Raw genomic sequence first — 44,533 nt, 5'->3', positions numbered from 1 at the left:
GATTGAATACCGGTGCGCGCTGGCAGCATAGCTTTTTTCTAATGTCTACTTGACAGGGGTATGACCAGGGTATGACCAATGAAGGTTTTTTTACATTCAAATATGACCTGCACTGCAGGCGATGAAAATTCCAAAACTGAATTTTGGAAAAAGCCCCGTTTTAAAATCATCAAAAGTTTTTTGCCTTTTCTGGTCATTCTAAGAAGAAGAAACTCAGCGGCCCGGGCGAAAGTCATCGACCGGCGTCTCTTCTAGAGGGAAGGGCGATGAAGCAGCGATGCCAGAGCAGTCAGACACTAATCTACATAATGAGAATCAAGGAACTGAACATGAAGATCATAACCGTACGCGGGCGGTTAACTCCTCAGGACGCAAGGAAAAACGCACAAGAAAGATCGGGCCGAAAGCCGAGTATGCGATAAGCTTTTTGCTGCTCGTGGCAGGTTCCTTTATAATTGCGGCTAGTTTTAATATCTTCTTAGTGCCCCTTGGGATCGCTTCAGGCGGTGTATCTGGCATCTCGATTCTGGTCAAGCGGATAACGGGATTTCCGCCTGCTTACACCCAATGGATCATTAACGTACCTCTCTTTTTCCTAGGGCTCTGGCTGCTCGGCAAACGGTTTGCACTGAAAACGGCATTAGGCTCGTTCCTGCTGCCGCTGCTTGTGCTGCTGACTTCACACTTTAAGCCGCTCACTGATAATGCGATGCTGGCTGCTCTGTACGGCGGCATTGGTGTCGGGGCCGGCCTTGGCCTTGTATTCCGCGGGCGCAGCTCGACCGGCGGCTTGGATTTGGCTGCACAGCTGCTTCACCGGTACACCGGTCTGCGGCTTGGCCTGGCTGTTGCATGCTTCGATGGGGTCGTGATTGCGGCAGCAGGTATTCTGATCGCACCGGAAAACGCTCTTTACGCGCTTGTCGGCTTATTCGCAACGAGCAAAACGATTGATTTTGTCCAGACGGGGCTGGCCGTGTCCAAAGTGGCTTTTATTATTTCGGATCAGCCGGCGGCAATCACTGCAGCGGTGCTTCATGATTTGGACCGCGGATTGACTCAGCTTGACGGAAAAGGCGGGTATACCGGCGAAGCGAGAACGGTGCTCATGGTTGTCGTCGGCAGGGGGGAAGTATCGAAGCTGAAGCAGCTTGTCCGATCGGTGGATGAAGGCGCTTTTGTTATCATTAGCGATACGACCGAAGTACTGGGTGAAGGGTTTAATTTACCTTAAATTGCACGGAGTAAGCGGGAGAAACGCAATGATTTTATTATTGTATTTATATGAATACGACTGTATAATAATACAAAGCAAAAGCTGATTTCTCTGCCCGTCCAAATCGTGTACAATGAAGGATGGAAACAACAGGGAGCCAGCAAGTACGGATGGGAGAGAACAATTATGAGTTCGAAAGTGAAAGTAGCGATTATCGGGTCGACCGGATACGGCGGCGTAGAGCTCATTCGGCTGCTCGCAAGTCATCCGCAGGCAGAAGTGACATCGGTCATTTCATCCTCAAGTGCAGGAGCGCCGATTGCGGAAGGATATCCGCATTTGACCGAGATTCGCACCGATCTATTGGATGATGTTGACCCGGCTCTTATTAAGAGCAAAGCGGATGTCGTCTTTATTGCAACTCCGGCAGGCGTTGCCGCGAAATTAGTGCCTTCCCTGCTCGAAGCGGGCTTGAAGGTCATTGATATTTCCGGTGATTTCCGGTTGAAGTCTCGTGATCAATACGAGAAGTGGTATAAGAAAGAAGCTGCGGACCAGCGTTATATTGATCAGGCGGTGTTTGGTCTTGCAGAGGTGTATGGGGAGGCTGTACGCGGGGTGGATTTCGTATCCAATCCGGGGTGTTTCCCGACAGCTACACTGCTTGGGCTTATTCCAGCGGTTAAAGCCGGCTTTATTGATCCTTCTACGATTATTATCGATGCCAAATCAGGCGTATCAGGCGCAGGACGCGGCGCTAGTCTGGGCACGCATTACTCCGAGCTTAATGAAAACTTCAAAGCTTATAAAATAAATAAACATCAGCATATTCCCGAAATCGAGCAGGTTCTCACGGATATTGCCGGAGAGCCGGTTGTCACCACTTTTACAACTCATCTCGTTCCGATGACACGCGGCATAATGAGCACGATGTATGCCAAAGTGAACGGCATGAAGTCAAACGAGGATTTTATCTCTCTCTATCGCAGCTATTATGAAGGGCGTTCATTCGTCCGTATTCGTCCTGAAGGGATCTGGCCGTCTACGAAGGAAGTTTGGGGTTCCAATTATTGCGATATCGGCTTTTCTGTCGATGAGAGAACAGGCCGCGTCACGATTGTATCGGTCATCGATAATCTCGTGAAGGGTGCTGCGGGGCAGGCGATCCAGAATATGAATCTCATGCTGGGTCTTGATGAAACGCTTGGTCTGCAGTTTGTGCCGGCTTACCCATAACCATACCTGTAACAGCAACCGCACAGCTATCCATCATTACCATGGGGCGATGCGGTCATGAATAACGAGATTAGTCGAAGGAGACTTGAACAAACAATGGGACAGGGGAATTCAACACCAGCCTACACGGTCGTGCCAGAAGGCTCAATCACGACCCCGAAGGGCTTTAAAGCTGCCGGCCTGCACTGCGGCTTGAAGAAAACAACGCGCCATGATCTGGGCGCTATCGTGTGTGAGGTGCCTGCTGCAGCGGCTGGCGTTTACACGACCAACGTATTTCAGGCAGCGCCGATTCTAGTAACGAAGGACAGTATAGGGGCTGGCGGCGTACTGCGCGCGCTTGTCGTCAACAGCGGCAATGCGAATGCCTGCACAGGCAAGCAGGGTGAAGCCGACGCTTACGAAATGCGCAGTAAATTTGCCGAAACGATCGGTGTTCCAGCGGAGCATGTCGCAGTTGCCTCGACAGGCGTCATCGGCGAATTGCTTAAGATGGACTGCGTTCGCGGCGGTATCGCCGAGCTCCCTGCACGGCTGGGATCGACCTACGAAGCAGCGGATGATTTTTGCCAAGCGATTCTAACGACAGATCTGGTCAAGAAGGAAGTTTGCGTGTCGGTTACCGTTGATGGCAGGACCGTCCATATTGCGGGCGCATCGAAAGGTTCAGGCATGATTCACCCTAATATGGCAACGATGCTCGGTTTTGTCACGACAGATGCGGCAATCGGCAGCGAAACGCTGCATAAGCTGCTCCGCCAGGCGACAGATCTGACTTTCAATATGATTACCGTTGATGGCGATACAAGTACGAATGATATGCTTGTTGCCATGGCGAGCGGCCTGGCCGAGAACCAAGAGCTGCAAGAAGGCCATCCGGATCTTGCAGCTTTCGCAGCAGGTCTTCGCTATGTATGTGAAGTGCTGGCCAAAGCGATCGCAAGAGACGGTGAAGGGGCAACGAAGCTCGTCGAGGTTCAGGTGCGCGGTGCGGTGAGTGACGAAGCGGCTCAGGCGATTGCGAAGACCGTTATCGGTTCGTCCCTTGTCAAATCCGCCGTATTCGGTGCAGATGCGAACTGGGGACGTATTATCGCAGCAATTGGACGTGCAGGTCAGCCCGTCAACCCGGAGACCGTCGATATCCGCCTTGGCGATATCGTCACACTTACACAGTCGCGTCCGGTTGTGTTTGACGAGGAAGCGGCGCTTGTTTATTTGAAGGGCGATACGGTGGTTATTCACGTTGACCTGAACATGGGCGAAGGCACAGCAACCGGTTGGGGCTGTGACCTGACTTATGATTATGTGCGCATCAATGCAGCATACCGCACATAATCCGGACTGAAGCAAAGAGGAGCGGACGACTAACGTGGAACAGCGATTTGTAATGAAATGCGGCGGCAGTACGCTTGCAGCGCTGCCGGCATCTTTTTTCGATGATCTGAGAGGTCTTCAAGAGCGTAATGTGAAGCCGGTTATCGTGCACGGCGGAGGCCCGGCAATCTCGGAGACACTGACGAAGCTTGGCATTGAGAGTGAGTTTGTAAACGGACTCCGTAAGACCAGCGACGAGGTGCTGGATGTTGTCGAGATGGTGCTTGCCGGACGGATTAATAAAGAGATTGTTCGCAAAATCCAGCAGAGCGGCGCCAAATCCATCGGGCTGTCCGGTGTGGACGGCAAGCTGATCATCGCGAAACCGGTCGCGAATTCGGCTGAAATCGGTTTTGTAGGCGATGTGACCGATGTGAATGCGGCGGTAATTGAGGGTATTATGGGGATGGGCTACATACCGGTCATTGCGCCGATCGGCATTGATGAACAAGGTCAGCGCTACAACATTAACGCGGATACGGCAGCTGGAGCGGTAGCATCCCATCTTGGCGTCGAGCGGATGATTGTGGTCACGGATGTACCCGGAATTCTAAAGACGGTCGACGGCGTGAAGAAGGTTCTTCCTACGGTCACTGTTGAAGAAATCGATGCGATGATCGCCAGCGGAGAAATTTATGGCGGCATGATTCCGAAGGTGCGGGCGGCTGTTAAATGCATCCAAGGCAAGGTGCGAGAGGTTATTATCGTTAATGGCGACGAGCCTGGCGTGCTGAGCAAAGCGGTTCTGGAAGGCGGAATCGGCACGCGTATTGTGCAAGCATAACAAGAGAGGTGATTGATAATGAGCGACTTGAACAAAGCGGCGGCATCATCGGTATTGGACGGGGCATCGAATTCTGCAGCTGGCGGATCGAATGCGAGCTCGCTATTTCCTACGTACGCCAGATATCCGATTGCGCTTGTCAAAGGCGAAGGCAGCTATCTGTGGGATGATAAAGGCAACAAATACTTAGATTTCATGTGCGGTCTTGCGGTCACGAACCTCGGACATTCACCGAAGAAAGTGAAGGAAGCACTGGTCAAACAGCTCGATGAACTCTGGCATGTATCCAATCTGTTTCACATCCCGAATCAAGAGGCAGCGGCCAAGCTGTTAACCGATAACAGCAGCGCGGACGCGGTGTTCTTCTGTAATTCCGGCGCGGAAGCCAACGAAGCGGCGATCAAGCTCGCCCGGCGTTATCACCAAAAGGTGCTCGGCAATGGCCGCAGCGAAATCATTACGTTCGAGCAATCCTTCCACGGACGGACATTGGCGACGCTGACTGCAACGGGGCAGGAGAAGGTAAAAGAAGGCTTCGGCCCGCTGCCGGAGGGCTTCCGCTACGTTCCGCTGCATGATAAAGCGGCTCTGGAGGCGGCTATTAGCGATAACACAGCTGCCATTATGATTGAGATGGTACAGGCAGAGGGCGGCGTTATCCCGGTTGACCCGGCTTTCGTGCATTATATTAACAAGCTTTGCAAAGAGCGCGGTCTGCTCCTTATCGTCGATGAGATTCAAACCGGTATGGGCCGTACAGGCAAGCTGTTCTCCTTTGAGCATTACGGGATTGAACCGGATATTTTCACCTTGGCAAAAGGGCTGGGCAGCGGCTTCCCGGTCGGCGCGATGCTGGCCAAAGCGGAGCTCATCCCGGCTTTCACGGCAGGCAGCCACGGCTCCACATTCGGCGGAACGCCGATTGCGACCGCGGTTGTGAAGGCGACCGTCGAAACGATCGTTGGTGATCGTCTGTCCGAGCGCGCGGCTGAGGTCGGTGAATACCTCCACAAGCAGCTTCAGGAGAAGCTCGCCGGCAACTCTGTCGTTACAACCATTCGCGGCAAAGGGCTGATGATCGGGATTGTATGCACGAAGCCTGTAGCAGATATCATTGCAGAAGGTCAGAAGCGCGGACTTCTGGTTGTCAGTGCAGGACCGAACGTGGTCCGGCTGCTGCCTAGCTTGCTGGTCACGCATGCGGAAATTGATCAGGCGGTTAACATACTCGCGTCCATTATTGTGTAATCCATAGGCAGCGACTACAGAAGGAGGAACGACCATGACATTATTAAAGGAAGAGCTGGCGGTCAACTTGAGGGGGCGTGACTTCATCGAGCTTGTCGATTACAAGCCGGAGGAAGTTCGTTACTTGATCGATCTTGCCATAGAACTTAAAAACAAACAGAAGGCGGGCGAGATCTTCCACCCGCTTCAGGGCAAAACACTTGGAATGATTTTTGAGAAGTCTTCCACGCGTACCCGTGTTTCCTTCGAAGTAGGCATGTACCAGCTCGGCGGACATGCGCTGTTTCTAAGCGGCAATGATCTGCAGATCGGCCGTGGAGAAACGATTTCGGATACCGCGCAGGTATTATCGCGTTACCTGGACGGCATCATGATCCGTACTTATGCGCATCGCACGGTTATTGAGCTTGCACGCGGCGCTACGATCCCGGTTATTAACGGGCTGACGGATTTGGCCCATCCTTGTCAAGCGCTTGCCGACTATCAGACGGTGCTTGAGCATAAAGGCCGGCTCGAAGGCTTGAAAATCGCCTATATCGGCGATGGCAATAACATGGTGCACTCTCTGATGATGGGTGCCGCCAAGCTCGGCATGCATATTTCCGTAGCAACTCCGGAAGGCTACGAGCCGGATGAGGATATCATTCAGCTGACCGAGGAGCATGCTGCGGAGACGGGCTCCACCATTCATATTTGCCGGGATCCGAAGGAAGCCATTGCGGATGCGGACATTGTGTACAGCGACGTATGGGCGAGCATGGGCTTTGAGGCGGAGCAGAAGGAGCGGGAGCTTGCTTTTGCAAACTATCAAGTCAATGAAGCGCTTGTGAAGTACGCAAAGAGCGATTATCTCTTCATGCACTGTCTGCCTGCGCACCGCGGCGAAGAAGTGAGCGAGGGTGTTATCGACGGCAAACACTCGATTATTTTCGACCAGGCAGAGAATCGTCTGCATGCTCAGAAAGCCATTATGGCTGCAATTATGTAGTCCTGTAGTCCATCCCTGATTAAGGGCGAGAGCGGCGGATGAAGCCCGCTTTAAGCGCATAACTTGAGTTGACCAAGCGGCGGTTAGCCGACAATTTATCTATATAAGGAGCGTTAAGAGACAAGATGGCTAAGGAAAAAATCGTACTCGCATACTCAGGCGGTCTGGATACGTCTGTTATTTTGAAATGGTTGAAAGAAACCTATGATGCAGAAATCATCGCATTTACGGCGGATATCGGACAGAAGGACGAGCTGGACGGCCTGGAGGCAAAAGCGCTTGCAACCGGCGCATCCAAAGTGTACATCGACGACCTTCGCGATGAGTTTGCACAGGATTTTATTTACCCGATGTTCCAATCCGGCGCTTTGTATGAAGGCCAATACCTGCTCGGCACCTCCATTGCGCGTCCGCTAATCGCGAAGCGCATGGTCGATATCGCCCGTGCAGAGGGCGCAACGGCAATTGCCCACGGCGCTACAGGTAAAGGGAATGACCAAGTGCGCTTCGAGCTTACAGCAGCGGCGCTTGCCCCGGACATCAAAGTCATCGCGCCATGGCGCAGCGAAGAATTCCGCGATCAGTTCCCGGGCCGCGCGGAGATGATCGCTTATGCGGAGAAACATAATATTCCGGTACAGGCATCGGCGTCTAAGCCGTACTCGATGGACCGCAACCTGCTGCATATCAGCTTCGAGAGCGGCGTGCTGGAAGATCCATGGTTCGATCCGAGCTCGGATGAGAACAAAGGCATGTTCGTACTCAGCGTGGCACCTGAAGATGCACCGGATCAGTCGGAATATGTGGAGCTTACGTTCGAAGCGGGTAACTGTATTGCCGTGAACGGCCAGAAGCTTAGCCCGCTTGCGGTTATGGAGAAGCTCAATGAGCTCGGCGGCAAGCATGGTATCGGCCGTGTCGATATGGTTGAGAACCGGTTTGTGGGGATGAAGAGCCGCGGCGTCTATGAGACTCCAGGCGGTACGATTCTGTTTACTGCGCATCGCAAGATGGAATCCCTCACGATGGACCGCGATGTGATGCATCTTCGTGATTCCCTTATTTCCAAATACGCAACGCTTGTTTATAACGGCTTCTGGTTCGCGCCTGAGCGTCTTGCTCTGCAAGCACTCGTGTCCGAAAGCCAAAAGAACGTCAGCGGCGTTGTTCGTTTGAAGCTGTACAAAGGCAATGTAATCGGGGCCGGCGTGAAGAGCCCTGTCAGCCTCTATAACCCGGATATCGCAACGATGGAAGCTGATCCTTCCAAAGCGTATGATCAAGGGGATGCAACAGGTTTCATTCATCTTAACGCATTGCGCCTTAAAGTATCCTCCGGCGTGGAGCAAAGCAAGAAGCAATAGGATTCGTGCAAGCAGCGAAATAAAGGAGTGTACCAGAAGTGAGCAAATTGTGGGGCGGCCGGTTTACGAAGAAAACCGATCAATTGGTTGAGGAATATACAGCGTCCATTCTGTTCGATAAAGAACTGGCAGAGGAAGACATCCAAGGCAGCATCGCACATGTCATGATGCTGGGCAAGCAGGGCATACTGCCGCTGGACGACGTGGAGAAAATCAAAGATGGTCTTCACCGCGTATTGCAGCGGATTCACCGCAATGATATCGAGTTTTCTATTTCCGATGAAGATATTCATATGAATATCGAAAAAACGCTGATCGACGACGTAGGTCCGGTCGGCGGCAAGCTCCATACCGGGCGCAGCCGTAACGACCAGGTAGCAACAGACATGCATTTATGGCTGCGCAAACGCGTCGTTGAGTTTGTCGATCTGCTGCACAAGCTGCAAGCTGCGCTGGTGGAGCAGGCCAAAGCGAATCTTGATACGATTTTGCCGGGTTATACGCATCTGCAGCGGGCACAGCCGATTCTTTTCGCCCATCATATGATGGCCTATGTATCGATGTTCGGGCGAGACATTGAGCGCCTGCAGGACAGCTACAAGCGGATTAATATGCTGCCGCTGGGAGCAGGGGCGCTCGCGGGAACGACGTTCCCGATCGACCGCCATTATGTGGCGAGCCAGCTCAAATTCGACCGTGTCTACGAGAACAGTCTGGATGCAGTCAGCGACCGTGATTTTATTCTCGAATTTCTCTCCCATGCGTCGATTATCATGATGCACTTGTCACGGATCAGTGAAGAGCTGATTATGTGGTCCAGCACAGAGTTCCACTTCGTGGAGCTGGATGATGCGTTCTGTACGGGCAGCAGCATAATGCCGCAGAAGAAGAACCCGGATGTGCCTGAGCTTGTACGCGGTAAGACCGGACGGGTTTATGGCAATCTGATCGGACTTCTAACGGTGCTCAAATCACTGCCGCTCGCTTATAACAAAGATATGCAGGAAGACAAAGAAGGCATGTTTGATACGGTTCGTACGCTTCAAGGGGCGCTTCAGCTGTTCGCGCCAATGATCGCGACGATGAAGGTCAACAAAGACCGGATGCGCCAAGCCGTTAATCAAGACTTCTCCAATGCGACTGACATTGCGGATTTCCTTGTTGGCAAAGGCCTGCCGTTCCGCCAAGCGCACGAGGTCATTGGCAAGACCGTGCTCTACTGCATTCAGCAGGGCAAGTACCTGCTCGATCTTACCCTGGACGAGTTCAAGCAATTCTCGAAGCTGTTTGATGACAGAATCTACAGCGTTCTGCAGCCGGAGAACGTTGTAAACGCGCGTAATGTTTACGGCGGTACAGCAACCGCTCAAGTCTCGGATGCTATTGGCCGTGCAGAGGCGGAGCTTGAGAAAACAGCGGCTTGGACGAAGGAATATATCGAACGCAGCCGGTAAGATGCAAGTGTCTGCGAGGCAATAGATTAAAGGCTGTTCCAGCTCAACGCAATCGTTGAAAGCCGGAACAGCCTTTTTGTTTGTTATAGTCAGGTGAAAGCCATCTGCAGCGCACATTACTCCGCCACCCCGTCCTCCAACAGTTTTTCCCCCTTCGGGATTCCGCCTTTGGGTGCTCCTGATCCAGGTGAAATGCCGTATACCGTCGGCTGTGCCTTGTAAGTATCCCGTGAAATTCGCTCGCTTGATATTTCTTTCCCATTCTTCATCAGTGTACGGTAGGTTTCTACGATATAGCCGGATCTGCCTAGGGACAGAAGCAGTCTTTCGCCAGGCTGGACCATGGAGGTCGGGATTTCTTTTACAGGTGGTTCTATAGTTGCGATCGTCTTCGATTTAATGGAGTAGCTCACGTTTGCAGGCATCGTGCCGAACAGCTTCACTGTCAGTTTTCGGCCGCTAACCTCAGTCTGGATTATGATAGATTTGCCGGTCGTATTCTTGAAGCGAAAGTTAATCGCGCCCTCAGCGAACGTCGCATCCTGCCCTTTGGGCAAATAGGAAACGGGAAGAGAATGGTTGCGCCGTTCGACCATATGCAGTCCGGCTAAGAGCGCCGCATTATACAGCGTGCTCGATACTTGGCAGATTCCGCCTCCGATGCCGGGCACCAGCTCACCATTGAGGATAACCGGCGCCTGCCGATAACCATACTGCTTGCTCGTAAGCGTGATCACTTTGCTGTAATCAAACACCTCTCCAGGAGCAAGCTCCCAGCCATTCAAAGTCTTCGCCGTCATGCTCACATTGTAGGCTCGTCCAGCCCCGCTTGTCGAGAAGTCAGTGGTGAAGGAGGTGATCTTCCGTTCAATCCCCTGTGCTTTGAGCCGCTCGAGTGTGAATTCGGGATGGATAAGCTTAACCGCCAGAGGCAATGTGACGGAGAGCTTCTTGTTTGCTGCTCCGGCATCCCCCTGAGGCGCTGGGGCCCAATCCTTGGCGATAATGGCTTCCACAGCCTGAACTGATTTTGTGAAGAGACTCTCTGTATCCAACCGGTAAACATCCGTATGCGGTGTATAAATGATTTTATCGTCTTTTGTGATCGTACGCGTGGCGTTAATCGGCTCATTCGCATTCAGATATCCCCACTGCCCCGTTATTGCTTTGAGAAAGGTCTGCTTGTTCCAGCGCACTTCGATATGAAGCGTCTTTGGAAACTGCAGACGGTATTTGGCTTTCTCCCATACCCCGCCTTGCTGAAGCTTCAGAATGGCCGCCGCCGCTTCCTTCGTATCGACATGCAGGCCAAGCTCCGCTAAGGTCCAGGTTTTCTTCTGTCCCCCCGTTTGATTGGCTTGTACGGTAAGCGGCACATGCTCCAGCCTTTCTTGCCGCTGCGAGAGCTCTTGCAGTGCGGTCTGGACAGCAAGTCCACCAAAAGCAAACGATGCGCCGCTTTTCAACAGCATTTCATGCTTATTGACCGGTTCTGAAGCTTGATTAATGGGGCTGCCGCTTTGGATTGTCAATTGAACGCCCTCGGGGATCGAATTCCGCGCCGCATAGATCCAGAAAAACCCCCAAATGACTGAGCTTAGGAGGAGAAGGGAAACCACAATGATTAAGATTAGATGCAATTTTTTCATAATCGCTATCACCTCGCCGCGCATGTTGTTACATGTATATGCGAGTGGATATTATTTTCTGCCTCCAAGTGCAGAAGAGTATTTGTCCGATCGGATCACATTTGGATAAAAACGGAATACAAAATGCCTTTAGCCGACATGGCAAAATACGAACGATTGTCGAAAAAAGTGCATCATTAGAAATATGAAAATTGCAGAATGTGGGACTTTTGTAGAGGATTCGCTGAGTTTATGTCGAATACTTAAAAGCTGACTACCTACAGGATGTGATAATGTGATTGAACTGCAAGACGTCTGGAAGACATACGCAGATGGAACGCATGCCCTGCGCGGCGTTTCTGTTCTTATAGACCGCAATGAGTTTGTTTATTTAGTTGGACCCTCCGGTGCCGGGAAATCAACTTTCATGAAGCTGATCTACCGGGAGGATGTCCCGACTAAAGGCCAAATCTCTGTTAACGGTTTTAACATTGGCAAATTAAGGCCTCGTAAGATCCCGTTTGTCCGTCGTAATATCGGCGTTATTTTCCAAGATTACCGTCTGCTTCCGAAGCTTACGGCATATGAGAACATCGCTTTTGCCATGGAAGTGATTGAAGCACCGCGCCGCATTATTAAGAAGCGGACGATGGAGGTGCTGGAGCTGGTCGGGCTCAAAAACAAACAAAACAGTCTGCCCCAGCAGCTCTCCGGCGGTGAGCAGCAGCGGATCGCCATTGCCCGTGCAATCGTCAACAATCCGGCAGTTATCGTCGCGGATGAGCCTACGGGCAACCTGGACCCGGAAACCTCGTGGGGAATTATGAATCTGCTTGAAGAAATTAATTTTCGCGGAACAACAATCGTAATGGCTACGCATAACAGAGAAATCGTCAACACCTTGCGCAAGCGCGTTATTGCGATAGAGAGCGGCCTTATCGTCCGTGACGAGGCTAGAGGGGAGTACGGCTATGAAAGTTAGCACCCTTCTCAGGCATCTGCGCGAAGGCATCCTGAATATTGTCCGCAATGGCTGGATGACATTTGCATCGATAAGCTCGATCGTCATCTCCCTCTTTATATTAGGCGTCTTCCTGCTTCTGGCGCTGAACGTTAACAATCTGGCGGACCAAATCGAGAATGAAGTGCAGATTCGAGTCTTTCTTCAATTGAATACCACTCAGGCCAAGATTGACTCGCTCAAGAACGAAATCGGCAATATTCCGGAAGTAAGCAAAGTTACCTTTGTATCCAAATCAGAAGGATTAGAGCTTCTCCGCAAGAACATCGGCACGGACGGCGAAGACCTGCTTGAAGGCTATAGCGATACGAATAATCCGCTGCCGGATTCCTTCACGGTGGAGGTGTTTGAACCGCAGAATATCGCTTTTGCAGCCAAGAAGATCGACGCCATTAATAAGGCAGACACAAGCACGCCGATTAAGAGTGTGAAGTATGGGAAAGGCACCGTCGAATCGTTATTCAAAATAACGAACGCTGTCCGCAATATCGGGCTGGTTATCGTTGCAGGACTTGGAATAACGGCGATGTTCCTTATCTCGAACACGATTAAGATTACGATTATCGCGCGCCGGCGTGAAATCGGAATTATGAAGCTCGTTGGGGCCACCAACAATTTTATTCGCTGGCCGTTCTTTATTGAAGGTGCGCTGATCGGCATGATTGGCTCGATCATCACCATTGCGCTGCTGCTGTTCGGATATTCTCAGCTTGTTGAAGTTTCTCAGTTCCAGCTCGGATTAATGATGATTAAGCTCATAACTCTGAAGGAAGTTGGCTTCCTTATTTCCGTGCTGCTGCTTAGCCTCGGTACGATCATTGGAATCTGGGGCAGTACCTTATCGGTTCGCAAATATCTAAAGGTGTAGGTGAGGGTAAACGTGAAAAAAGGACTTGCCGTCTTAGTCATTATTATTTTTGCCGGGTATATTTTCCAGCCGTTCACAGGTGAAGCCTCTTCACAGGTTGATAAAATTAACAGCGAACTTGAGAAAGTCCGCAAAGAAATGCAAGCGGCTTCCCATAACCGTAACCAAGCGGATAAAGACAAGCAGTACGCGCTTGCAATGAAAGAGAAGACAGCCCAGTCCGTCTCTGAAATTGTTGCCCAACTCAACGAGGTGGGAACCCACTTAAGTAACGTGCAGGGACAAATTGATGATACCGAAGCCAGCCTCCAGCAAGCAGGAGCGGATTTGCAGGCTGCGGAAGAGAGGCTTGTTACGCGTGATAAGCTGCTGCAATCGCGTGTCCGGCTTTTGTATACGAACGGATTTGTTTCTTATTTGGATGTCTTGATGAGCTCGACAAGCTTCAGTGATTTCCTGGATCGCGCGGATTCACTGCAATCGATTCTTGGACAAGATCAAGATATTCTGGAGGCTCACAAGAAAGACAAGGCCATGGTCGCCCAGAAGAAGCAGGAAATTGAGAAGTCTCTTGCAGATGTGAAACAAATGTACGCCAAGCTCGATGATTATAATTCACTTCTCAAGGACAAAGAGAATCAGAAGGAAGTCATGATCCTTCAGTATAAAGATAAAGCCGAGGAGCTTGAGGAAATCAGTGAAGAGCAGGAAGATCTGCTGATGAAGCTGGCCAAGAAAGTATCGGACCTGGAGAAGAAGAAGAAAAACAGTGTGAAGATATACTATACGGGCGGTAAGCTTGGAATGCCTCTTCAAGCGTCTTATCGTCTATCCTCGCCGTTCGGTTATCGGATTCATCCGATAACGGGCAGGAAGAAGCTTCATGCAGGTATGGATATGGCTGTGCCGAAGGGCACGTCGATCTATGCGGCGGAGTCCGGAGTTGTAATCGTGGCGCAGTGGTGGAACGGCTACGGGAACTGCGTTATAATTGATCATGGGGGCGGGTTATGGACCGTTTATGGACATATCCGCAACGGTGGAATTCAGGTCGAGAAGGGCCAGAAGGTTAAACGCGGCCAGAAGATTGCGGAAGTTGGAAGTACAGGGGATTCGACAGGGAACCATTTGCATTTCGAGGTTCGATTGAATGAAAAAGCAGTGAATCCTGCTCCTTATCTTAAATAACAGCGGATGATCTTTCATCCGCGATCATGATGCCGCACCCAAGATGCAAATAATTGGGTGCGGCTTGTCATATACTAGGAGAGTTGTGACTTGGGGTGAACATGAAGCGAATGCTTCGGGATAGTAATTACTCGGAGCATTCGCTTCGAGTGCAAAGCTAAGCGAAAGCTTCCAGGGTTGTATGACTCCAAGCTTTTGCTTAGAGTGTAAAGCTAAGCGAAAGCTTCCGGGTTGTATGACTCCAAGCCTTCGCTTAGAGTGTAAAACTAAGCGCTGCTTCCGAGGTCGTTTCATCCAAGCATGCGCTTAGAGTCAAACTTAAGGTGGTGTTTACGTGCAGTTCAAAGGGCGTACGGTGGCGGCTTTTGTATTACTTACGATGGCAGCATCCGTACTTGTGACACTGACGTTGGCTGACCGCTGGATCGCTCTTGGCAGCAGCGGTTCTCCGGCTGATGTGGCAGCCTCAGAGTCGGCTGGGCAGGAAGGGCTTAGCGAGAAGGAGCTCAGCAAGCTGAATACAGTCATGGCGCTAATTGAAACCAAATATTTTCGCGAGGTGGATCGTGCAAAAGTTATAGACGGGGCGGTTACGGGGATGATGGGGGCACTGGGTGATCCCTATTCCGTCTATATGGAGAAGCAGGTCGCTCAGCATTTCTCGGAATCCATTGAGGGCTCATTTACGGGTATAGGCGCAGGTGTGGCGCTCAAGGACGGCAAGATCACGATCGAATCCGCGATCAAGGGCTCACCTGCAGAACGTGCAGGCATTCTTCCCAATGATGTGCTGCTCACCGTGAATGGAGAGAAGCTTGACGGTACTTCTCTGACAGATGCTGTGGCCAAAATCCGTGGTCCTAAAGGCTCCAAGGTTAAACTTACGATCCAGCGTGAAGGCGTTTCTCAGCCGGTGCATCTGACGATCGTTCGCGATGATATTGATTACGAGACGGTATTTGCTCATTTGCGGAGTGATGGTGTCGGGATTATCGAAATCCGTCAATTCTCCATGAATACAGGGGAGCGGTTCACAGAAGAATTAGCGAGCCTTGAGAAGCAGGGGATGAAAGGGCTGATCATCGACGTTCGGGGTAATCCGGGCGGCGTTCTGCCTGTCGTCGTTTCCGTGGCGCAGCCTTTCGTGCCGAAGGGGCAGCCGATCGTTCAAGTGGAAGATAAGAGCGGTCACCGCGAGAAAACGTTGTCTGCCGGCGGAGGCAAGAAATATCCCATTGCTGTCCTAATGAACAAAGGCAGCGCCAGTGCATCCGAAGTGCTGGCTGGTGCGCTTCAAGAAGAGGCTCATGCTGTTCTGGTGGGCGAGACCTCTTTTGGCAAAGGGACTGTTCAGGTCAGCTATGAAAAAGCAATGGCAGATGGCAGTCTGATCAAAATGACAATTGCCAAATGGCTGACGCCGCTTGGCAACTGGGTCCATGAGAAAGGGCTTAAACCGGATGTGCAGGTGCTGCTGCCGGACTACTACACGGTAGTGCGAATGTCCAAGACGAAGACACTCGTCCGTGATTCCATCGACGAAGATACGAAGAGTCTGCAAATTATGCTTGGCGGCTTAGGCTACAAAGTCGACCGTAAAGACGGTTATTACAGCGCAGATACGGAAGCGCAGGTCAAGGCATTCCAGAAGGCTGCCGGACTTCCGATTACCGGTAAAACGGACAAGAATACAGCGCAGAAGATCGAAGATCAGCTTGGACAGCAAATTAAAGAAGACAAAAATGATACGCAGCTGAACAAAGCCGTACACGTTCTTCAGCAGAAGCTCAGCGCGGCATCATAAAGCTGGCAGGATAATGGCGGGTAGATGTCGAATAGATAGAAGGTTGGACCTGCGGAAGTTATCGCGGTACGGCCTTCTTTTTTTGTTAACAGTGAAGAAACATGCATGGCCTCATAAGGATGACGCCGGACGGGTGCAGGATTTCGCGTGAACCGGTTTGCGTACATAGGATGGTCGTTTCTTCTTACTACTTCTCAGCCAAGAGGGAGTGGAAGCGTTTGGACATAGCGTTAGAATTGCTCCGGCAAGCAGGCTCAGCTGCTCTGGGGTTGTTAATATCACCTTTTTATTACGTTGCAGTGCTGCTTATCATGCTTCAGTACATGAGGCAGACCCGTTTAGAGCGCAAGCTGTTTCATGTTAAGCTTCATGCTTGGCCAAGAACGCTTGGCAGGATGATGATCGCCGGTTTAGTCGTTGGTGTAATTATGACCTGCGCCGGATTATTCCTCGGCGTTTCGGTGACCGCAGAGGCGGTCTTATGGATGTGGGGGACAGCTGCTGTTCTTGCCGTTATCCGGGTTCGTTATCTATGTTTTGCTTACAGTGTCGGTTTACTTGGGGTTCTTCAGTGGGTGCTCGGTTTTACCTCGCTCCCGGAGCGAAGCGGCTGGCTGGGACAATTGGCAGCATCCTTAAGCAAGCTGGATATCGCGGGGCTGCTCGTACTTGTTGCGATTATGCATCTGGCTGAAGCTCTGCTTGTTCGCTGGCAGGGGGCAAGATTCTCAAGTCCCTTGTTCCTGGAAGGGAAGCGGGGGAAGCTCGTTGGCGGGTTTATGCTTCAGGGGTATTGGCCGGTGCCAATGCTTATGCTGGTGCCGACAGCTGCCGGTCACGGGTCAGATTTAATCCTGCCTTGGTCGACGTGGTTTGGAGACAGCTCCTTGTGGAGCAGCGGGTTCACGATGATTGGTTTTCCGATGATGATCGGGTTCACGGAGATGACCCGGACCATGCTGCCGCAGGCTAAAGCGAGAAGCGCTTCGCAAGCGCTGCTTATCTACGGTCTTTGTCTCGGCGCAGTTGCTGTCGGTGCTGCGTATTGGTCACCGCTGACGCTTGCAGCTGCGATCTGTTCTCTGCTGCTGCATGAAGCGATTCTTCTAGTAAGTCTGTTTAAAGAAACAACGACCAGCCCGTATTTTGTTCATGATGAACGGGGGTTGCGGGTATTGGCGGTAATACCGGGAACACCGGCCGAATCCATGGGTATTCTGTCAGGCGAGGTGCTCCATAAGGTTAATGGGAGACGAATTCATTCGAAGGAAGGGCTCTATGATGCGCTGCATCTTAATCCTGCCTTCTGTAAGCTTGAGGTGCTGAATCATGAGGGACAAATCAAATTTGTTCAGCGGGCGCGGTATGCAGGTGAGCATCATCAGCTTGGGGTCATCCTCGCACCGGATGATAAGGCGGACTATTATGCTGCCTCAAGTCCTGTGTCCTTGTTTGATATCATTTGGCGAAGACGCACGGCAAGACGCAGAGAGCCATCTTCTAGAGCACTAAATAAATAAACAAAAAGGCCGAAATGCTCTAAGCGGGATTCGGCCTTTTTGTGCTAGGATCAGCAGCAGGTATTAACTTGGTTCTCTGAGATGCGATTCTAAGCTTTGTGACAACCCGCATGTCATCTTACCTGTTTCTGTTCGTCGTTCCTGCTCCATACATTGGGTCATAAGAGGCGGCGTTCAAAGAGTTGTTCGTGCGGAACGTATCGTATACGGAATGATCACGTTCTGCGCGGGAATCAACCAGAACCAATATTCGTCCGTCATTCACGTAATCGTTATATGCATGGGCTTCATCCTCTGGAATCCCCAATCCAATTAAACCGCCGACCAATCCGCCTGCGCCTGCTCCTGCAACGGCGCCGGTCAGGGTGGCTACGATCGGGCCGGCCGCAAGAATGGGTCCGATTCCAGGGATAGCAAGAAGCCCGATTCCGGCTAACAATCCTGTAATTCCGCCAAGGACACCTCCTGTTGCCATGCCCGTAGCAGTGCCTTCAGGCGCCTTAGTACCGGTTTCTTCCGTTACCGCTTCAAGGTCCTCCCGGTTCTTGCTTATAATCGATATTTCATCGGATGTGTAGCCTTCTCTTTTTAAGCCTTCAATAGCTCTAATCGCCTCAGCTTCGGAATCAAATACACCTACGATTTTTTTGTTGGCATCCATACAAACAACCTCCTAAGAATAGGTGCTGAACCTCGCGGTCCGCCTTCCATCAAAACATAAGTTAGAGTGGTAACGGCTGTGTTTCTGTGCTAAGCCTACTTACCCGCTTGGCTGGGATATAAACCTGATTGATAATTTCTGGGGGCAGGTGACAGCTTTCAAGGATACAAAAAAACCAGCCATTACTAATAGCCGGTCGATCATTGATTATTTTAAATCCAAATGATGAAGTACGGTAATTTCTACACGCCGGTTCTTCTGTTTGTTTGCATTTATCGTGTTGGGTACAACAGGGCGGGTATCCCAATAACCGGCAATTTTAAATTTCTTGGGCTCAATCTTTGCTTGATCCACAAAATAACGCAGAACCGACAGCGCTCGTCCGGCCGACAGCTCCCAGTTGTCCTGGAAGGCACCGCCAGGCTGAATGGCCAGATTATCGGTATGGCCTTCAATGCTGATTGTATGATGGAGTGTTTTGAATAAGCTGGCCAGCTTGCCCAGGACGGGCATCGCCATATCGACAATGCGGTCCACCATCTCGTAAGGATTGGTTGATGTGTTTCGAAAAGCATGACGAAGCTCATCTGGAATCTGCTTCAATCTAGATAATGGAAAACTTACAGCAGTAGCAGCGAAGGTGCCGCCGAATACGATGAGCAAGGCGGTTTTTTCAACGAGACTTTCCGCATGCCCGCCTTCCCATATAAACCCGAAAAACAATGCCGCAATCCCTGCAGCAATACCGACAATTGTTGTAATATCCATTTGAACCGTTCACGCCCCATTTTCTTGATATGAACAACGCTTTACCGATTGAGGATCGTTCTGGCTGCCAGTAACCTACGATTGCATCGGGCACACAAAATCTGTATAATTAATGGGAACACATATTCTTATGCTGTCGATGCATCAATCGGAAGGCAGCTGTTTTGCGTCTTTGATGCGAAAGAATCTATTTTTGACAGATCCTTGTCTATTTTATCGGTACAATTGGGTATACAAATTAATAGGCCTTTATTCATAGAACGAAGAGGATTGGGGTGTAAATTGGCATGGTTGAGAAGGAAAAGGAGCAGGGAAGGCTTTTTGAACTCAAATCGGATTATTCGCCGCAGGGCGATCAGCCGGGAGCAATCCGTCAGCTCGCTGAGGGCGTGAGAGCAGGAGCGAGGCATCAGACGCTGCTTGGTGCAACAGGAACGGGGAAGACCTATACCATTGCGAATGCCATTGCGGAGTTGAATCGCCCAACGCTCGTTATTGCGCACAACAAGACACTTGCCGCGCAGCTTTGCAGTGAGTTTAAGGAATTTTTTCCGAATAATGCTGTCTCTTATTTTGTCAGCTATTACGACTACTATCAGCCTGAAGCCTACATCCCTTCTTCAGATACGTACATCGAGAAAGATTCGAGCATTAATGAAGAGATCGATAAGCTTCGTCACTCGGCGACCAGCTCGCTGTTCGAGCGCCGGGATGTTATTATCGTAGCCAGCGTCTCCTGCATATACGGTCTTGGTTCACCGAAAGAGTACGGAAGTCTCGTGCTAAGCCTGCGTACAGGAATGGAGAAATCACGGGAGCAGATTCTGCATAAGCTGGTCGACATTCAATATCAGCGGAATGATATCAATTTTGCGCGGGGGACGTTCCGCGTAAGGGGCGATATCGTTGAAATCTTCCCGATTGCCAACAATGAGCGGGCCATTCGCGTTGAGCTGTTCGGAGATGAAATTGAACGGATCACGGAGATTGATGTCCTTACAGGGGAAATCGTCGGCGAACGCGACCATGCCGCCATATTCCCGGCATCTCACTTCGTTACCCATGAGGAAACGATGAAGCTTGCGCTTAAGGATATCGAAGCGGAGCTGGAGGAACGGCTCGCCGAGCTGCGCGAACAAGGCAAGCTGCTGGAGCTTCAGCGTTTGGAGCAGCGGACGCGGTACGATCTGGAAATGATGCATGAGATGGGCTTTTGTTCCGGCATCGAGAACTATTCCGGCCCTCTTACGTTCAGGGAACGCGGCGCAACACCTTATACGCTGATGGATTATTTCCCGAAGGATATGCTTGTCGTTATCGATGAGTCTCACGTGACTCTGCCGCAAATCAGAGCCATGTACAACGGAGACAGGGCGCGTAAGGAAGTATTGGTGAACCACGGTTTCCGTCTTCCGTCCGCGATGGATAACCGTCCACTTCGGTTTGAAGAGTTCGAAGAGAAGGACAATCAGATTATATATGTTTCGGCAACGCCTGGCCCCTATGAGCTGGAGAAATGCCCAGACATGGTACAGCAGATCATTCGCCCGACGGGGCTGCTCGATCCGGTTATTGAAGTACGCCCGACGAAGGGTCAAATTGATGATTTGCTCACAGAAATTCGTGATCGAATCGCCAAGGACGAGCGCGTATTGGTTACGACGCTCACCAAGAAGATGTCGGAGGATCTGACGGATTATTTGAAGGAAGTCGGCATTAAGGTAAGGTATCTTCATTCGGATATCAAAACCTTGGAGCGGCTGGCCATATTGCGGGATTTGCGGCTTGGCACCTTCCATGTCCTCGTTGGAATTAACCTGCTAAGGGAAGGTTTGGACTTACCGGAGGTCACGCTCGTTTCGATTCTTGATGCGGACAAAGAAGGCTTCCTGCGTTCGGAGCGTTCACTGATTCAGACCATCGGGCGTGCCGCCCGTAACGCAGACGGACGCGTTATTATGTACGGGGATAAGATAACGGATTCCATGGCAAGCGCTATTCGAGAGACGGAACGCCGCCGCTCGATCCAGATTGCCTACAATGAGAAGCACGGCATAACACCGCAAACGATTCGCAAGAAGGTTCATGCGGTTATTGAAGCCACGAAGGTTGCGGAGCAGAAGAGCGATTACCTCACTGGATTCGGTGTTGAGAAAATGTCCAAGAAGGATCGCCATTCTCTCGTACAGCGGCTAGAAGCCGAAATGAAGGATGCGGCGAAGAACCTCCAGTTCGAACGCGCTGCAGAGCTGCGGGACGCCTTGCTTGAGCTGAAAGCGGAGATGGGTTAGCACCAGATCCGGGTAGATTCGAATGGGATTGGCATAAGGGTATGGAGCTGACAATCGGAGGGCTGTATTCAACACGCGCCCTTTGATTGCAGTATAGGAGGGATACGAAGTTGGCCATCGATTCAATTATTATCAAAGGGGCGAGAGCCCATAATCTCAAAAATATTGACGTTACGATTCCGCGGGATAAATTTGTCGTGCTTACCGGGTTAAGCGGATCGGGCAAGTCGTCATTGGCTTTCGATACGATTTATGCGGAAGGGCAGCGCCGTTATGTGGAGTCCTTATCTGCCTATGCGCGTCAGTTTCTTGGTCAGATGGAGAAGCCGGATGTCGACTCCATTGAAGGTCTTTCGCCGGCCATATCGATTGATCAGAAGACGACAAGCCGTAATCCGCGTTCGACAGTCGGGACGGTAACAGAGATTTATGATTATCTTCGTCTCTTATTCGCCCGTGTAGGCAAGCCTCATTGCCCGGAGCATGGCATCGAGATAACCTCCCAGACCGTAGAGCAGATGGTTGACCGGATTATGGAATATCCGGAGAAGACAAGGCTGCAAATATTGGCTCCGATTGTATCGGGCCGAAAAGGCGAACACAGCAAACTGCTTGCTGATATTCAGAAGCAGGGCTTCGTTCGGGTGCGCGTTAATGGCGAGCTGCGCGAATTAAGCGAGAAGATCGAGCTGGAGAAGAATAAGAAACACAGCATAGAAGTTGTGGTGGACCGGATCGTCGTGAAAGAAGATATTCAGACACGTCTTGCCGATTCATTAGAAACAGCACTTAAGCTGGCCGGCGGTCAAGTTCTGGTAGACGTGATGGACAAGGAAGAGCTGATGTTCAGCTCCTCGCTGGCTTGCCCCGTTTGCGGCTTCAGCATAGATGAGTTAGCGCCGCGGATGTTCTCGTTCAACAGTCCGTACGGCGCTTGCCCGGATTGCGATGGTCTGGGAGCCAAGATGATTGTCGATCCGGATCTGCTTGTGCCTAATTCGAGTAAATCAATTGAAGAAGGAGCGTTTGAAGCATGGGCAGGCAGCACTTCGAACTATTATCCGCAGTTCTTGGACGCGGTTTGCCAGCATTTCAAAATCCCTAAGAATATTCCGGTCAGCGAGCTGACGGCGGAACATATGAAGAAGCTGCTGTATGGAACAGGCGGCGAACGCGTACGGTTCCGTTATGAGAACGATTTTGGCCATTCCAAGGAAGCCTTAGTACCGTTCGAAGGGATTGTTAACAATCTGGAGCGTCGTTACCGGGAAACCGGCTCCGATGGCATACGTGAGCATATCGAGCAATACATGAGCGCTAAGCCATGCGGGGGCTGTAAAGGCAATCGTCTGCGTAAAGAAAGCTTGGCAGTTACAATCGGCAAAGAGAATATCGCGCATGTTACCGGACTTTCTATAGGTGCGGCAGAGCGGTTCTTTGATACCCTTGAACTCAGCGAGAAGGATCGTACGATCGCAAATTTGATTCTCAAAGAAATCAACAGCCGTCTGGGGTTCCTGGTAAACGTTGGACTGGAATATCTTTCTCTCAATCGCGCGGCGGGAACACTGTCCGGCGGGGAGGCACAGCGTATCCGTCTGGCTACCCAAATCGGCTCAAGCTTGATGGGCGTTCTCTATATTTTGGATGAACCGAGCATCGGCCTTCACCAGCGGGACAACGACAAGCTGATTAAGACGCTTGAGCATATGCGTGATCTCGGTAATACTCTTATCGTCGTTGAGCATGATGAGGATACGATGCTGGCCTCAGATTACATCATTGATATTGGACCGGGAGCGGGCATCCATGGCGGTCAAGTTGTATCGATGGGGACGCCGCAGGAGGTTATGGAGGACGAGCAATCGCTGACGGGAGCTTACCTGAGCGGGCGCAAATTCATTCCAGTACCGCTTAAGCGTCGACCGACAACAACGGAGAAGTGGCTTGAAATTAGAGGGGCTAAAGAGAATAATCTCAAAGGAATTCATGTGAAAATACCGCTTGGCGTTTTCACGGCAGTCACCGGTGTATCCGGATCGGGCAAATCAACCCTGGTAAACGAAATTCTGTACAAGGCTTTGGCTCGCGATTTGAACAAAGCGAAGACCCGCCCCGGAGAGCATAAAGAAATCCGCGGTCTCGAGAATCTAGAGAAGGTGATCGAGATCGACCAGTCACCGATTGGCCGTACACCGCGTTCTAACCCTGCTACGTACACGGGCTTGTTTGATGATATTCGTGATGTGTATGCCAATACGAATGAATCGAAAGTCCGGGGGTACAAGAAGGGCAGATTTAGCTTTAACGTGAAGGGTGGACGCTGCGAAGCATGCCGAGGCGACGGAATCATCAAAATTGAGATGCATTTCCTGCCGGATGTCTATGTACCTTGTGAAATTTGCAAGGGCAAACGCTACAATCGTGAAACGCTTGAAGTGAAATATAAAAGCAAGAGCATCGCTGATTTGTTGGAGATGACGATAGAGGATTCCTGTGAGTTCTTCAAGAATATCCCGCGGATTCACCGCAAGCTCCAAACGCTGTTTGATGTGGGTCTAGGCTATATGAAGCTTGGACAACCGGCAACGACGCTCTCAGGCGGCGAAGCGCAGCGTGTGAAGCTCGCAGCAGAGCTTTATCGCAGAAGCACAGGTAAGACCTTGTACATTCTGGATGAGCCTACCACGGGCTTGCATGTGGATGACATTGACCGTCTGTTGGTCGTCCTGCATCGCTTAGTGGATTCAGGTGAATCTGTACTTGTCATTGAGCATAATCTGGATGTTATCAAAACAGCGGATTATCTGGTAGACCTTGGGCCAGAAGGCGGTAATGGCGGTGGAACCATCGTTGCTACCGGAACTCCGGAAGCAGTAATTAAAGCACAGGATTCTTACACAGGCCATTATCTGAAGCCCGTACTCGAGCGTGACCGCGAGCGTACGATTCAGCAGCAGCGGGCAGCCGAGAGTGTGGCTGCAGGCGTTGCCGATTAGCCGATTATGATTTGAATCAGGAAAGACCCCCTCAGGGATCGCCTCGTACACTCAAGTGGAGAGGCGATCCTCGAAGGGGGTTTTTTTGTTAAGGTACGCGTAAATACAAAAAAACAAGACCAAGCAAGCTTGGTCTTGTTATACATCATCTATGCGGTTACTGCCAAGATAGCAGTCAGTTTCTCTTGGAATGCCGGAACTCCCACTCGTAGAACAAATTGGTGGAAGGTCTCGCCCGCTTGGCGTTCTTCCTTATAGAAAGTGATTAGTTGTGCTAATACACCGGCAATATCATCGCCTTTAACACGGCCCTTCAACGCTTGGTTGAACATAGCTCCTGGCCCGAGAATACCGCCTACAGCGATATCGAATGCATCGACCATGCCATCAGGTGTTTTTACAAGTGCGCCTTGTAAGCCGATATCCGCGATATGCTTCTGACCGCAAGCATTTGGACAGCCGATGAAGTGGATACGAATTTTCTCATCCAGATCGATATGCTCATCCAAATATTCTGCAACGCGGCGAGCACGCTCCTTGGTTTCGACAACAGCAAGGTTACAGAATTCATTCCCTGTGCAAGATACCGTACGGCTCATGAATGGTTTCGCACTTGGGGATAGACGCTGCAGGACAGGCGCTTGAAGTGCTTCTTCGATTTTGTCAGTCGGGATGCCGGCAAGTATGATGTTTTGGGACATCGTTGTACGAATCGTACCGTCACCGTATTTATCTGCAACATCAGCCAGCTGTTCCAATTCATCGGAATTCGTACGGCCAACGGGAACGTTAAGACCGATGAAATTCAAGCCTTCTTGTTTTTGCGGAAATACGCCATCGTAGTAAACGGCGTTCCAGCCAACCACTTTGCTTTCACCTTTAGAAGGCATAGCACCGATGATCTCGATCAATTTATCAAGGAATTTCTCTGGGCCCCAATCGGCCATAAGGAATTTCAAACGAGCTTGGTGACGCTTCTCGCGGTAACCGTAGTCACGGAAAATTTCTGTAACGCCTTTGGCAACCTTCAGTACTTCTTCCGGGCGGACGAAGATATCAAGCTCTTTGGCAAGATGCGGTTTAGCAGACAAGCCGCCGCCTACGAAAGCATGAAAGCCGATTACTTCTTCCCCGTCGATAACTTTTGTTGCAGGTACGAAAGCAAGATCGTTGATCTCTGCATGCGCATTGTTATAAATATTGGATGAAATTGACATTTTATATTTACGCGGCAGATTGGAATAATCACGGTTCATCAGGAAGAAGTCATTGACTTCTTCAACAATAGCACGTGTATCCATCAGCTCGTCTGTGTCGATACCGGCAAGCGGGTTACCAACGATCGTACGCGGGCAATCGCCGCAAGCTTCGTAGGAATAGAGACCAACAGCTTCAAGACGGTTGAAAATATCAGGAAGGTTCTCTACGCGCAGCCAGTGATATTGAATAGCCTGGCGGGTAGTGACGTCAATCAGATCACGTCCGTAATCACGGCCGATGGAAGCAATTGCGCGAGCTTGCGCAGTTGTAATAATACCAGTGTTAATCCGGATACGCATCATGAAATGGCCATCACGCGGTTTTTGCTCATAAACGCCAGCCCATTTGAAGCGGTTCATATCATCTTCAGGGATGGAATCATAACCCTCGTTTGAATATTTATCGATGATTGTGCGAATAACATCAAGACCGTCTTTTTCTGCTTTAACGAACTCAAATTTATTCAATTTGGATGGATCTTTCATCCAAACAGCTTCATAAGCCATTAGTTTATTGCCTCCTCAAATTTATGCTTCGGTGATCATACGGATAATCCGTGCGACCCAGGTATGAATATGCTACAAGAATGGTATCATATTTTGCTGTAACGAACAATGAAATGGGGTACTTACAACTATAAGTTTTTATTATACAATACATACACAAGGTTTATAATAATAATACGATTCGCAAATTGGTGACAAACTTGTTACGATTCACATCAGATACTTGCATCGTGAGCGTGATGAGGATAACATTAGTTAATATAGGCTATGTGCGAAAATGAAGGAGGTCCCTCTATGTATCTTGCAGAAGCAGCTGCAGCCACACTAACAAAGTTTGATCCAATGGATATTCTGATGTTGTTATTCACAGTTGTTATATTTATCGGTTGGGTTCGCCTGCTGATGGCCCGTCCGAAGAAGAATGTCTTTGCGATCGGTTTTGCAACAGTTTCCCTTGCGGTATTCCTGTTTGCAAACTACGTAATGATCTTCAAAGTATGGTTAGCTTAGGCTAATATTCGATACTTAGAATATGCCATTCGTAAGCCGCCGAAATCTTGAGCGCTCAAGATTTCGGCGGCTTTTTTCGTATGGTTTGACTCACATATCCTCAAAAAGAACCTCCGGCACAAGATGCCGGAGGTTCTTCGGTTACAGCTGACTGATTATACCCACCACATCTCGCCAAGCGGCTCGCGAATGAGGATTTGTTGAAGATTTTGAACAGCTTTTGTGAAGCCTTCGTCTACGGACATCAATCCGTCTTCGTGCTCAATACTCACTACATAATCGTAGCCAACCAGACGAAGAGCGCTAATGATATCAGACCAAACTTTAAGATCATGTCCATAACCAACCGTACGGAACTGCCAAGCGCGATCCAGCATCAGGCTGTAGGACTGCATGTCCGTAACACCGTGATGATTGATGTTGATTGGATCGATCGAAGTATCTTTGGCATGGAAATGGTGGATTGCGCCAGCGCGTCCAAGAATGTGAATCGCTTGAACAGGATCGATACCCTGCCACCACATATGGCTTGGGTCAAGGTTGGCTCCGATTGCATCGCCAGCTGCTTCGCGAAGGCGAAGCAAGGTAGCCGGGCTATGGACGGAGAAACCGCCGTGAAGCTCAAGACCGATCTTCACATTGCTTTCAGTCGCGAGTTTACCAATTTCTGACCAATAAGGAATTACTTTCTCTTCCCATTGCCATTTCAAAATATCTTGGAAGTCATTCGGCCAAGGCGCTACCGGCCAGTTCGGATATTTAGCATCTTCATGGTCGCCCGGGCATCCGGAGAATGTATTAACAACAGAAACGCCGAGCTCAGAAGCGAGTGCAATTGTTTTGCGGATAATGGAATCATGCTCGATTGAAATCGCTTTTTGCGGGTGAAGTGGATTTGCATGGCAGCTTAAAGCGCTGATTGTCAGACCGCGTGAATCAATCGCTTGTTTGAATGCTTTAAGTTTGCCTTTATCAGCAAGAAGCTCGTCAGGATCGCAGTGAGCGTTGCCTGGATAACCGCCAGTGCCAAGCTCTACAGCATCTAGTCCTTTGGAAGCAATGTAATCAAGTGCCTCTTCAAACGGCTTTTGCGCAAATAGTACGGAGAATACACCAAGTTTCATATTGTTCAGTAAGCCTCCCATTTCATTGAGTAGATTCCAGATGTCTCATTATAGCATGAGCCATAGCTAAGGTTAACATCTGCAAAGTCAAATGACAAAATCGGATATAAAATGGACAAAAACCTGAAAGCGCAAACTATCAAATAAACTGCTGACTCTATCTTTGTCGCCCGGCTTTGTTTAACGAACACTGAAGCAAAATGGAATCAGAATTAGCCCTAAAGTATCACACAACCGGGAGCGATGATTAATAATTAGGTAAATAGTAGTAAAATGAGGATTGTTAGAAGATTAAAAGTATAGTAGAATAATTTTAGCTATTCTAGCATAATTTTCTAATTTATCCATGAGATTGATCGGAGGAGCAGCGTTGAGAAGAAAGTGGTTGCGTGTATTTTGTCTCATTACAGTTGGAGCATTAATAATGGCTGGATCAGCTATAGCAGCTGGCAGCGGCGCAGGATCAACCTCGCTCGAAGCAAAGGTCATTAACGGAGAGGTCTATGTGAAGGCAAGCTCGCTTACAAAGCAGCTGGGAGGCACAGGCGCCTATGACGCCAAATCAAAAACGTATACATACACGCCATTATCACAAGTCCCGGATGTCATTAAGAAGGTATCTCCTTCCGTTGTTGCTATCATCGGTAAACCTGCGGGCAGCAGCAGCTCAGACCGCTACGCACTGGCTCATGGAACAGGTGTCGTTTGGAAAGCAGACGGGTGGATATTGACCAATGCCCATGTTGTAAAGGATATGACCAATATTGTAGTGGTTACAGCAGAAGGCAAGCAATATGAAGGTAAACGAGTCAATATCGATGAAACCAGCGATTTAGCCTTAGTGAAGATTAATGCTGCGAATATGAAAGCGGCTGTATTTGCCCCGGTACCGCTGCAGCTTCAAGTAGGGGAGACCGTGATCGCGATTGGTACCCCTGTATCCTTCTCCTTGCGTAATACGGCGACTACGGGTGTGCTGAGCGGGATGAATCGTTCCATTTCATCCTCATACAAGCTGCTCCAAACGGATGCGGCTATTAATCCGGGCAACAGCGGTGGACCGCTTGTTAATTTGAAGGGTGAGGTTATTGGAATTAACTCCCTGAAGTTCGTAAGTTCAGGCATCGAAAGCCTTGGTTTCTCTATACCGGCCGATACCGTCCGCTACGTAGTGAATCAATTCTTTAAGTATGGCAGAGTGATGCGCCCTTCTCTTGGACTAGGTCTCGAGGAGAGCTGGGCGGCTATTGTCGGGCTGCCGACAACCGATCCGCTCAAGGTGACGTCCGTGACGAATGAATCTGCCCGCAAATTAAATGTGAAGCAGGGGGACTTCATATACGCCATCGCCGGTAAGGCGATCACATCGATCGTTGAGCTGAATGAGCTGCTGAAGGCCTATCTGCCTGGTCAGAAGATCGAAGTTACGCTGCAATCCGGCGGAGATATCGTAACAAAGAAGATCACTATTGAGGTCCAATAAGAGGCCGGCCGCGCTAACTGCGCAAAGGGGAGAAGCGAAGGATGATGAAGCGTCTAGTCGTTATGTTCACCGCATTATGTATGTTTATTGCACTTTTACCGGCTGTTGCCGGAGCTTCAGCTGCTCCGCTTGAAATCAAATTATCGATCGGAAGTCCAGCATTAACGGTTAATGGAGTGATCTCCACGATTGAGAAGCCCTTCCAAGTTAAAGGGACGACATTTATTCCCCTTAGCGTCATCACCAAAGCATTCGGAGCAGGCTTAAAATTAGAAAAAAATAAAATCATTACACTTACGTATAATCAGACTTCCGTTATCCTGACGATTGGAAGCAAAGTTGTTAAAGTGAACGGCGCTGCTTCCACGCTGGCTGCCGAAGCGAAGGTCGTTAATAATACAACCATGGTTCCGCTTCGTGTTATAGCAACATCTTTTGGCGCAACAATCAGCGTAGCCGGCAAACAAATTATCATTAAAGGCGTTAAAGCTGGCGCAGCCGGAGGCGGCGATGATACGAATACTGGCGGAATCAATCCGGATGCCGGTAAATCCAAGGTTGGCGACAGCTATTACGGCTGGTCAATGAATTATCCAACCGATGTATCCTTGTCCTACCAAAGCGATAATGGTAATGCTACAGTCTGGTCCGATGGTTCAGGCGATCCAAGCATCGTCGTTACCGTTGATGATGTGGATCAGCCGTATACCCGCGAAGAGCTTCGCGAGTATGTACAGGATTATTTTAACGAAACGGAATTTATAGTCGAGAAAAAATCAATCACAGTCGGTGATTCTACTTTTGAAAAGGTCGTAAGCCGCGATCGGAAAGGCTGGTTCTTTGAATACCGGGCTATTCAGCAGGGCAATCGTATTTACATCGTCATGGCTGGCGCCAAATCCGAAACGCGTGATGGATTAAACAAATATCAATCTTTACTCGATAGTTTTAAGATAACTTTCGCATTCAATGATCCCACCCTCAAAGATGTAACCAAAGTGAAAGACGGTTTCATGACGGTGGTCGATAAAGAGTACGGCTTAACGGTTAAGCTGCCGGTTGATTGGGTTCGTGATACAGAGAGTGACCGCCCTAAATATGAAAGTGAAGATGGCTTCATGGATTTCCGGATCAGCTCTGTCAATAATACGGAGACTGACGTACAGTGGATGCAGCGTAACCGCGCAAGCATCGAAAGTGATTTTCAACCGGATTACCTGCGCAATGTGACCGAATCAACGAATTCGCTGGCTGATGGACCCGCACAAGTGTTAACGTATGAATTTTCGTTGGATAAGAAAACCTGGTACAGCGAGCATGATGTTTATTTGGTTTCCGGCAAACATAGATACACGGCCCAATTTATGTACAGCATGGAGGATCCTTCAAAAGGAGAATCGCTGTTTAATCAAATCATGCATTCACTGGATATCAATACGGCTTATGTGGATGCCAACTTCAGTGACATCGAAGAAACTCAGGATCTTGATGCGACCATTACGAAAACGAGCAAGAAATACGGCTATTCAATTACACTGCCGGAATCTTGGTCTGGCATAAAGAAGGATTTTGAGAAGGACGCAGTAGTCTACGGGGTTCCTTACGGTGCGTTTAGTATTAACGTTATCGATATTAATGGGACTGCCAGCCAGTTTGCTGAAGCAATCAAACAAAACGCTTCAGAGGATGTTGATATGATAGCTGCAGGTGCTGTTGTCCAAACGGCATTTGTCACGGTGAATGGCAAAACTTTATATAAAGTCGTAACAGAGCTGCCGAAAACGGAAATTCCGCATACGATTGTGCAGTATGTTTTTGATAAGAATGGAAGTGTGTATATCTTATCCTTTTCGGTTATTACAGCGAACTACACAGAAAAAAGCCGTAATTTATACGATCAAATTGCTGCTTCATTTACCCTGAACTAAATCATCCGTTTGATTGAAAAGCACTGCATCTTTTCGGAATATCCGGAAAGGTGTGGTGTTTTTCGCTTTGAGGTGGATTCATGGATGGTGCTCTGTTACACTTAAAGCAAATAAGCGATTGATAGATAAGGATGGCGAACAGGGTAGATGGTAACATTCAAACGGCAAGATGTTGAGCTGCTGGCACCCGCAGGCGACTGGGACTGCATGCGCGCAGCAGTGGCGAACGGAGCCGATGCGGTTTTTTTCGGTGTTGAGAAATTTAACGCCAGGGCAAGGGCCAACAATTTTCATACGGAAGAACTGCCTGAAATTATGGCTTTTTTGCATAGCTATGGTGTGAAAGGGTTTCTAACCTTTAATATATTAGTATTTGAAGACGAGATGGAAGAGGCGAAGCTTCTTATTGAAGCCTGCATAGATGCGGGGGTAGATGCTGTTATCGTGCAGGATTTGGGATTGGTCAAGCTCATACGGGAGCTTTCGCCCGATTTCCCTATTCACGGTTCTACGCAGATGACGATCACATCTCCCGAGGCTGTTGAATTTACAAAGCCATTTGATATTGAACGGGTTGTTCTTGGACGGGAGAATAATTTGAAGCAAATCAAGACCATCGGGGACCAAGCGAAGCTTCCAATGGAAGTATTTGTTCACGGGGCGTTATGCGTATCGTATTCCGGGCAATGTTTGACCTCAGAGATGTGGGGCGGACGTTCGGCTAACCGGGGGGAATGTGCGCAGGCCTGCCGATTGCCTTATGATTTGATGGTAGATGGAACGCAGAAAATTATGGGTGACGTCACTTATTTGCTGTCTCCGAAGGATCTGGCGGCAGTTGAGCTGGTGCCTGAGCTTATTGAAGCGGGCGTAACTTCCTTCAAGATCGAAGGCCGGTTGAAAAGTCCGGAATATGTGGCCAACGTTGTGAGCAAATATCGTCATGCCATCGATAAATATTTTGACGGAGACCGTTCAGCGCCTTCAAAGGAAGAGATGCGGGAGCTCCAGCAGAGCTTCTCCCGTGGTTTCACGCATGGCTTTCTGAAGGGGACGAACAATAAAATGCTCGTTGAAGGCACCTTTCCGAAGAGCCGCGGCGTTTATCTCGGCCGTGTGGAGAAGATCCTTCGCGATGCCGTTCTCTGCCGGATTGAGGCGCCGATTAAGCGCGGGGACGGTATCGTATTTGATGCTGGAGATCCGACCAAGAAAGAAGAAGGCGGACGTGTTTACGATTTACGCAGACAAGGCACGAAGCTGGAAGGCGAAGCTCAGGAAGGCATCGTCATTGAGCTTGTTCCCGGACGCAATGACGTTGATTTGAGACGAGTGCATGTTGGAGACCGGATATGGAAGACAAATGACCCGGCACTTGACCGCAGACTGCGGGCATCGTTCGAGACAGAGAAGCCTTATCGTGTATTTCCCCTGAGCGTGAAAGTTCGAGGTTCACTCGGTCAGCCGCTGCGTACCTGGTGGACGGATGTACAGAAAGGAACCACGGTCGAGATTGTCTCGGAGCTGGAGCTTGAGCTAGCGCAGAAGAGGCCGATGGACCGCGAATTGCTCGAAGAACAGCTGGGTCGTCTGGGCGGAACGGTTTATCAGCTTGAATCGCTTGATCTGGAACTGCAAGGCGATCTAATCGTACCGATGAGAGAGCTGAATCGGATGCGCCGCGAGGCTGTAGAGCAGCTGGTGGGTGAACGGCCTAAGCCTCCTGTATATATGAAGCGCGAAGTTAACGTATACTCGGATGTAAGATCGGGTACGGCACCGGCTGTCCGTTCAACGGAACCCTCAACCGGCTCGGAAATTGCAGCATCTCCGAAGTTGACCGTATTATGCCGGAGCCTCGAACAGCTTGAAGCGGCAGTGAGGTCAGAAGAGGTTGGCATGGTTTATGCCGACTTCGAATTCATCAAGCAGTTCCCTGCTGCGATGCAGCTTGCCCGGAGCGCAGGCAAGCCGATCGCATTGGCAACACCGCGGATCCACATGCCTGGCGAGAATGGCTACCATGCCAACATTCTGAAGCTGCAGCCGGACGCGGTATTAGTTCGTAATACCGGAGCGCTTTACTATTATCTGCGCGCAAGAGCTGCGAAGCCGGATGAGAAATTTCCGCAATTGATCGGCGATTTCTCTCTCAATATTGCGAACCATAAGGCAGCGGACCTTTTTGTGGATGCGGGCTGCAGTCTAGTCACTCCTTCTTATGATCTCAATGTCCAGCAAATGTTTGACTTGCTGCGCCGTACCGATACGTCCAAGATGGAGGTTGTCATCCACCAGCATCTTCCAATGTTCCATACCGAGCATTGCGTGTACTGCACGTTCCTCAGCGAGGGTACGGATTTCACGAACTGCGGGCGTCCATGTGAGGAGCGCCGCGTATCGCTTCAGGACAGAATCGGGATGTCTCACCCTGTTCGGGTGGACGAGGGCTGCCGGAATACGGTTTACAATGCGATCGAGCAATCGGGTGCGGAGTACGTCAGACAGTTTGTGGACATGGGAGTGTCTTCATTCCGGATCGAGTTCTTGGAGGAAACTGCTGATAAAGTCGAAGAGGTCATTGATTTGTACAGCCGTGCAATTACCGGTCATATCAGCGGAACGCAAGTTTGGCGAAGCCTGAAAGCCATTAACCAGCTTGGCGTAACGCGGGGGCAACTGGTCAAATAAACCAACGGCTGATTAAGCTCAGTTGACTATAACCCACAACCCCTGCCTCCGGCGGGGGTTGTGGGTTTTTTAGAGGCGCTCACTGCTGTTCGTGACGCCTGCCCGCCAAGCTGCCTACGCTTACTTAAGTTCTAATAATTTGCTTCAAAAGGGAATTGAAACTTTTCTTTGGATTAGCAGCAATATGCATGGATATTTCTATTTTCTCTATTTAGATTCTATAAATGCAGATATAATTTAGAGGGAAGTCATTGCAGTAATCATTCTGTTAATAAGATAAAAGGTTTGATATTGAAAAATTATCCAGTATAGGTGATAACTATGAATATTAATTTTCTTAGAGCTTTTTAATTTTAGGAAGGGATTTGACGAATTAAGGCGAATAGTAGCAAATATTAACTCTACTCTCTGCAATCGGTAGGCTTTCTTTAGGTTCCTCGATTGGCAGAAAAAGGTGAACGTGGTGAACATGCAGGATGAAACAAAATAACCATTTGACGACTAATCAAGACAAGTGGCTGCAAGAAGTACTTGCGCTAGAACAAGCTATTTTGGACGGTCATATGCCCTCTGCGGAGCAGCTGCTTGTAGTTCCTTCGGAGATCAGAATGAAATCCCCCCTGCTTCTTCGCGCTGAATGCGAGAACGGACTGCTCGATGGACAGCTCATGGAGACACAGCAGCTGCTCAAGGCTGCGCTCAAGGGGTTTGCAGCACAGGCTGATGAAGCATCCATGCTTGCAATGATGGGCATGCTGAGCTTGCTATATGAACAAGTTGGTGATCGGCAGGAATCGCAGCCGTTACTGGCTTTGCTCGGACAGGAATGGAATCGGACACCGGAATTCTGCAGCGGGTTTGTCCCATGGGCGCTAGCAAGAGCAGCGGCAAACGGCAGCCCGCAGGGCAATGATGGCACTGGCAGAGCCGAAGCGCTTTTCTTTCAGGCTGCAGAGCGATTCCGGCAAGAAAGCAAGCCGATTTGGACAGGTTTTGTTCTCCTGGACCATATGCTGTTTAATCCTGTTCCGGTTCAGGCTCAGGACTGGCTGCTTTTAACAAACTGGCTGAAACGGCATGCCGGGGATCAACAGTACTCAGATGCGGTCTATGACATTCTGACGAATCCGAATCCAACCATTCAAACCTGTGACGAGCTGCCATTACGGTATGCTTATTTATGTAAAGCCATTATATTGGATGCTGGCGATGAGCTCGTTCCAGAGTCCTTATCAGGTGACATCGAAGTCCAAATGTATGCAGCGGCTTCAAAAATAAAGCGGAATCTTGCGGAAGGTGCTTATGCGGAGGCGGCTAATGGGATCGAACTGCTTGAGCGGTATCACCAATTAGTTGTTACCCCTGCAGCCCGGCAAGCGCTTCAGGTGCTGAAGCGTGACTATAATCAATTGACGGGGCAATCCGAAAAGTCGAACGTTACAGCAAAAGCGGCTCAGAAAGAGAAGAAACGCAGCGGCGGCACGAAAGCGCAAACGGCAGCTGCGACGGTTAGATGGCAGGTGATGCTGATCAATGGGATTCGCTTTGAAGCGACGAACGGCAAAGTCGCCGAACCCGTATGGAAGCGGCGCAAAGCAGGAGAGCTGTTTATTTATCTGCTTCTCCAGCCAGGGTACAAGGCAAACCGTGAACAGGTTATTGAACGGGTATTCGGTGAAGGAGAAGCCTCCAAACGGTCGAATCAGCTTTACGTCACCCTGCATGATTTGAGACAGGCACTGAAGGAGCTCGGTTTATCCGAGGATCTTGTCTATGCCAAACGCGGTGTGATCGGAATTGAAGAGAACAGTTTTGACGGCATTGATGCCGAAACCTTCCTGACCCTTTCCAGGGTTGGGGATCAGTTATGGACCGATGACTGGGAAGCGGCATGCCGGCTTTACGAAGAAGCGATGCCGTTATACGGACAACTAGGCACTGAGCTTCCTTATGCAGAGTGGCTTGAGCGTATTCGAGAGCAGCTGCTTGATCGGCAGACAACGATGCTGAAGCGTTTGGCGATGTATCATATGGAGCGCCGTGATGATGCTCGTGCTGAACAGCGGATAGCGGAGTGGATAGCCCTTCGGCCTGATCAAGAGAATGCCTATGAAACGATGATTAGACATTGCTTGAATCTTGGACGTAGAGCAGAGGCGATTAGCTGGTACAGGCGTCTTGAGAAAATTTGCAGAGAAGAGCTCGGCATAGAACCGCTGGAAGAAATTCGACTGCTTGTATGGAAATAATAAAAAGTATCATGCAAAAGGCCTTGCTCGGAAGACGATCGATGATGAAATATCTCCTTGCGATTTTTGCGGTTTCCTTTTTAATGGGGGCTGTTCTCATTGAGCTGGAGCACTTCTTTATCATCAATGTGGCCTTTCGTGATTTGTCGGGCTCTAGCTGCCCCATAACCTTGGCCATATATGTATTTATAATAGCTGTTTTGCTGGGATTCTCTTTTTTACGCCTCCGTCCTCTGATGAATTTCAGGGGCAGCGAACCGTGTGAGGCTGAACAATCTTCTACCTTGAGAATGCTTTACAGACTGCCATATGAACTTTTCTCCATCCTACTTATATTAGGCTCTCTGGCTGCAATCGGGTTTCACGCATTTAATGGGGCGGAATCAGGCAGTGATGCCTGGTCGCTGCAGCTGGGTCAGCTTGCAGGTGAATTGAGCGATACCTTTATTGTCGGTATTTTTATTTTTACTTTGGCGCGCTGCTTGATGCGGGCTGTTGTGACAGAGCTGAAGCCTTCGGCTGCAAGCTTCTCTGGAGGAGCTTCTATCGCGCAGCCGATACTCCTTACCTACATCAGCACTTTTATTGCTGCGGTTTTGAATTTATTCGAACTGGCAATGCTGGCAGCAGACACTGACCAATCCATCAGTCCTTATAAATTTGCTTGTATTGCGGGGTTTTATCTTGCAATCGGTCTTTTGATATTTGGTTTTGTTACGATGCAATTCCGTCAGGAACTTCGCAGCTTGATTAGACATATCCGTGCATTAGTGGACGAACGCAAGCATCTTAGCGCGAGTATGTCCGTAATCTCTAATGATGAGGCCGGGGAACTGGCTGTGGTTCTCAATCAATTGCAATCTCGAGTCAATCGGGATTATGAATCGCTGGAGAAGGAGCTGAAGCTCGCTTACAACGTGCAGCAGAAGCTGCTCCCTCCAGGTGATATGACGATTGGATCTTACCGGATCACCGCACGCTGCCAGCCTTACAATGAAGTCGGCGGAGATTTTTTCGATGTGGTATCGCTAAGCTCAAGCCGATTTGCAGTTATGATTGGCGACGTTTCTGGGAAAGGAATGCCTGCAGCGCTTCTTATGTCCGCACAGCTGCTGCTTTTCCGCTCAGAAATCAGAAGGAACGGAAGTCCGGGAGAAGTACTGGCGCGGATGAACCGGCAGCTGTGCGAGGCGATGGGGGAGGAAGGCTCCATCACCATCGGCGTGGGAGTGATCGATCTTTCCTTGGACACGGTGCTGTATGCCAGTGCAGGGCATCTATCGCCATATATTGTCAAGACGGATGGTACTTATACGGCAGTCGATTGCAGCTCCTTGCCGATAGGCTTTGATTCTGAAGCAGTCTACGAGGAGAAATGCTTGCAGCTTGGTGCTGGCGATCGGTTTGTTCTATATACCGATGGATTAATAGAAGCCGATGACGAAGGCGGCAGCATGTATAGCTTTGAAGGGTTAGAGGCGGAATTTTCCACTTGGGGGCCTGGACTTGATATGGCAAAGTTTGTAGATGATTGGCTCATACGAATGGATGAGCGAAGCGGGCCGGGACGTGACGACCGTACCGTTGTCGTTCTGGATCTTGCAGGCGAATACCGCAGCTCGCTTGCTCAGTTTGATGTCGCTGCATCTGCGGCAGCGCACGGCAGCGTAGGCGCGCTCTTTAACCATGCGTTTACGACCAGAGAATGGTCGATCCGGAGCCATTTAGGTGATGAGAGACAGGTAGCACATGAGCTTGGCCGATGGATCGAAGAGAGATGGCCGGAGTCTACGGTTCGCGAGGATGTACAAAGCGCAGTAGCGGAAGCAATGATTAATGCCATTGAACACGGCAACCGATTGCAGCCTAATTCCTATGTAACGGTTACGGCGCAGATAGGGTCGATGATTGCTGTCTGTAAAATATACGATGAGGGCGGGGGTTATTTCCCTCGTGTGTCCCGGGATGAAGATGAAATGATGAAGAAGCTGGAGTCCGTCGATCCGCGCGGCTGGGGCTTGGTCATGATTGATTCGTTAGCTGATTATTGGGCAACTGGTCGTGATGATCGTGGATTTTATACCGAACTTTATTTCATGCGCAAAACGAAACAGGATCATGAAGAGTAATGAAATGAAAGAGAGTTGGCGACGGATGGAACAATCATTTTCAATGGAGACGAGACAATTTCCGAATGGCTTGGTTCTTAAACTCTATGGGGAACTGACGAAATCCGCGGAGAAGGAATTGATTGCAGATTTTGCAGGCAATGTTGAGCTTGGCACGAGCATTCGTTTCCTGGCGCTTGATATTTCAGAAGTGGCCTATATTAATAGCGGGGGAATGGCTGTACTGATTCGTCTTACCCGTATGGCGCTTAAAGCAGGTGCTCATACCTTTGCTTGGGGAGTCACTCCGCACTACGAGAAGCTCTTTAGGATGGTAGGCTTGACGGAGTATCTCATGCTGTACCCCAACGAATTCGCTGTCCTCGAGCGTATTGAGGCCTTAGAGCTATAAGAGGAATGCTATTCCATTGACATCGTACTCGTGGTTGAATAGACTTTTAGAGAACTTGCATTTGTAGCTCGGAGGTTATTATGCAGCAGCAATCCGCGATATATAAACAATGGAAGCATGCTTTTAAGCTCGATCCTGACCGGGAAATCAGCGATGAAGCGTTGGATGCCGTCTGCATGTCAGGCACGGATGCCGTAATTGTAGGCGGATCGAGCGGCGTGAACTATGATAATACAGTTGAATTGATGTCGCGAATCAGGCGTTATGAGGTTACCTGTGCGTTAGAGGTATCCAGTGAGGATGCGGCTGTACCGGGGTTTGATCATTATTTTATCCCGTTGGTGCTGAATACAGAGCATGCAGAGTGGCTGACAGGCCGGCAAACACGCGCGCTTCGAAGGTTCGGAGCATTTATCCCTTGGGAGCAAACGACGGCGGAGGGTTATTTGATTTTTAACGATGGCTCGGAAGCTGCTAGACTGACCGGCTCTCAAGCTCCGCATGATGCTGAGAGCATAACGGCGCATCTCTACATGGCGGATAGGCTGATGAGATTGCCCGTTGTATATATAGAATACAGCGGGATGTTCGGTGACATGGAGATTGTGAGGCGCGCAAGAGCAGTCCTTACACAAGCTCAATTGTTTTATGGCGGCGGAATCGACACTGCCGAGAAAGCGGCGCAAGCGGCGAAATATGCGAATACAGTGATTGTCGGTAATGCCGTTTACGATAGTCTTGAAGCGGCGTTGTCCACAGTCAAGGCTGTACATGACGCTTCGTTAGTGTAGTTAATTTTTAGCAGGCTTAAGTATAAAGAGTGCAGAAAGCAGCGGTTTTCAGATCGAATCGATGATGTAATGACGGTTCGCTCGGGGAGCCGTTTTTCTACTTATTTGACAAGCCATTATTTGATGCTGAGCACCTGCAGCCGCGGTTTCTTTTCCTTGAATATTTCCCTGTTAAATGGATGTTTCAATTGACACAGCTAGGCCTGATGTCTAGACTTATGAGTAGGCGAACAAATGCGAACAAAAGGAGTTAAACCCTTTCTATGTTAAACGAATTCAGTATCGAGCAGGCAATTAAGAAACTTAATCCTCCGCAGCAGGCTGCCGTTCAAGCAACGGATGGGCCTCTGCTTATTATGGCTGGAGCGGGCAGCGGCAAGACGCGTGTGCTTACGCACCGTATTGCCTATTTAATTGAGAAACGCCGGGTGGCGCCATGGAGCATACTGGCGATCACCTTTACGAATAAAGCAGCGCGTGAGATGCAGGAGAGGGTCAGTGCGCTTGTCGGACCTTCTGGAAGAGATATTTGGGTATCCACCTTTCACTCGATGTGTGTACGTATTCTCCGCAAAGATATTAACCGCATTGGATTTACGAACAGCTTCTCCATTTTGGATTCATCCGATCAGCTGTCTGTAATCCGCAATTGCATGAAAGATCAGAATATCGATACGAAGAAATTTGAGCCTAAGGCGGTGCAGGCTGCCATCGGGGGAGCGAAGAATGAGCTGATCTCGCCTGAGCAGTTCGAGCGCAAGATCGGTGATTATTTTGATGGAATCGTCTCCAAGGTGTACACCGCGTATCAGAAAAGGCTCAAAAGCAACAATTCACTCGATTTTGATGACCTCATCATGAAGACCATTGATCTTTTTAAAGAGGTGCCGGAGGTCTTGGCATTCTATCAGAACAAGTTCCGCTACATCCATGTCGATGAGTATCAGGATACGAACCGGGCTCAATATATGATTTGTAACATGCTGGCGGATAAGCATCATAACATCTGCGTCGTAGGTGACAGTGATCAGTCTATTTACCGCTGGCGCGGTGCGGATATTACGAATATTTTGAACTTTGAGAGCGACTATCCGGAAGCAAAAGCCATTCTGCTCGAGCAGAATTATCGCTCCACGGCGAACATCCTTAATGCGGCTAATGCTGTCATTAAACTCAACACCGGACGCAAAGCCAAAAATTTGTGGACGGACCAGGGTGAAGGTGACGCCATTACCATTCACCAAGCAGATACGGAGCATGAAGAGGGGTATTTTGTAACCGGTCAAATTCGGGAACAGGTTGCTAAAGGACGCAAATTCGCGGATCACGCCATCCTTTACCGGGCTAATGCGCAGTCTCGGGTTATTGAGGAAACGCTCATAAAGTCTGATATACCTTATCAAATTGTCGGCGGAGTCAAGTTCTATGATCGCAAAGAGATCAAGGATTTACTTGCCTATTTACGACTCATATCCAATCCGGATGATGATGTATGTTTTGATCGTATCGTTAATGTACCAAAGCGTGGAATCGGCGATACAACCGTCGCTAAGCTCTCGGAAGAAGCGGCATTGCGAGGGATTTCTATATTTGCGCTGCTGGAGCAGCTGGATTGGCTGGATCTCACAGGCCGCGCACGCACAGCGCTTAGAGAATTCCGCGATATGATCGACAATCTGACGCGCATGGTTGAATATCTGTCCGTAACTGAACTTACCGAGAAAATCCTTGAAATGAGCGGCTACCGCGAGGAGCTGCAGCGTGAGAACACGCTGGAATCAAAGGCTCGGCTCGAGAATATTGACGAGTTCCTGTCGGTAACGCAGGAGTTCGAGAAGCGCAATGAGGATAAATCCCTGATCAGCTTCCTTACGGATCTTGCGCTTATCGCAGATATCGATTCGATGGATAAAGATGAGCCGGAAGGCGGCGTTAAGGACGCAGTCGTGCTGATGACGATGCACAGCGCCAAAGGGCTCGAATTCCCGATCGTCTTCATTATTGGGATGGAAGAGGGATTATTTCCGCACAGCCGGACATTAATGGATAATGACGAGCTTGAAGAAGAGCGCCGGCTTGCTTATGTAGGGATTACGCGGGCAGAGAAAAGGCTCTATATGACCTGTGCGCGTTCACGTACCTTATATGGGCGCACCAGCATGAATATGCCATCGCGCTTCTTGAAGGAAGTACCGGACGAACTGAAGACAGAGGCTGTACGTGAAGGCTTTGGCTATCGCGGAGGTTCTTCAGGCGGGAGCCGTCCGATTGGATCAGGCGGAGCTACAGGCTCAGGTGCGGGCAGAACGGTGGGCTATGGTGCGAACCGGCCTGCGGGTGCAAGCGGCGGACCATCTTCTGGTCCTCTGACAAGCGGGCGCAGCAGCAGCGGGGTTCGGGTCAGCACACCGATGGATGCTGCCAAAGCAGCAGGTGCGAAAGCCGGAGGAGAGACCGATCGTGACTTTGCGGCTGGTGATAAGGTGTCACATGGCAAATGGGGAATCGGTACGATTGTTTCTGTACGCGGAAGCAGTAATGATAAAGAGCTGCAGATAGCTTTTCCTGCCCCGATCGGGCTTAAGAAGCTGCTTGCCAGCTTTGCCCCGATAACGAAAGTGTAAATGATCTAATTAAGAGAGGCAGGATGCCCCGATGACGACTGCGATGGAGCCGGAATTTACGGCAAAGCCGGAACAGCTTGCAAGAATGCGCGAGCTGGTGGACCAAATCGAACATCATAACTACAGCTACTACACACTTGATAAGCCGATAATAAGCGATAAAGAATATGATCTTTTATATGATGAACTTATTCAGCTTGAGCAATTAACAGGGATTGTTCTTCCTGATTCCGCGACTGGGCGGGTTGGCGGTGACATTCTCAAAGGCTTCGATCCGCATCGACATCTTGCACGCTTATGGAGCTTGGATAAAGCCCAGGATCATGAAGATCTGCTTGCATGGAATGCCCGTGTCTGCAAGTCCATAGCGGACTACAACGCCAAGAATCCAGAGTCGGCGCAGCTCCCGGATCCTTCTTACGTTATTGAATTGAAATTCGACGGGCTGACACTCAACCTGACCTATGATGAAGGACGACTGGTACAAGCATCAACAAGGGGGAATGGCGTGGTTGGCGAAGGAATCCTCGCCCAGGTCAAGACGATCAAGTCGATACCTTTGACGATTCCGTTTACGAATGGCCTCATTGAAGTGCAGGGCGAAGGGATCATGAATTTATCCGTACTGGAGACATACAACCAGACCGCAGCAGAGCCGCTCAAGAACGCACGTAATGCGGCAGCCGGCGCTCTTCGCAATCAGAATCCTCGCCTTACAGCGGAGAGAAAGCTGAATGCTTATTTTTATAACATCGGCCACGCTGAAGGCGTTGAATTTGAGAACCATCAGGAGATGCAGCAGTTTCTTCGTGATAACCGGTTCAAGGTTAACCCATATGCCACGTACTGGGCGACCATCGAAGAAGTACAGGCTGAGCTGGAGCGGGTAACGGCCATGCGCGGAGACCTTGACTACCTCATTGATGGGGCAGTAGTGAAGCTTACAGATATGCGAACTCGCGAAGTGCTCGGTTATACGGATAAATTTCCGCGCTGGGCGGTTGCCTTCAAATTTGAGGCTGAAGAAACCACGACGATTCTCGAATCCGTATCATGGGAGGTCGGCCGTACCGGCAAAATAACCCCTCTTGCGCGTTTGCAGCCTGTTGAACTCGCAGGTGTGACGGTACAGAATTGTACCCTCAATAATGTAGGAGATATTGAACGCAAGAATCTCAAGCATGCACTTGGCACCCATGTATTTATCCGCAGGTCCAATGATGTCATCCCGGAGATACTGGGCAAGGCTGATGACGAGCCGGGCGGGGAGATCATAACACCAGTACTTTGTCCGTCATGCGGTTCTACTCTAGAGCTTCGAGGCGCTCATTTATTTTGCTTGAACAAGCTGGATTGCCGTCCGCAAACGATCGGCAGAATCACCCATTTCTCTTCCCGTGATGCGATGGATATCGAATCGTTCAGTGTCATGACGGCGGAGCAGTTGTTTGATGAACGAGGCGTGCGTGATCCGGCAGATTTATATGCGTTGACTTATGAAGATTTAATTGGGCTGGAGCGGTTTGGCGAGAAGAAGGCGCGCAAACTTATTGAGGCGCTTGAGAAGTCGAAGGAACGTGATCTGGCGGCCTTCTTGTTCGCGCTTGGTATTCCGAATACAGGCAAGGCAACTACCAAGATGCTTGCCGATCATTTTAATGATCTGGCAGCCGTACGGGCTGCATCGGTAGAGGAGCTTGTCGGACTGCCTGATGTCGGCGGAATAGTGGCTGAAAGTATTTACACCTATTTCAGAGACCCTATTGCTGCTGCGAATATTGATCGGATGCTGGAGCTAGGGGTACAAGCGAAATCTGAAGAGGCAGTGGTCGTGCGTGACGATAGTGTGTTCAGCGGCAAGACGGTCGTACTGACGGGAACGTTGGCGACCATGAACCGAGATGAAGCTGCCAAGAAGCTTGAAGCTTGCGGCGCGAAGATAAGCGGAAGTGTCTCCAAGAAGACCGACTTTGTTATTGCGGGTGAGAGCGCGGGCAGCAAGCTGACTAAAGCGCGAGAGCTGGGTGTTACCGTCATTGAAGATGAAGAGGAACTTAAGAAGCTGTTGGGCGAGTAATCTCAGGGAAAAACCTTGGCTGTGCGGAGAGTAATCTCCACACAGCCATTTGTTATTTTTTACAAGTTGTAATTTGTTTTTTGAAATGGTATATTACTTCTTGCCGCTTTTGAGGCGAATGAAAATAACGTTTATCACTTTCAATAAGAAAATGAAAAAAGTTGTTGACATCGAATTTGAAAGCTGATAATATAACTTCTTGTCACCGCGGAAACAACGAAATGGTGACGGACAAGTTCTTTGAAAACTGAACATATGGATCACGTCAAAATCCAACAATGTTTTATAAAGCTAGCAAAGCTTGAGCAATTAAGCTTCTGTAAGGTGGAAGTCCTTCGGGACGGAAACACTATTA

Annotated in this window: 30 protein-coding genes; 25 read left to right on the top strand and 5 right to left on the bottom strand. The window is 49.7% G+C overall.

The window, feature by feature from the left end; translation table 11 throughout:
• Positions 1-277: 277 nt before the first annotated feature.
• From ACFPYJ_RS15560 to argH, 8 genes are all read left to right on the top strand, one after another.
• Complete coding sequence (locus tag ACFPYJ_RS15560; RefSeq protein WP_379189074.1) at positions 278-1,234, top strand: YitT family protein; 957 nt, start codon at positions 278-280, stop codon at positions 1,232-1,234.
• A 168-nt stretch (positions 1,235-1,402) separates the two neighbouring features.
• Positions 1,403-2,452 (top strand): N-acetyl-gamma-glutamyl-phosphate reductase, encoded by a 1,050-nt coding sequence (gene argC / locus ACFPYJ_RS15555; RefSeq protein ID WP_379189073.1) that lies wholly within the window; start codon positions 1,403-1,405, stop codon positions 2,450-2,452.
• 96 nt (positions 2,453-2,548) lie between these two features.
• Complete coding sequence (gene argJ, locus ACFPYJ_RS15550) at positions 2,549-3,790, top strand: bifunctional ornithine acetyltransferase/N-acetylglutamate synthase (RefSeq protein WP_379189072.1); 1,242 nt, start codon at positions 2,549-2,551, stop codon at positions 3,788-3,790.
• A 34-nt stretch (positions 3,791-3,824) separates the two neighbouring features.
• Positions 3,825-4,613, top strand: a complete 789-nt coding sequence (argB, locus tag ACFPYJ_RS15545; RefSeq protein WP_379189071.1) for an acetylglutamate kinase — start codon at positions 3,825-3,827, stop codon at positions 4,611-4,613.
• 18 nt (positions 4,614-4,631) lie between these two features.
• On the top strand, positions 4,632-5,861 hold the full coding sequence (locus tag ACFPYJ_RS15540) for an acetylornithine transaminase (RefSeq protein ID WP_379189070.1): 1,230 nt from the start codon (positions 4,632-4,634) through the stop codon (positions 5,859-5,861).
• A 34-nt stretch (positions 5,862-5,895) separates the two neighbouring features.
• Complete coding sequence (argF, locus tag ACFPYJ_RS15535; protein ID WP_379189069.1) at positions 5,896-6,849, top strand: ornithine carbamoyltransferase; 954 nt, start codon at positions 5,896-5,898, stop codon at positions 6,847-6,849.
• Between the two features lie 125 nt (positions 6,850-6,974).
• Positions 6,975-8,213 carry an argininosuccinate synthase gene (locus ACFPYJ_RS15530; RefSeq protein ID WP_379189068.1) on the top strand — a complete coding sequence of 413 codons (1,239 nt, stop codon included), beginning with the start codon at positions 6,975-6,977 and terminating at the stop codon, positions 8,211-8,213.
• A gap of 38 nt (positions 8,214-8,251) precedes the next feature.
• Positions 8,252-9,667, top strand: coding sequence for an argininosuccinate lyase (gene argH, locus ACFPYJ_RS15525; protein WP_379189067.1), 1,416 nt, complete (start codon positions 8,252-8,254; stop codon positions 9,665-9,667).
• Between the two features lie 116 nt (positions 9,668-9,783).
• Here argH and ACFPYJ_RS15520 read toward each other — a convergent pair whose 3' ends face one another.
• Positions 9,784-11,316 carry a VanW family protein gene (locus tag ACFPYJ_RS15520; protein ID WP_379189066.1) on the bottom strand — a complete coding sequence of 511 codons (1,533 nt, stop codon included), beginning with the start codon at positions 11,314-11,316 and terminating at the stop codon, positions 9,784-9,786.
• A gap of 274 nt (positions 11,317-11,590) precedes the next feature.
• Here ACFPYJ_RS15520 and ftsE point away from each other — a divergent pair, with 274 nt between their 5' ends.
• The 5 genes from ftsE (at position 11,591) to ACFPYJ_RS15495 (ending at position 17,696) form a co-directional block, all read left to right on the top strand.
• Positions 11,591-12,277, top strand: a complete 687-nt coding sequence (gene ftsE, locus ACFPYJ_RS15515; protein ID WP_379189065.1) for a cell division ATP-binding protein FtsE — start codon at positions 11,591-11,593, stop codon at positions 12,275-12,277.
• Positions 12,267-13,184: a permease-like cell division protein FtsX gene (ftsX, locus tag ACFPYJ_RS15510; protein ID WP_379189064.1), complete on the top strand. Its 918-nt coding sequence runs from the start codon at positions 12,267-12,269 to the stop codon at positions 13,182-13,184. Before ftsE ends, ftsX begins: the two co-directional genes overlap by 11 nt.
• 12 nt (positions 13,185-13,196) lie before the next feature.
• Positions 13,197-14,372: a murein hydrolase activator EnvC family protein gene (locus ACFPYJ_RS15505; protein WP_379189063.1), complete on the top strand. Its 1,176-nt coding sequence runs from the start codon at positions 13,197-13,199 to the stop codon at positions 14,370-14,372.
• A 334-nt stretch (positions 14,373-14,706) separates the two neighbouring features.
• The gene (locus tag ACFPYJ_RS15500; RefSeq protein WP_379189061.1) at positions 14,707-16,176 is read left to right on the top strand and encodes a S41 family peptidase; all 1,470 of its coding nucleotides are present in this window, start codon (positions 14,707-14,709) and stop codon (positions 16,174-16,176) included.
• Between the two features lie 218 nt (positions 16,177-16,394).
• On the top strand, positions 16,395-17,696 hold the full coding sequence (locus ACFPYJ_RS15495) for a serine protease (protein WP_379189060.1): 1,302 nt from the start codon (positions 16,395-16,397) through the stop codon (positions 17,694-17,696).
• 118 nt (positions 17,697-17,814) lie between these two features.
• Here the strand turns inward: ACFPYJ_RS15495 and ACFPYJ_RS15490 are convergent, their stop codons facing one another.
• Both ACFPYJ_RS15490 and ACFPYJ_RS15485 read right to left on the bottom strand, forming a co-directional pair.
• The gene (locus ACFPYJ_RS15490) at positions 17,815-18,357 is read right to left on the bottom strand and encodes a YflT domain-containing protein (RefSeq protein ID WP_379189059.1); all 543 of its coding nucleotides are present in this window, start codon (positions 18,355-18,357) and stop codon (positions 17,815-17,817) included.
• A 207-nt stretch (positions 18,358-18,564) separates the two neighbouring features.
• Positions 18,565-19,125: an OmpA family protein gene (locus ACFPYJ_RS15485; RefSeq protein WP_379189058.1), complete on the bottom strand. Its 561-nt coding sequence runs from the start codon at positions 19,123-19,125 to the stop codon at positions 18,565-18,567.
• Positions 19,126-19,412: 287 nt separating this feature from the next.
• Between ACFPYJ_RS15485 and uvrB the strand changes: the two genes are divergently transcribed.
• Positions 19,413-21,416 (top strand): excinuclease ABC subunit UvrB, encoded by a 2,004-nt coding sequence (gene uvrB / locus ACFPYJ_RS15480; protein ID WP_379189057.1) that lies wholly within the window; start codon positions 19,413-19,415, stop codon positions 21,414-21,416.
• Between the two features lie 110 nt (positions 21,417-21,526).
• Complete coding sequence (gene uvrA / locus ACFPYJ_RS15475; RefSeq protein WP_379189056.1) at positions 21,527-24,415, top strand: excinuclease ABC subunit UvrA; 2,889 nt, start codon at positions 21,527-21,529, stop codon at positions 24,413-24,415.
• Positions 24,416-24,564: 149 nt separating this feature from the next.
• Here uvrA and ACFPYJ_RS15470 read toward each other — a convergent pair whose 3' ends face one another.
• Positions 24,565-26,181 carry a nitrite/sulfite reductase gene (locus ACFPYJ_RS15470; protein WP_379189055.1) on the bottom strand — a complete coding sequence of 539 codons (1,617 nt, stop codon included), beginning with the start codon at positions 26,179-26,181 and terminating at the stop codon, positions 24,565-24,567.
• A gap of 294 nt (positions 26,182-26,475) precedes the next feature.
• Between ACFPYJ_RS15470 and ACFPYJ_RS15465 the strand changes: the two genes are divergently transcribed.
• Entirely contained in the window at positions 26,476-26,691 is a 216-nt protein-coding gene (locus ACFPYJ_RS15465; protein WP_379189054.1) for a hypothetical protein, read from the top strand.
• Between the two features lie 155 nt (positions 26,692-26,846).
• On the opposite strand, the gene ACFPYJ_RS15460 is transcribed toward ACFPYJ_RS15465, so the two are convergent.
• A complete protein-coding gene (locus ACFPYJ_RS15460; protein ID WP_379189053.1) occupies positions 26,847-27,815 on the bottom strand; it encodes a sugar phosphate isomerase/epimerase family protein in 969 nt (322 codons plus the stop codon).
• Between the two features lie 370 nt (positions 27,816-28,185).
• Here ACFPYJ_RS15460 and ACFPYJ_RS15455 point away from each other — a divergent pair, with 370 nt between their 5' ends.
• From ACFPYJ_RS15455 to ligA, 9 genes are all read left to right on the top strand, one after another.
• The gene (locus ACFPYJ_RS15455) at positions 28,186-29,298 is read left to right on the top strand and encodes a S1C family serine protease (protein WP_379189052.1); all 1,113 of its coding nucleotides are present in this window, start codon (positions 28,186-28,188) and stop codon (positions 29,296-29,298) included.
• A gap of 41 nt (positions 29,299-29,339) precedes the next feature.
• Complete coding sequence (locus tag ACFPYJ_RS15450) at positions 29,340-31,226, top strand: stalk domain-containing protein (protein ID WP_379189051.1); 1,887 nt, start codon at positions 29,340-29,342, stop codon at positions 31,224-31,226.
• Between the two features lie 147 nt (positions 31,227-31,373).
• Positions 31,374-33,917 carry a U32 family peptidase gene (locus tag ACFPYJ_RS15445; RefSeq protein WP_379189050.1) on the top strand — a complete coding sequence of 848 codons (2,544 nt, stop codon included), beginning with the start codon at positions 31,374-31,376 and terminating at the stop codon, positions 33,915-33,917.
• Positions 33,918-34,393: 476 nt separating this feature from the next.
• Entirely contained in the window at positions 34,394-36,166 is a 1,773-nt protein-coding gene (locus tag ACFPYJ_RS15440) for an AfsR/SARP family transcriptional regulator (protein WP_379189049.1), read from the top strand.
• 41 nt (positions 36,167-36,207) lie between these two features.
• Complete coding sequence (locus ACFPYJ_RS15435; RefSeq protein WP_379189048.1) at positions 36,208-38,295, top strand: ATP-binding SpoIIE family protein phosphatase; 2,088 nt, start codon at positions 36,208-36,210, stop codon at positions 38,293-38,295.
• A 25-nt stretch (positions 38,296-38,320) separates the two neighbouring features.
• Positions 38,321-38,686 (top strand): STAS domain-containing protein, encoded by a 366-nt coding sequence (locus ACFPYJ_RS15430; protein ID WP_379189047.1) that lies wholly within the window; start codon positions 38,321-38,323, stop codon positions 38,684-38,686.
• Positions 38,687-38,766: 80 nt separating this feature from the next.
• Positions 38,767-39,477, top strand: a complete 711-nt coding sequence (gene pcrB / locus ACFPYJ_RS15425; RefSeq protein WP_379189046.1) for a heptaprenylglyceryl phosphate synthase — start codon at positions 38,767-38,769, stop codon at positions 39,475-39,477.
• 263 nt (positions 39,478-39,740) lie between these two features.
• Complete coding sequence (pcrA, locus tag ACFPYJ_RS15420) at positions 39,741-42,101, top strand: DNA helicase PcrA (RefSeq protein WP_379189045.1); 2,361 nt, start codon at positions 39,741-39,743, stop codon at positions 42,099-42,101.
• Positions 42,102-42,132: 31 nt separating this feature from the next.
• On the top strand, positions 42,133-44,178 hold the full coding sequence (gene ligA / locus ACFPYJ_RS15415) for an NAD-dependent DNA ligase LigA (RefSeq protein ID WP_379189044.1): 2,046 nt from the start codon (positions 42,133-42,135) through the stop codon (positions 44,176-44,178).
• Positions 44,179-44,533: the final 355 nt, after the last annotated feature.

It is taken from the genome of Paenibacillus solisilvae (assembly GCF_042656405.1).
Classification (GTDB): domain Bacteria; phylum Bacillota; class Bacilli; order Paenibacillales; family Paenibacillaceae; genus Paenibacillus_Z; species Paenibacillus_Z solisilvae.
This window is presented reverse-complemented; position numbering and strand designations above follow the sequence as displayed.

Bases quoted from the DNA above. Each gene is read 5' to 3' on its own strand.
- ACFPYJ_RS15560 (WP_379189074.1), top strand. From the start codon at position 278: ATGCCAGAGCAGTCAGACACTAATCTACATAATGAGAATCAAGGAACT.
- pcrB (WP_379189046.1), top strand. From the start codon at position 38,767: ATGCAGCAGCAATCCGCGATATATAAACAATGGAAGCATGCTTTTAAG.
- argF (WP_379189069.1), top strand. From the start codon at position 5,896: ATGACATTATTAAAGGAAGAGCTGGCGGTCAACTTGAGGGGGCGTGAC.
- ACFPYJ_RS15485 (WP_379189058.1), bottom strand. From the start codon at position 19,125: ATGGATATTACAACAATTGTCGGTATTGCTGCAGGGATTGCGGCATTG.
- ACFPYJ_RS15530 (WP_379189068.1), top strand. From the start codon at position 6,975: ATGGCTAAGGAAAAAATCGTACTCGCATACTCAGGCGGTCTGGATACG.
- ftsX (WP_379189064.1), top strand. From the start codon at position 12,267: ATGAAAGTTAGCACCCTTCTCAGGCATCTGCGCGAAGGCATCCTGAAT.
- argC (WP_379189073.1), top strand. From the start codon at position 1,403: ATGAGTTCGAAAGTGAAAGTAGCGATTATCGGGTCGACCGGATACGGC.
- ACFPYJ_RS15445 (WP_379189050.1), top strand. From the start codon at position 31,374: ATGGTAACATTCAAACGGCAAGATGTTGAGCTGCTGGCACCCGCAGGC.
- uvrB (WP_379189057.1), top strand. From the start codon at position 19,413: ATGGTTGAGAAGGAAAAGGAGCAGGGAAGGCTTTTTGAACTCAAATCG.
- ACFPYJ_RS15435 (WP_379189048.1), top strand. From the start codon at position 36,208: ATGATGAAATATCTCCTTGCGATTTTTGCGGTTTCCTTTTTAATGGGG.
- ACFPYJ_RS15460 (WP_379189053.1), bottom strand. From the start codon at position 27,815: ATGAAACTTGGTGTATTCTCCGTACTATTTGCGCAAAAGCCGTTTGAA.
- argJ (WP_379189072.1), top strand. From the start codon at position 2,549: ATGGGACAGGGGAATTCAACACCAGCCTACACGGTCGTGCCAGAAGGC.
- ACFPYJ_RS15540 (WP_379189070.1), top strand. From the start codon at position 4,632: ATGAGCGACTTGAACAAAGCGGCGGCATCATCGGTATTGGACGGGGCA.
- ACFPYJ_RS15430 (WP_379189047.1), top strand. From the start codon at position 38,321: ATGGAACAATCATTTTCAATGGAGACGAGACAATTTCCGAATGGCTTG.
- ACFPYJ_RS15440 (WP_379189049.1), top strand. From the start codon at position 34,394: ATGAAACAAAATAACCATTTGACGACTAATCAAGACAAGTGGCTGCAA.
- ACFPYJ_RS15470 (WP_379189055.1), bottom strand. From the start codon at position 26,181: ATGGCTTATGAAGCTGTTTGGATGAAAGATCCATCCAAATTGAATAAA.
- pcrA (WP_379189045.1), top strand. From the start codon at position 39,741: ATGTTAAACGAATTCAGTATCGAGCAGGCAATTAAGAAACTTAATCCT.
- ligA (WP_379189044.1), top strand. From the start codon at position 42,133: ATGACGACTGCGATGGAGCCGGAATTTACGGCAAAGCCGGAACAGCTT.
- ACFPYJ_RS15490 (WP_379189059.1), bottom strand. From the start codon at position 18,357: ATGGATGCCAACAAAAAAATCGTAGGTGTATTTGATTCCGAAGCTGAG.
- ACFPYJ_RS15465 (WP_379189054.1), top strand. From the start codon at position 26,476: ATGTATCTTGCAGAAGCAGCTGCAGCCACACTAACAAAGTTTGATCCA.
- ACFPYJ_RS15520 (WP_379189066.1), bottom strand. From the start codon at position 11,316: ATGAAAAAATTGCATCTAATCTTAATCATTGTGGTTTCCCTTCTCCTC.
- ACFPYJ_RS15450 (WP_379189051.1), top strand. From the start codon at position 29,340: ATGATGAAGCGTCTAGTCGTTATGTTCACCGCATTATGTATGTTTATT.